The following is a 48,545-nucleotide window of genomic DNA, read 5'->3' on the forward strand; positions in this document are numbered from 1 at the left end:
GATGAGCGGCGCGTTTCTGGATGGGGAGCGGTTTGGTGCTGTTGTTGCCCGACGCTCAGACGACATCAAACCGGAGCTGCTTGCTTCCCTATCGCCGCTGGGACGGGCCGAGGATGCTGATCTCACAAAAGCCGACCGGATCCTGATAGAAGAAATGCCCAAGCTCTCTACCGCCGAGTTGGCTCAGGGGATGGTCATGTCACGGTCTTGACGACGGACATAAAGATGCGTGTCACGCGGGCCCGCTGGATAAACACCCGAGCCTGCGAGCCAGTGATCAGTTCGCTGTAAGCAGCGGGTTTGATCTGTTTATTGACGAAGTCGCGCCGACAGGGGCTCTCTCGCGAGAGATCAGTGCTTGCAGCACGCTCGAAACAAGTCCTGACAAAGAAAACTATCTAAAGATGTCATAGCTTTGCGATCAGCTGCCCTCGCAAGCTGCCGCGTCTAAAGCCTTGGGCCCCTGCGTCGACTTTTGGAAACGCTAGGAACTCGTCAAGTTTCTCGTGCTAGGCGTATGGACGAGCTCGTTAGCGGGAGTAGACGCGCCATGATCGATCAGCTGATGCACTCAAATCAGCAAGTTGCACTTAGCGTTGATCCTGATCGTGAGGCGGGCCCAGACACGCCTTGTGATAGGCAAGATCTTCTTGCGGTGCTGCTCAAGTCAGGGCGCGGTCAGCCGGGCTGGCTTTACGCCATCGCGCACTGTGACGAGCTTCATGCCGTGCTCAAACAAGCCAGCATCAGACGCCTTACCGGCGCCTAGGCGCGCTCGCCACCATGAACCGAACGAGCAGGTTCTATGCGGGCAAAACGTGTTTCTAGCCTGTTTGCTTTGCCGGGAGATTTCGAAAGCGCATGGCCTGTAAGATAATTGTAGCTCGTGGTGGCGTTCGCATGAGTTGAACGCTGGGATTTAACGTCTGGTGATCAGACCTTCGACTCCCACCGGGGCGCATGGAACGCCCAGGCGTGTTCAATGATCGTTTTGGCGTCCGAATAGGTGGGTGTAAAGTTCAGCAGATCACGGGCTAGGCAAGTGTCTGAGACCAGTTGCGCGGCGTCTCCCACCCTGCGGGGAGAGATCGTGTGGGGAACCGGATTGCCGGTGACCGCCTCGACGGCGTCGAGGATTTCTTTGACGGAGATACCGGTCCCAGTTCCCAGATTGCAGGCAAACGATGCAGAACCCTCCCGCAAACGATCAAGCGCCTGGAGATGGGCTTGGGCGAGATCCATCACATGGATATAATCGCGAACGCAGGTGCCATCGGGCGTATCGTAATCATCGCCGAACAGGTGCATGGGGCCGCCCAGACCGGCCGCGGCCTTGAGCGCGTTGGGCACCAGATGGGTTTCCGGGTCATGCTCTTCGCCGATCTCTCCATCCGGGCTCGCGCCAGCCGCGTTGAAATAGCGTAACGCAGCGTATTTGAGCGCTCCTATGGAAGAGACATCTTCAAGCATCAGTTCGACAACGTGCTTGGTCTGGCCATAGACGTTGACGGGTGTGCGCGGCTCTCTTTCCGTTATAGGCAATGCTTGCGGCTCGCCATAGACGGCGCAGGTGGAGGAGAAGACCAGATGGCGCACATCCGAGCGCTCCATGGCCTTGAGCAGTGCAACGACCCCAGCGACATTGTTATCCCAGAACGCCAGCGGCTCACGTTGGCCTTCACCAACCTCGATATTGGCGGCGAAGTGCATGACGGCGTCGATGCCCTGGTCTGACATCGCCTGTGTCACGGCGCTGACATTGCGCACATCTTGCTCGATCAGAGGTCCCCATTTCACTGCGTGGCGATGACCGCGAGACAAGTTGTCGAGGACGATTGGCGTGTCGCCCCTTTCAGCGAGCGCTTTACAGATATGCGAACCGATATAGCCCGCGCCGCCAACGACTAATACTCGCATCAAGGCCCCCATTGCTGCGTTGCAGTGTAAAGAAAGCGAGCGGAAATCGCGAGCGCAATAGTTGCAAAATGCGCAAGTTGAAGCGCAAGGCATGAGGGTGCCTTCGGCAGTGACGCTGCGACTGTCTCTCACACAGGGCGATGAAGCTTCTGCCTTCAGGGCGCTCGCAATGTCGGCTCATCGGCGCCAGAGACACGGGCTCTGGGTTAATGCGTCATTATCTATAAACACAGGCTAACCACTATACTTGGACGATGCTGCGGGCCTGAGCCGCCCCCGCATTTGACAAAATCTCGTGAGAGCGAGAAAAACTCCATTTTTGACAATGATTTAGACGAAGGTTTGGATTTAGGTTGTGTTAAGGTTACCCTCAAGTAAAATAAATAAAGCGTTAGGGTAAATTTATATTAAGCAAGTAAATAGTCCGAATTTTATAAGTTAAAACGCCAGCCTCCTCGTGCGCAGAAGCACGCAGGAGAACAGACGTGTCCACTCAGAATGAGCAACGGTCCCGACCCACCCTTTTGTCTCTTCTTGGCCTTGCCTTGGCAGGTCTGTGGTTGACCGCTTGCTCGGCCACCACGCCCGGTGCGCCTCACCTTGTGACCCATCAGGTGACAGCGCCCCCAATGGGCGCGTTCGCGTTCTGTATGGAAAACCGTCAGGCTTGCGGTCTTGTCGACGATGATACGGCATCGAACGCGAAAGACATGAGCAAGTCTTCGCTAACTGTGTTGGAGGGGGTGTCACCGGCGTCTGATGCGGTTTCTGAACAAGAGTATTCTGATGAGCAATTGCTCGCCATGGCGCATGTGGTGAATGCTGCGATCAACACAGCGATCTCCTATCGAAGCGATGCTCTGACCTGGAACATGGAAGAACGTTGGGTTCTGCCCATCCGATCGGAAGGCGTCACGTACGGGGATTGTGAAGACTTCGCGCTTGAAAAGCGTGCAGCGCTTCTGGAGGCAGGCGCGCCTGCTGACCAAATGCGCATGGCGACAGCCTGGTCACCAGGCACGGGTTTGCACGCTGTCCTGATCTTGCGCCTTGAGGCGGGAGATTATGTGCTCGATAGCGTGTCGCCTCATATCCTTACGGTGGGGCAAACCCGGTATGAGTGGCGCGCGCTTCAGACGGGTCCGAGTCTGCTTGAATGGTCCACGGTCTCAAATGATCCGCTGGGGGCTTCTTCCACGTCTTATACAGCAGGCTGATCGCTGATGAGGCTCAGCGCGTTGAAATGAACTCGACGCCTGTAGCGCTGATGGCCGCGGCTGTCAGAACGCCTGTCTGGTAGGCGCCCGTATCCAGACCGATCCGTCTTTTGTCCTTGCTGGGTTCAGACTGGGGCGTGTGCCCATGAACGATCATGTAATCGAGCTGGCGCGCATCGTTCAAAAACGGATCCCGGATCCAGAGAAACTCTGCATCAGTCTGTTGGTCTATGGCTTTATCGGGATCTATGCCAGCGTGCACAAAGAAGTAATCACCACGGATCGCAAAGCTCGAGAGCGATCGGTAAAAGGCGAGATGAGAAGCTGGAAGCTTCTCAGATAATGCCTTTGCGGTTTTCGCCCACGCAGCCTCCTCCTTGCTGAGCCTCACATCCTGGACGCCATAAGAGAGGAGGGTTTCAAACCCTCCATAAGTGCTCCAGGACGCGCCGACTTCAGGCGTGTCCAAAAACTCAAGCAATGTGGCTTCGTGATTGCCTTTCAGATAGGTGCAATCAATCCCAGACAGTGTGTCTGAATGGATGAGATAGTCCACCACGCCTGCAGAATCAGGACCACGATCAATATAATCGCCTAAAAAGACCAACTCATAATCTGAGTGGCCTGCGTGGTCTTTTATTCTGGGAACAAGACGCTCAAGCAGGTCTTTGCGGCCATGGATGTCGCCAATCGCGTAAACCGTACGGTCGGGCGGCCCATAGGACCGTTTGCGTCGGAACAGATCGATGAATGACTTCATCTTGTGTCTATGACCTTCTCAGACTGCGCCGGGTCAATCTGAATAGTATTTTTGATACGAGCGATAATAATAACCGCCCTGATCATAGCCGTAACGCGCTTGAGCTTCCAGATCGACATTATTGAGGACAACGCCGAGGATATTGGCCTTGGAGGCTTCGATTTCGTGGATGGCCTTACGCACCACGCCGGTCGAGCTTTTCTTCCAGCGCACGGCGACCAGAACCCCGTCAGCCCTTGAGACGATCGCGCGCGTATCCGCCACCGCCAGAACAGGGGCGGTATCAAGAATGACCTGATCATAGCGCTGACGCAGCTGATCAAGCAGCGCTTCAAAAGCGGATGAGCCAAAGACATCGCGCGGTGTGAATGTTGTTTGCGCAACCGGCAAAACGTCGAGACCTGTGTCCGCGTCGCTTACGATGACGTCATCAAGGTTTGCCGTACCAGACAGGACCTCAAGCAAGCCTTCCTCGGCATCGGGATGGAGCGCTTCAGTCAATAGCCGGCGCCGAAGATCGCAATCAACAACAATGCTGCGAGACCCCGCCATCGCCGAAACGCGCCCAAGGCACAGCGCAGTTGTGGTCTTGCCATCGCCAGGCACAGCGGAGGTGATCGCAACGACAATGTTTTGATTGTCGATACCGCTGATCCGGATAGCTGAGCGTATGGTGCGGAAACTCTCAGAGAAACTCGACAAAGGCTTGGCGAGCACATACTCGCCTGGATCAATGGTTTTACCGCTGATCCGGTCCGCCAATCCCACTTTCAGGCGCGGGACAGAGGCGATATGCGCCAAGCCGAATTGCTTCTCGATATCAGCGTCTGTGTGTATGCCGCTATCAAGAATTTCGAGCGCGAAGACGACGCCAACCCCTGCAATGCCGGCCAGAACGATCCCTAAAGCCAGATTGAGCATGACGTTGGGGGAACTTGGGGTTTGAGGCGTAGAAGCTTGGGCCACCACACGGGCGTCTGCTTCCGTCAGGCCTTCAGTTTCATTGGTCTGACGAAAGCGATTCAGGAAGCTCTCAAAAAGCGCGCGGCTGGCCTCGGCTTCACGCTCCAGCGCCCGCAGCTGGACAATGGCGCTATTATTGACTGAGAGCTCTCCGCGCGCATCTTGAAGGCTGCCCTGGAGTGAGCGCACGCGCTGGGCGGACACATTCACTTCGTTTTCAAGGCTGGCGACAATGCGATCGATTTCGGCGTCAATTTGGGAATTGATATCCGCCAGTTCACGCTCAACCGTCAGGATCTCGGGGTGGCGGGGACCATATCGCCCGCTCAAATCCGCCTGGCGGCGCGCCACTTCGGCCTGTTGACGACGCAGTTCGCGAATAACGTCTGATGACAAGACTTCGGCGATGGTGTCAGACGCGACGCCACGCTCAAGCTGGCTTCGGACAGCATCAAGGCGAGCGCGCGCTTCAGAGAGTTCAGCGCGCTGTATGGCAAGCTGGCTGTTGAGATCGGCGACTTGTTGTTCAGCAACTGTCGCGCCTTCGGCATTGATAAGCCCGGCCTCATCTCGGAAACGCGCTACGGCCTGTTCGCGAGCTTGGACTTCTTCACGCAGCAGCTCAACGCGTTCATTCAGCCATTCATTCGCGCGCTCAGTGGCTTCAAACTTGGCCTCAAGCTGAGACGTGAGATAAGCGTCAGCATAGGTGTTGGCGATATCACGGGCGAGGCTCGGCGTTTCAGAGGTCGCAGAAATTTCGATCACATAAGTCAGGCCGACGCGGCGCATGGCGCGTGCTCCCATAAGGGCTGAAACGGCCGATTCCCGTATGCGCTGCTGGCGTTCTTCTTCTGTTAGGGACGTGGCCGTCGGGCCTGGCAAGAAACCGCGCAGGAAGGATTTTAGGCCTCCAATCAGAGCCCCAAGTCCGCTTGGCTCTCGAAGACTGCTGTTAAATTCAGGGACGTTCACCAATTGCAGGCGGTCGACAACCGTTTCCGCTAGAGCCCGGCTGCGCAGGACTTCAACTTCAGTGTCCACCATCGCTGAGTCGGGCGGCATGCCAGAAAGCACCGCTTCGATATCCACCACTTGCGACTGGCGCACATTGAGAACAACGCTTGATGAGGCGGTATAAAGCGGCGTCGCCTGCAAGGTGAACAACACCACAACGACAAACGTCAAAAATCCTGTTGCGACCAGGGTCCAGAACCGCCTGCGAAACACAGCGATGAGTTCACGAAGATCAATCAGATCATCGTTTTGAGGTGTTTGACTGCTTGCGGCTGTTTCAGACATGACACAGGTGTTCCGGCAAAGGACGACCCACCTCATTATGCATGAGGCGGGCCAGTTCTATAAGGGAGTAACGGACGGAACCGATTAACGGCGCAGAACGAGGCTCAGGCCAATCACGTTCTTGGAATAGTCCTGGTTGCCCGCGGCGCCGGAGGAGTCCTGATCCACATAGCTGTAGCTGGCGCGCACACCGGCCGTCCGGTTCAGGAAATAGGTGACGCCGCCCGAAATGTTGAGCCGCTCATCGGTGCGGTCAATGCCCGAATAATCATCTTCGCTGAGGGCGACCCCGGCCGAGATAATGATATTGCGGCGCAGTTCGTGGTCCACGCTAACGCCAGCGCTGGTCGCAAAATAGCCGCCGGATCCTGCGACCGCGGAGTCCTGGACGGCGCGGGATGCGTTGACGGTAACTGTGGTCAGCTGGGTCGGGAACCATTCAATCGTCCCCTCAACGCTCAGCCCGTCAATGTCGGGCAAGGCGGCGCTCTCGTAATCCTGCTCGGTATAGCCAAGACCAATCACACCCCGCGCAACGCCATTCAGATCAAAATCTGCGCCGACATCGAAGGTGTAGCCTTCAGAATCGCGCAGCAAAGCGACGGTAGGCGGAGACAGGTCGTAGCTGCGGTCATTATACCGCAAGCGGCCAAAAATAGCCGTGTCCGGACTGACCGCGTAATCGCCACGCGCAGACAGGATATACTCTTCACGGTCGCGGAAATCCTGATCGGCGACGCCGCCGCCAAACAGTGGCGCATCATCGTAATCAAAGACGTTAAAGTCCACCCGCGCCTGAGCCTTGATCCGGCCAGCGGCGCGCTCAGCGCCCAGATAGGTCGACCAGGTGTCGTACTCGATGGGTTCTGCAGCCTGTCCCGCCGCGCCTGCGGAGGTCCGAGGTTCGGTGAGGGCCGAGTACCGCGCGCCGGCGGTTACGTTAGTCTCCCGCGTGATGTCCAGCTGGCCGCCTGCGCCTGCCGTGAAGTTCCAGACGCTTTCATCTGAAAAGTCGAAATGCTCGCGGCGGGTCGCTGAAACATCGCCAGAAACTGAGTGGCGCGACCATGTGGTGTCAAAGGTCAGACCCGGCGTGATAACGCCGATGATATCAGATTCTTCATTGCCGGACGTTGCGAAGACGTTGTCGGTGAACTCAAGCCCCAGCACCAGTTCGGGATAGATCAGTAAGGCGCCGTTCTGAATGCCGCCTGCATCGTAATCGGGGCGCGGACGCTGCAGAACGCTGACATTGCGATCGCGCTCGAACATGCTCTCGGCGCCGCTGGTCTGGGCCATCGCCAACGGCGAGAACCCGGCGACGGTGATTAAGGCGAGACTTGCCGCTTTGAACATCATGGTTAATCCCCCACCAGGCGCTACAGGCCGGTCATTTGTCATGAAAAAGGCGGGGCGATGATCACCCCGCCCAATTTTACGCGTCAATTTGGCTCGGATCAGTAATCCGAGTTGCCGCCGCTTCCGCCGCCAGAAGGAGGCGGAGCGCCTGCATTGTCATTGCCGCCGCCCGGTGCGCCGCCAGCTGTAACGCCATTGCCGCTGGTGCTCGGCGGGTTGGTCGCAACATTGGTCGCCGCAATCACAACAGACGGGTTGGTTGCATTGTTGGTGGCGACGATGACCATGGCTTGCGCCGTGACTGTCGCGTCAGCACCAGAGTTGGCGACGGCCAGCGCGATCGCAGCCTCGATCTGCTCTTCAGTCGCATCGGCAGGCAGGGCGTCAATGGCCGCCTGAACAATCCCGGCCAAGGTGCTAGCATCAACGCTCGGCTGGGTTTCGCCACCGGCGGGTTGAGTCGCTTGAAGCGCTGAAGCGGCAGCAGGAGCAGCAAAAAGTGCAAACGAACCCAAAGCGATTGCGCCAAGGATTGGCGATACGCCATTGAAAAATTTATGTTTCATACTTGGCCCCTCAATCGCTAAGTCGATTGGTGAAAATTCATTAGCACAACGTTACCAGTCATAGCTGAAAATTTCGAGTCTCTTTTCTATGGTTTTGAACGCGTCTGAGTAGATGTTGCGGGTGCGCAACACAAGCAGGGCGCGAACCAAATTGAGAGCTGATGCTGGCTTGATGTCGCTCAGATCAGTCTGGAAGACCAACGCGTCGCCGCCACCGCGCTTCGGCCCGAACAGGCAAAGTGCGCGCTTCGCGCTCGGCGGCGTCTCGCAGATCTGCCGGCATGCTGGCCCAGGCGCTCGCAACGAACCCAAGCCGCCACTCAATAAAGCGTCTGTCGGCGTAGGGCATGAGATAATAAGATTGGCGCAGCGCCTCTTCCGTCTCTCCGGCGATGATCGGAATGATGGCATAATTCACATAAGCGAGTTTCGCCCATGTCTTCGCACTGCGCGGCTCAACATCCAGGCTTGAGCGGAATGCTGCACGCGCGAGCGCCAGGTCGGGTGCGTCAAGTCTGAGCGCCCGGTCTCCGATCGCCTCAAGGCGTGTCGCGGAGCCTTTCAAGTCAGCTTCACTGGAAAACTTCGTCGAAAACGCTTCGTCGCTCGATGAAGCAATGCCCAAGGCCGAGTTGCGATCCACGCCGGCGTACAAACTGAAACCGGCGCAGGCGAGAAGCGCCAGGGTGACGCCAGCCTTGAGGGCGAGAGAAGGCGCGCCCTGATTGCGCTTTGATCGTCCGCCATCGGCCACGCCAACGCCGAGCCCCAGGATAAAGGAAAACAGCCAAAAGACGGCCGGGATCTCAAGCGCGTAATCGACCATGCCATGGGCGAATACGAACACAGCAATGATGAAACACGCCCGCAGGAGTGAGCGCTGGCTGCGACGAGTTGAGAGGCCCCTCATTATACGGCGTAAGAGGGCGCCGGTGAGCGCGAGCGCAAGGAGGCTCGCCGGGAGCCCTGTTTGCAGGAGCCATTGGAAAGCGACGTTATGGGCGGCGTTCTGGCTAGTGATTGTTCTGGCGTCAGGGGCTGTCGCCAGGAAATCATTAACAAACGCGAAACCGCCCAGCCCTGCCCCCCAAAGAGGAGAGAACCAGATCGCGTCTATATATTTTGCAAACATCACGCCTCGGGGGTCGTCACCCATGAGAAATCCGCTTTGCTCAATCCGCTCAGCGTAAAGACCGCCGGATATCCCGAAGAGAACAAGCCCGAGCACGATGAAAGCGCCTGGCCCAGTGACGAGGCCCCAAAGTCCCTTTGGGGCTGGAATACGATTGTGTGCGTTTTTCTGACTTGTATTGACGCGCCATGCGGCGGCGCGATCCCACGCCAAAAGGCTCAGCGCCGTAATCATGAAAAGGCTGATCCCAGCCCGGGATCCGGACAGAAATAGACATGTGGCGCAAATGAGCAATGAACCTACGGGCAGGGCCAGGCGCTGAACCCTCTTGTCAAAGCGTCCGCCGCGCTTGAGCGTCGCCATGATGGCCGTCAGCGCCAGAAGTGCGAACATGCCATAGAAAGTTGCTGCGGTATTCGCCGACAAGAAGGGCGCGGACAACCGGCTGTGATGGTAGGGCCGTTCAAACCCGAACAGGGTTCGTGGATCGATGAAGAAATCGATGAAGACGGCGAAGCCTATCAACGCGCCCATCCCCATTAGGATGGAAACGGTCTCTTGCGCGGCTTCCGGCTTGAGTGACGCGTTTCGCGACGCCAGAAAAACACCTGCGCCCGCAATGAGCGATGAATATTCGCCCGCGCCGGTAGACGCCCACCCTTTCAGCGTTCCTATCAGGAAAAGGCCGACGCCGCCGGCAAGCCAGGCGGCGCCGAAGACGCTGATGCGCGCTCCGGGCCATGCGAGGATCAAGGCGCACCCAGCTGACAGCAGGGCTGAAAACAGCAGTGCGGAAGATGGCTGGTCGGCGCCCTGCGCCAGGGCGGCAAGGCCAATAATCAGCAGGATTGGGCCGACCGTCCAGAGAGAGCGGGGCATTCTCGCGCCTGCCTTGAACCCTTAGAAGAAGCGCTCTGCGATCCGGATCGTATCGCCTGGCATGACACGCAAAGTGGCGGTTAGAGGCAGCTCAACTTCAGCATTGGTCTCGGCGCGCTTTAGGAACACGACGCGTGTATTGGCGCGATACGTGAAGCCGCCGGCGCGTGCGACAGCGTTCATGACGGTCAGACCGTCCGTATAGGGATATTCGCCGGACTCCTCGACTTCGCCGAGAATATAGAAGGGGCGATAGTTGAGCACTTCCGCGCTCACCCTGGGATCGTTGAGATAGCCGTCGGACAGGCGGCTTTCGAGCTCCGCGCGGAAGGCGGCGACCGTTTTGCCGGCGGCGGGCACTTCTCCGACCAGCGGCAGCGACACCATGCCGGCCCCATCGATGAAAAACTCGCCTGAGAGGTTCTCTTCACCGAAGACGATAATGCGCAATTGATCCCCGGATCCCAGCGTGTAGGCGGGGGGCAAGCTGGGCTCGGTTCCCGCTGCTAGAACAGGACCAGGCTCTGGGCCGCGGCTGGGTGTTGACGTGGTGGCGCAGGCCGCAATCGCGACCAACGACGACAAGATGATAAACGCGCGCAACAACATCATGACGGTCTGGTCCCTCATGTCCGTGATGCAGTTCAACCTGCACATGAACCCCGCTTAAGTGTCTACACGCTTATGCTGGGTTTTCAAGCGCGGCTACCGATAAGAACGCGCGACCGCCTGTTCCAGAGAGTCTTGCAAACTACGAGATCAGCAGACACTTCCCGCCCAGAACGCCGGTATTGGATGGCGTCCTTGCTTTTCGTGGCATGGGCTATGGAGCACACCGTCGACAGCCCAGAGACTGGACGCTTGATAACGCCATTTGTAGGGCGTGGCCCTGCTCCAAGGGGGGAGGGGCGATGAAGATGAGGGTCAACCCCAAGCACAGTAGTACTTGATGGCGTGCATACCCTGCCATTGCTTCATATATCCCTTTGAGGAGTAGCGGGAGTCTGGCCGATGGCGGGATCGAAGAAGCCTTCCAGCAGCGATACGCGGCCCCCGGTGACACTGATCGGTAATGAGCGCACCGTCGGCAACGCGATCAGTGGGTCGAAGGCTGTAATTTTACAACTGGTCCTCTTGCGCCAAACCATGAACGCACTCTGGCGGCCGAGTTGGAAAACCGAACACGAGCTGAAAGTCGAGGCCTAGTCGGCGATCGATGCATTCAGGGCCTGGCTCCGCGGAACGAAGCCGAAGGCATGCTCGCCACTCAGATGGTGGCAACTTATAACGCGGCGATGGAGTGTTATCGCCGCGCCATGGCTGAAGGCCAGGCGTTCGCAGGGCGCGAAGTGAGCCTCAAACACGCCCAGCGCCTGTCGAAGGCCTATCTCGATCAGCTTGCCGCCCTCGACAAGCGCCGCGAGTGCAGCCAGCTGAAAATCACAATGGAGCGTGTGATTGTCCAAGCCGGCGGCCATCAAACGGTTGGCTACCAGCCCGCTGAAACGGTGAAACCGATCGAGAGCGGTGACGCCGATCGCCAGGAACTCGCGCCGGCTAAAAGTGAGAAAGCGCACGCGCCAGTAGAGGCCCGACTGATGGCCGAATCTCACAAGCTCAATACCGGGCCGATGATCGCGAGCCCGCGCTGCGGGGCGAAGACGCGGGCCGCCGCGCCCTGCCGCTCGCCAGCCGTCGCCGGCAAGGCGCGGGGCCGGGTTCGAGTACGCTAGCGTCGGTCGGTCCTAATCGCTAATCAGGACATGCAGCTTGCAAGCGACGATCCTCGGTAGCTTTCTCGTAGATATCGAGAAGCTGGCGCAGATTGATCTCAGGCGTATAATTTCGCTCATAATTTAGAAGCGCGTTCGATCCAGCTTGCTCCAAACGAGCAGGGTCATTGAATAAGGATCTGGCTGTTCGCGCGAGTTCATCGGCGTCGCCTGGTGCGAATAACCAACCCGTGCGTCTTGGCTCAACAATCTCTGCCATCGCACCAAGATCAGACGCGAGCACGGGCAATCCTGCGCTATACGCCTCAATTATCGTCATGCCGAAGGTCTCGTAGCATACCGACGGCATTACCAGTAGCGCTGCGCGCTTCATTTCAGTCTGAACCTGCGCAGGCTCCGCCGCGCCCAAAAAACTGACGTTCGGGAGCGCACTTTTCTGCAACGATCCGCGTGCCGGACCGTCTCCAATTATTGTCAGCGGAATATCCGGCAAGCGCTTCCAAGCGTCGAGCAGGACATCAACCCCCTTTTCGGCGCTCAGGCGCCCCACAAAGAGCGCACCGGACCTTAGAGGCACGGCCTTTACCGCATGTTCGTGACGCACCTTGAAGTTCGGTTTAACAGCGATCTTGTCGGCGGTGAGCCCGGCGTCGATGAACTTCTGCCGGCCGAACTCGGTCAAGGCGATGAAGCGGTTCACTCTTTCCTTCCAGACTCCGCCCCGGCGACTGGTTTCGATCATAGCGGCAACGGCCAGAGACTGAATCCTGGAATTGCGATAGCAACCATGAACAACACCCCAAGCGGAAGACCCGCCCAGGCATTTCTCGCAAACAGCGCCGTTCCTGAGCAGAAGGGCGCCAGCACAAACGAGTCTGAAATTGTGCAGAGTTTGGACCACCGCCGCTCCCGCCTCGTGCGCGGCCTCATGGACGGCCGGAGAAAGCAGCGGAAAGAAGTTATGGATATGGACGACGTCGTAGCCGCGATCAGCGACCAAACGTCTTACACGTTCGGCCTGATCTCGATTGGCCACGACGCCAAGGCCAGCACGAAGCTTGTCGCCGACGCTCTGGATCTGATGGTTGGACACGAGATCGACATCGAGCGATACGCCGGCTTCCCTTAAGAGTGTAGCCTCCGCCTTCACCACGGCATCTTCCCCGCCGCGCTGCTGATAGGAATTGTGAAGCAACAGGACTTTCATGCGGTTACATCGACGCACCGCTGTTACAGACATGTTCCGCCATTAGCCACTCCTCCGACAGTCAAAGATGAACCGCTCATCGCCTCGATTTTCGCTCTTCTAGGCAGTAAGAGACTAATAAGCATGCGCATAGCATCCTTCTCATCAAGCGCGCTGCGCCGTCCCTAAAGTCAGATGAAATCTCCTAGCTATGAAAAGTGTAGCCTTCGTCACCCACATCCTGACCCATTACCGTGTCAGGTTCCACGAATTGGTGAAAGAGAATCTGGAAGAGGCGGGCATAAAGTATCGCTTGCTCTATAGCGATCCCAAAGGAACTGCAGCTGAAAAAGGCGATACGGTGGAGTTGGACTGGGCGGAAAAGATCCCGAGCAAGCAGCTTCGTATATTGGGTAAAGAAATTATCTTACAATCGTATCTCGACCGGACCAAAGATGTGGACCTTCTCGTAATCGGTCAGGAAAACCGGCTAATTGCTAATTATGCTGCGATCATTCTGGGAAGGCTACGAAAACGGCCTGTTGCGTTTTTCGGGCACGGCAAGAACTTTCAGGCCGCCGGGAAAAAGCCGTTAGCTGAGGCCTGGAAACGTCGATGGTCGAACACTGTTCAATGGTGGTTCACCTATACCGATGGGTGCGCCTCGATTGTAGAGCAAAACGGCTTCCCCAAAGAGTTTATCACCGTCGTCAATAACTCCATCGACCTCAATGCAATCAAGTCGGAAATCAATGCGGTTCCTTCCCAAGTGCGCGAAAGCCTTCGGGCGGACATGCTTAGGGGCAGCCGGAACGTCGCTGTTTATGTGGGCGGTATATACAAGGAAAAACGGATCCCGTTCCTGATTGAAGCAGCGAAGGTTATACGGGCAAGTGTTCCGGACTTCCAATTACTGGTGATTGGCAGCGGACCAGACGCGGGGCTTGTGGCGGAAGCTGCAGCCGCTTATCCTTGGATCCACCATGCGGGCCCTAAATTCGGCATCGAAAAGACGGAACTCGTTCTCACCGCTAAGGTATGGCTCATGCCAGGCTTGGTTGGGCTGGCTGTACTCGATAGCTTCGCCTACGGGGTACCGATTGTCACAACCGACTTGCCCTACCACTCTCCTGAATTCGAATATCTCACCGACGGAGTAAACGGCGTGGTCGTCCATGACTCCCAGAGCACTTCAGAATATGCTCGCGCGGTCGTTGATCTACTAGACAATGAACAACATCGAGCTGCCTTGATCCGCGGTGCCTCGGAGGCATTGAAAGCTTACTCTATCGAAAAGATGGCAGCGCGATTCGCTAGTGGCGCTGAAAGGGCGTTAAGAGGTGATCCAGAGCGGGGTGATGGGGCGGACTGAGCTACTCCCCGGAATTCGGACGCTGACGGAAGCTACGATATGGGCTCTGCTGATCTTCGACGACGAAGAGATCGCAGATGTCGAAACGCAAGCAGCATCCGCCGAAGTCCAAGGCCTAGGTGGCGCTTGAAGTGTTGAAGGGCGAACAGACCGCAATCGAGCTCGCGAGTCGGTTCAGGGTTCATCCCACGATGATTCACCAATGGGTGCGCGCGCTTCTGTACGGCGTGTCGGGCGCGCTCAAGAGAGGATCGCGGCGCAAGCCTGACGTGGACGAGGCGCAGCTCCAGGCGCTTCACGCCAAGATCGGCGAGCTGGCGGTCGCCAATGAATTATTGTAGAGAAAGCTCAAGCCTTAGGGTGGGGCGTGAAGCGGACGATGATCGACCCTGATCACCTTTACGCTCTTGATCGGCCTACAATGCGGCCTGCTCGCGATCACACGATCCTCGTTCTGTTACACGCCCAAGGGCGAGAGTGATGAGAACCTGATGCTGATGCGGTTGATCGACAAGCAGATCCTGGAGACGCCATTCTATGGCGTGCGCCATATGAGCTGACATCTGCGCAATAAAGGTCATCTGGTCAACTTCAAGGCGTGCTGCGCCTAATGCAGTTCATGGACCTGACACCCATCTATATGCACGCTTGGGAGACCGGTTCGCAGGTCAAGATCGACTTGGGTCGCTGGATCCACTTCTACAATCACCAGAGACTACACCGCTCATGGTGGGCGGCTGCCCACCATGATCTACTGGCACACACGCCAGCCTAATTAACCCGATCAGCATGAGCTCAGAGTATATTAAAAACGCTGGAAACTGTGTAATGGAGTAGCTCATTCTTCCGCGCTGTACGCAATCGTTCTCTAACGCTTTTCAACACCTAAGTGATAGATTTAAAGTGGAAACCGGTCGCAACAAACGTGAAGCAGGTCAGCCGTGACAACGCGGCTGCGAAGATCGGAAGTTGATGCCTCAGACATATCCGTCGGCCTTCTGTTCCCGTAGGCAGTCTAAATCAGAGTTCGCGCGAAATGAGAATCCACCTCTACCGATTCAATTCGTTGCGATGACGCTCTGAAGCTTTCACGGACCTTGGTGACAACCGAGCGCAATAAATTCCGCCAGCTGCCAGCATGAGAAATACGCCATGCGCATCCCGGAGCTCATAGCTGTAGGCGAATATGGCCAGCATGATCGACAAGGCTGCGGCCACCGCCGGCGAAACACCCATTGGTGAGCGTGACTTGATGGCGAGCGCGATCCCTTTGCTCGCGATCCAGGCAGTGGACGCCAACCAAGCAAAAAGTCCGGCGAAGCCGACCATCGGGATCGCGCCGAAATACATGCTGTGCATGCTATGCTCCCAATACGCTCTCTTCGCAGCAATCAAGATGGCCGGCCGCGTGCCGGCGGGCAGGCCGACCAGTTGGTCAACAGTCGACCAGTGCGGAATATCCTCGACCAAGGCGCTCCAGACCAGTTGCCGGGTATTCAGATTGCCCTCGCCCCTTTCCAGCGCTCGGGCGACCGCATCGGGCAGAACGCTCGTCAGGCTCGTCAGGTCCGCACCGGCAACGGACAGCGCCCATCCCGCTGACGTCAGGCCAATCACCACGCACAGCCCGGCGAGGAAGCGCAGCTGTCGCTCGGGCCCTGCTTCCAGCGTCAAGACGATCAGAATTCCCGCCATCCCAGCCACGATCGCAGTCCTCTGTCCCGACAGGACGAGACAAATCAGCGCCAAGAGGAACATCAACAGGCTCCGAGACATCCCCCGGCCGGCCACCCGCAGAGCCCGTGACAGCAGCAGGGTCGCAGCAGCGCCAATCGTGAGCGCGCCAGGCGCCGAAAGCGGCCGTTCACCGTCGTTGAATCCGATAAACGGATCGGGGGAAATCTGGAAAAACAAAGAGATCCCGAAAATTAATCTCAGGAGCACTAACAGGCATAGGACGGCGGCGGCGATACCGACGGCCCTCGAAGTTGCGGACACGAGCCGCGGACTGCTCGGCACGAATGCAACGAGCAGAAAAGTAGCCGCGAACACTCCCGAACCTCTAAGAGAAAAGAAAGACTGAAACGGGTCCAGCAACAGCCCTCGCAGGAAGCCGAAAACACTCAAAGCGCCGAAAATGATCGCTGCGACGGAGGCCAAATTGCTCCTCGGCGGCCGGCTTGCAAGAGAAGTGACAACTGCGCCAATTGCCGCTGCAAGGGCTGGCTCTGCCCATGTAAAATTATACGAGCCAATAAAGGCGATGGTGGAATGTCCGACGACCTCCTTGGCGATGACGCCAAGCAAGGCGAGCCAGACCGTTGCGATGATCCAGAGTTCCTGCGAATCGAAATGCGGGTAGGGAGACCTCAGCACCATCATCTGTAATCGGTCAAAATTCGATGATAAAGCGCAATATACTGATCCGTTGCCTTTACAATATCAAACCTAGACTCGGCGTCTAACCGGGCAGCTCGTGACATCTTCTCATATCGCTTTCTATCCATAAGAATCTCAATGGTGGCCCGGCTGATGGCGCCTGGCGAGCGCACATCAACGAGTTCACACCCCCCGTCTACGCCGCAAGTAAAAGGTACGCCACCCGATCGCTCCCCCGCGACACATGGGATACCGCGTGCCTTCGCTTCTGCAATGATGACACCAAAAGTTTCTTCTAGGGAAGGATGTATGAGGAGCGAAGCGCGTTCGGACAGAAATTGCATCAATCGATCGTGAGATACGGCCCCGTGTCCGATAACCCCGGGGAGTCGGCCCAAACGCTCACTATCCAACTGCGGCCCAAATAAGTGCAATTCGGCTCCCTGCATTGAGCACCTTATCTCCTTAAATGCTTCGAGAGCCGCCTGGATGTTCTTGAGACGGCCCTGATCGCCTACAGCCACCAAAACCGGATTCTCCGCCGGCCACCCCCTTGGGATTGGAACCTTACCAGGCAGATGAACCCCGTTCGGGATTACGGCGACGTTACGGAAATGACCGTGGAATCGCGCTAAGGAAGCGATATAGGGGGACACCGCAGTCATTCGCTGGGCTCGTGGCATCACCCGCAACATCATCATGAGCCGGATCAGCCGATAAAAATTTCGAAAGAACCAGAGCACGTGCCACCCGCTATCGTGCATTGTCACTAAATGAGGGCGTGGCGTGCGTACCGCCGCCTCCGCGTATTCGTACGTCCAGTGAGCGTGTATAATGTCCGCCGAACTTTCCCTCATGATCAAACTCAGCCCGGCTATCTCCTTTGCAAAGAAATCGAGCGATCGGACTCTGGCGCGGTGTCGGGGTGCCCCGCGCATAGGCACGTATGTTACCAAAACCCCATCCTCATCGAACTTTTGGATCTTATCGATTGACGGGTCCAGAGTAACCAACTCAAGGCGAAGGCCCTTTTGGCGTAGTGAAGCGGCGAGCGGTACAATTGGCGTTTGAACGGATCCAGGAGGAGCATCTCCAAGTCGTAGCGAGAGCGTGCTCCTGAGAGCTTCAGTTTCGAACGGCCCTGCCAATAAGACCCTCATCTGAATTAATTCTTCCTAGAATTCTTATCGGCACTGACCGGGACAACCCCATACCTGATAAGGTCGGTCTCTCGTCGACGTCTAGAAAAGCAGGTTTCCAAGTAGTCAAATATGTCCTTCGGTACGTTCCCGTCGAAATCTACTGGTACACCGCGAGGAGAAAGTGAAAACCCACCCTCAAGCAAACTGGAAACCTGATGAAGCGCAGACCATGTGGGCGAACAGCTAATTTGCTGGTTAAATTCATTCCCCCAAATAGACGCACAACTTCCGTGATCGAAAAGATTTGGCTCGAACCAAATGTATCGTCCAGTCGAAAAAAAGGCAGCCCATAATGAGTAACTTGAAACAGAACATATGGTAAGGTCGCATTGTGATAGCGCTAGCAAATCAGAAATATCGTTCATTGGAAGATGGCTAGAATCAATAAACTGACAGCCTTCAAATATGGATTTGATTTCTTCTATGGGGGCATCAGTAGAGATGAAGAACGTGACGCGACCGGAAAAGCTTTTATTTATTTTTGATATAACTGTTTTGTACCACTCCAAAGGAATCGCTACATTAAATTTTGACTGATAGTTATCACCCTGTTGAAGTACAGAAAAGTCTCCTCTTCTAACATGGACACCTACCCGAACATTATCCTTTGGGAATGCGGTTTCGAGACGAAAAAGGTTGCCCATTGTGCTTCGTGTGTTCAAAAGCTGACCTCTGAGAAATTCCCTCGCGGGTTCGATAGCATGAAACCCACCCCACATCCCCGAGACGGACAGTGCGAACACTTTCCTTTTGGAGAGCGCCCAAGTTTGATCCAAAGCGATAATTGACTTACTAAAATCGCAGCCAGCAGAGCGGTAGTCGCTCTCAGTCACTTCAATAGAGGGAAATGCTTCTACTAACGCTTTGTGAATAAGCCAATCGTATTGCGGCGTTCGAAAATAACGCCGATATCCACGCTTATTTAGGCCCCAGGCCGGGTGCAATGCCTTGTAGGACAGCAATTGCGCCGCGATAAAAGCCTTCCCCCAAACAAAAAGTTCATTCCCGAGGCCTGCGCCTCGCCCTTGGACCTTCGGAACGACATACCGCGCAGTCATTAATTGCCTCGCTGTTCGACACGGCCATGCAGAATACGTGTTGCTCGCCAAATAAGTGGGAACCGCTGTTCAAGAAAGTCTGCAAAAGCAGAGAACTCGGGCATTGAGACAACTAATCTCAATACGATCAAATTAGCGACAGCGGCTAGACCGAGCTGAATTCCCAATATAGAAAATTGCGAATGAATCTCGAACGAGTTTGAGAATATCTTGCCAGCCCAGGCACCCGCACCCGTTGACAAAGACCAGATAATGCCTGGTCGCAAGATTATAAAATCTTTTATCGAAAAGTCAATTTGTCGGCAAATGAATATATTAATCACAACAAACCCAAGTGCTATGGAGCAGAGTGCGGGCATGGCAAGAATCCATATTCTTTCCTGGATTTCAAAAAAGACAACGAAAAACAAAAGAACTGAAACCGCAAAAAGTTGCAATGAGGCTGTTAAGTAACGGGGCCGCATGATGCGCGCATGTTCGAATGCAATCCCCGCAGCGTGCATCAAAGTGGCAGCTCCAAACCCAATCGACAGCCAACCGAAAATGTCCGCCGTTCCGATCCAATCTGCACCCAAAAGGGTAATGACGATGGACTCGCGAGCGACAAAAAGGAACACTGATATTGGTGCGGATAGGGTCGCTAGGACCATCGTATCAGAAAAATATTCAGACGCGTTTACACGGCCCTTTAAAATACTTTGAGATTTGCTTGCATATAAAACGCTACTTACTCTCCATACCGACGTCTGAATAGCTAAATCTGCCAGCATCTGAGCGCGATGGTACAATCCCACAACTGACATAGGCTGACTAAAGCCAAAAAATATAACAGGTAGCTGTAGCCAAGCTATATCTAGAACCCTGAGGCCATTAAAGCTAGCTGCATCTCCAATTAGTTTAAGCAGCTCACTATTCTTTATTTTAAAGCCTACACTCTCTCTTTCAAGGAAAGTATATATGAAGCAAGCGATGCAGGCATTAACAGCAGCTCCAAACGCGAGACTCCAGGGACCAAACCCCATTAAGGCAAAGGATATGCCGATCAAGCCATTACCCACTGCCATACCAAATAAAGCAACTAGATTAATAGAAAGAAACGCCATTTTTCTTTGGCGCGCGGCTAGTGCTGGCGACATCATGATCTGGGTGAGCAGGGGAAGCGACATAAAACATAGAATAGCAGCGCTAGATTTTTGCCCTGCACTATCCGATAGAGAAAAAATGATTGCTGATATCAACGAAATCAATATTATTGAAATTAATGACAATAAAATGCATGAAGAATACCATAAGTGAATCCTTTCTTCTCTGAATTTGGAATCGGTTACCATCGCCGTGACGAGGCCTCTTTGCGATATGTGCATCACGATTACAAGAAATGTGTTGGCCAATGCAAATACTCCAAAGTCAGAGGGCTCGAGTACTCGCGATTGAACCGCCACAATGATGATTTGAAATAATGCCAATATTATACCGAAAAGCGTATTGCCTATAGCGGCTGAAAAAATGGCTGATGAATTAACAGATAAGCTTTTTTTATTGGGATCCTCGACCATTTAAGCTGCGCCTTTATTTAAAAATCTTTCTTATATTTGCAAATTATTTTCGGATAAATAGGCCGTTAACTTGTAACATCTCATAGCTAGAGGTATTAGTGAATCCTGGGAATAGCCCTATGCAATCATAACTCAAATTTCTTATATATTTTATAAGCTCATCCGCAAACGGAGAGCCTTCGTAAACCTCAGTAAGAGAAAGCTCTAGGTAAATTACTTTAATACGATTCATAGATGAGCTGATACCATCCAAAACATCGCGCTCAAATCCCTGTGTATCTATTTTAAGCATGAGATTCTTTCCTGCTGTTAAACTGTGATAATTTTTAACCAATCTATCAATCGAGATCATTTCGACTGTCTCGGTCCCAATGTATGCGGTTTCCTTATTGGCCTCGACAGATCGCTGAGCAATCGGCAGAATTGAAGAGCTCACGCTATTCGCAGCAATGTTTATTTTCGCCTCTCCCTGTTTACTGCCAATGCACACGGGAGGAGCGACGTGCCAGCGAGGGTTTCGTCCGGCCCAATTCGCAAGTTTTTCATGCGCAGCGCTCGTCGGCTCGACCGAAAGAAAATCGACGAGGATTCCCGTCTCTGACAGTTCTCGAACGAAACCCCCATCGTTTGCGCCGATGTCAAGGATCAACTCAACGCGAGCCCGCTCGCACGCGCGCTGGATCGCTAACATCTCATGGCGATAGGGGTGGAAGCGATCGATCGAAACGCCACAGGCCCTGAACGCCCGCTTAATGCTTTGAGAGAGAAACATAATGCCTAACTGAACCCATCACCTGCCAATTACAAAATCTAGCGTAGCTACTTTACGATTGCCGTTGAATGTACCGAACATAGACGATCGGTAGCTGAAGCAAGCCCAGCACCCCGCCATGCCGCCACATGAAAGAAAGCCAAGGGCGAAAAGGCAGGCCGAGCGGCGAATTCAGCCGTTTCCACCGCTCGTGCAGAGAAAGCCCCCTTAGCCGTGCGCGGTGGTTCTCGTTGGCCGCACATTCTCCCAAAGCCTTCCTGGCGATCCATATGCGAAAGCCAAAGGCGGTCGCCCGATATCCGTAGTCGATATCCCCGAGCTGATGGACAAACACTTTATCCACCGGCCCCAGAGCCCGATAGACCGCCTCTGGGACAAGCACAAAATTTCCGTTCATCGTATCGGCCGGCTTCGGCGCGCCGACCGGCACGACCCGTTCCAGCTTCGACGGGCGCCAGCGGCTTACTCGCCGAAAACCGGAATAGGTCAATTCTCCTGTGCCAGGCGCGATCATCGCACCAACGACAACATGCCCTTCGTCATCGGTCTCGGAACGCACAGCCTGGTAATCGGCTAGAGCCGTATCGATTGCCCCTTCAAAAAGTTCGCAGTCATCGTTCATCATGAGCAGGAAGTCCGGGCTCAATTCGATCGCACGCTTCATGGCGAGGTGCATGCCGCCGCCCCAGAATAGCGATCCGGTTCCCTTAACAATGATCGTGTCGGGATACAGGCGACGAACGGCTTCCGCCGTTCCGTCGGTGCTGGCATCGTCCAGAATCACGAAACGAAGATTAATACGGTCGGCGCTCTGCCGTTGAAGTGACCTTAACGCCCGAAGCGTCTTCTCCCGGCGATTGTAACATGCCATCACCACTGCGATGGTCGCCCGCTCTTCGCCGCACGAGACTTGCTTATAGATCATCGCTTGTAATCTTCAAAAAACGCTCGAAACGCAAACTGCGGCGCCAAAACCAGGTATCGGCGCCACAGACGGCGCGGGTCGCTCGCCAGTCGGTGTAGCCACTCCAGCCCGCTGCGCTGCATCCAGCGCGGCGCGCGTTTAACGGCGCCGGAATGAAAATCGAATGCGGCCCCGACGCCCAAAAAGACACCCCGGCCGATGGCCGGCGCCGCCTTGGCCATCCAGAACTCCTGCTTCGGGCTGGAGATGCCAACCCACACGAAGTCCGGTTTCAAATGCCGGACCCTCTCCACTTCGTCCAGCGCTTCGCCGGTCAGTTCGAAACCGTGGTCTATTTCTCGCATGGGAGGGCAGTAGGAACCCACCACATTGAGCCCCCGATGACGATCGCACAGACGTCGCGCTAGATTCTCGGCGACACCGGGCTTGCCACCAAAGAAATAATGGCTCTGACCGGTCTCGAGCGTGGCTCGGCAAATTTCATCTAGAAGGTCGGCCCCGGCCACGCGCCCGATACGATCGCCGTGGCCTCGAAGTCGTCCAATCCATACGAGCGGCATTCCATCGGGAACGACCAGGAATGCCTGATGGTGCAGCCCTCTGAGCAGATCGTCATCGGCCGCGAGCATCAGGCTTGCCACCTCACGGACGAAAACCATCCCCGCGCCATCCGTGTTCGGCTTTTGAATGATAGCGTCGACCACGGCATTCATGTCGACAAGGCTGACTGGAACGCCGAGAATTTCGATGCGCTCGTCCGCGGTCGACGTTGACGTCCCGCATTCCGTAGAGACTAAGCCCAAACCCTTCACCGTCATCGGAACCCCCCTGCGTCTTTCTCCCAGAGGGCAAGGCCTGCGCGAAGGTCGGTTTCAAAATGATAGCTGTGAGTAGAAAGATAGCCTGGCTTTATGTTCGTCGAGGTAACGAGCTTTGCTATGCGTTCGCGATTGATCGGGTTTCTTAAACCAAGTGAACTGGCCGCCTCAAAAGGCATCGCGGCCAAATTCAGCAAACCCATGGGTATGGCGCCCACAGGTCTTGGTAGCCCTGCGACCTCTTCGAGGGCCTTGCAAATTTCACTGATCGTCGAGCGCTCGGGATAGCAGAAATTATAAAGCGCATACTGCTCTCCCAAGCCTAGAACGAACTCCATCGACCGAAGCAGCTCGCCGACATAGCCGCAAGATTTGACCGTGTCGGTTCGGCCTGGATAGACAAACATTCGCTTTTCGAGCGCGCCGGCGAGGCGGGTAAAGTTCCCGTTTTCACCTTTCCCGAAGACAACGGCAGGGCGGACGATAACAAGCTGGGCTCGTGCGCCTTCGGACCACTGTCGATAAACGTTCTCCGCCAGGAGTTTTGACCAGCCGTAAGCGGAAATCGGCCGGGGTACGCTATCTTCACTCTTGAGCTCTTCGCTCGGCCCGTAAACCGCGATGGAACTCGTGAACACGATCGAGGTTGCTCCGGTTTTTCGTGCGAACTCGGCGATGTTGAGCGCGCCAGCGACATTCGTCTCGTAATAGTCGCGATCCGGATGCCCCGGGGTACGATGAACTGCCGAAAGATCATATATGGACGGCGCCTGATCCACCATATCAAGGGGGATCTGAGAGCGTACGTCGGCGAATATGTAGTCCACCCCTGAGACGGGCTTTTCAGGCTCGGCAATATCGACGCTGACAACCTTCTCGACACCCTGCTGGCGAAGGCGCTGGACCAAATGCGTACCTATGAAGCCCGCGCCTCCGAACACCACGGCGCAGGCGGGGTGAGCGCCGTCTCGTTTCATCGCCTTTCGAGCCCTCGAGGCCGATCAAACCGGCACTGCTCGGACGGGCACGGGAAATGAACGAACGCCGCTTTCTCAAACGCAGCACAGGGATTGAGATTTTGCAGCATCACGCCATTCCTCGCGCCGTTTCTGTGTTGGCCAGGTACCAAGCGTAAGCTTCTTCCAATCCTTCCTCGAACGAGATCGACGGCTTCCATCCAAGCGCGCGGATCTTCTCTGCGCTCATCAATTTCCTCGGGGTTCCGTCCGGCTTGCTGGTATCCTTCGTCAGCCCGCCATCGAACCCGACCACCTTCATCACGAGCCGCGCAAGTTCCTCGATCGGCAAATCCTCGCCGGAGCCGACATTCACGTGCTCATGGTCAGAATAGACCGTCATGAGATGCACCAGAGCATCGGCGCAGTCATCGACATGCAGGAATTCCCGCCGCGGCGTGCCCGAGCCCCAGATTTCCATGTTCTTCGCGCCGGACACCTTGGCCTCATGGGCTTTCCGGATCAGCGCCGGGATAACATGGGATTTTTCAAGGTCGAAATTGTCCCCCGGCCCGTAGAGATTGGTTGGCATGGCGGAGATGAAATCAACCCCATGCTGCTTGCGATAGGCCTGGCAGAGCTTGATCCCGGCGATCTTCGCGATCGCATACCACTCATTTGTAGGCTCGAGCGGTCCGGTAAAGAGCGCATCCTCGGTGATCGGTTGATCGGCATGCTTTGGATAGATGCACGACGAGCCGAGGAAGAGCAGCTTTTCCACGCCGACATGATAGGCCGCATGGATGACGTTCGCCGCTATCATGAGATTGTCGTAAAGGAAGTCGGCCGGATAGGTGTCGTTGGCGAGGATTCCACCGACCTTGGCGGCCGGCACGAACACCGCGTCGGGTTTGGCCTGCGCCATCCAGACATTGACCGCCACCTGGTCGATAAGATCGACCTCTTCACGCCCGACAGTCACGATCTCAGCCGGATTTTCCTCTTTAAGGCGGCGCACCAGCGCTGAGCCGACCATGCCGCGATGGCCGGTAACATAGATGCGCTTACCTGCAAGGTCATAGGTCAAGGGGCCTACTCCGCGGCGTGATTGCGCCGGTAAATGGCCTCGTTCACGATGGTTTTGAGGTCACTTGCGACCATCTCCTTCACGAGCTCGGTAAAGCTGGTCGTGTGTTTCCAGTCGAGTTTTTCGCGCGCTTTTGCGGGATCACCGAGCAGCAGGTCGACCTCAGCCGGACGGTGATAGCGTGGATCGACCGCCACAATTTCACGGCCGGTCTTCGCGCAGAAGCCTTTTTCTTCGACGCCCTCACCCTTCCAGGCGATCTCCACACCGGTCTCGGCAAAGGCCAGCTCGACGAACTCGCGTACGCTGTGCATCTCGCCGGTAGCCAGCACGTAGTCGTCCGGCTCGTCCTGCTGAAGGATGCGCCACATCCCCTCGACATAATCGCGCGCATGCCCCCAGTCGCGCTTGGCATCGAGATTGCCGAGATATAGCTTCTTCTGGCGGCCGTGATGGATCGCAGCGACCGCGCGGGTGATCTTGCGCGTCACGAACGTTTCGCCGCGCGTCGGGCCCTCATGATTGAAGAGAATCCCGTTCGAGGCATGCATGCCGTAGGCTTCGCGGTAATTGACCGTGATCCAGTAGCCGTAGAGCTTCGCCACGCCATAAGGGCTTCGAGGATGGAAGGGCGTGTTTTCGGTTTGCGGCGTTTCCTTGACCTTGCCATAGAGTTCAGAGGTCGAGGCCTGATAGAAGCGGGTCTTCTCTTCAAGACGCAGGATCCGAATGGCTTCGAGGATTCTCAGTGCGCCGACAGCATCGGCATTTGCGGTGTATTCCGGCGTTTCGAAGCTGACCGCGACATGCGACTGAGCAGCGAGATTATAGATCTCGTCTGGCTGAACGTCCTGGATGAGCCGGATGAGGTTGGTGGAGTCGGTGAGATCCCCGTAATGCATGAGGAAGTCGGTGTGCTCCTCATGGGGGTCGACATAAAGATGATCGACACGCTCGGTGTTGAACGAGGAGGAGCGCCGCTTCACGCCATGGACCTCATACTGCTTTTCCAGTAGGAGGTCGGCGAGATAAGCCCCGTCCTGGCCCGTTACGCCGGTGATCAATGCCTTCTTTTTCATGTCTGTCCCCGCGTCCGTCAGATTTGAATAATTCTCAGCATCTAAAGCAAACCGTATGCCGCTCTACATTGTCTCGCTGTGGTGTGACGCCCGATAACGTCGATTGTCGATAGTAACTCGGTTCATAGTTCTCAGCTCGCTCCTCGGCTGAGTATGACCGCAGGGATTGTCTTGATGATGATCCAGATGTCCCCCAGCATCGTCCATTCGCGCGCATATCGCGCATCCATCTCGACACGCTCGTCATAGCTCAGATCATTGCGGCCACTCACCTGCCACAACCCAGTCACGCCGGGTCGCACGGCTTTGTACGCTTCAAACTGGCTTCCATACCGTCTGACCTCATCCATTACGATGGGGCGGGGGCCGACTATGGACATTTCACCGCGCAGAATGTTGAGGAGCTGAGGCAATTCATCAAGGCTTGAGCGACGCAAAAATCCACCAAACTTTGTGATGCGAGGATCTTTGCGGAGTTTTTGAGCACGAGCCCATTCCGCTGAAGCTTCAGGATCTGTTGCCAAGACGCGCTCCAAGCGCTCCGGAGCATCCATCACCATGGACCTAAATTTATAGCACTTGAACGGTTTGCCGTTCTGGCCAATGCGAGTGTGTGTAAAGATCGATGGACCTTTGTCTTGCAAACGCACAAGAGCGGCAACTGTGATCAGAACAGGGCTCAGGATTATGAGCCCAGCGAGTGCAAGGCTTATATCGAGCACGCGCTTGGACGCCCTTTGGAACCAGGGGCGGTCCTCATTCATGGGAAACTCTTCAAGTTTTAAATGGTGTGCACTGCCGTCCATGATGCGACCCATCTTCCCCCTAGACGGTAAAATTCATTTTTAGATAACCAAAATATAAGGTTGAGCGCTAGATATTTTTTTATGAAGCACTTGCAACATGTTTGCTCCCGCTGGTGGGATAAGCCTGATCTCTGAGAAAGCCCTACTACACGGCTTTTGCAGAGGCGCAGTGCTGCAACTACTCACTCGAGCGAGTTTTCATCAATCAAGCGAATGTTGGGCACAGACTGTTAGTGTCTGCATGCCCGGCTGTGGACAGCATTTCGCGTTTGGCTTGCACTCTCTCTTTAAGCGGGCTTGATAGCGTTCCAGGTTCGGGCTTCGTGAAGAGGATGATCTCCTCAGTCAGATTAAACGCTGGAAGAATGAGCCAGGCCAGCATGAGTGAAGGGAAATGCGCTTAGAAGCCAACTCCCTGAAATCGCTATGGCTTATGTATTCGTCGGTAAGGCTGTAGCGTCTGGTCGCAAGCTAGGCTGTTTGCAGCCGATTCCCCTGAGCTACGGGAGCAGTTTTGCTAGGGTGGCTCGAACAGTTCGATTCTTCTCCTCTATCGTTGATAAGCATTCGTAGCGATCAGTGTGGGGAGGTGGCTGACTGCTCGATACCAATTCGAGCCTTGATGGCAGCCCACTCAATTTTCAGTCCCAAAATCACCGAAGGGCAGAGGTCTAACGTAAACAGGCGTTTACCATGAGCGTGGCGACTGGGTGGTGACTCGAAATTTTTCTGGAAAACTACTGCACGCTTAAGTCATTGAAAAAATGGCGCGCCTTAGCGGGCCAACTTCGAACCTGCAGGGTTCGCAAGGGCGACCGCCCGCCCGAAGCGTGAGCGAGGATCGACTGAGCGGACGCGAAAGAGAACAAGAAAAGGTGGCGCACCCATCAGGATTCGAACCTGAGACCTCTGCCTTCGAAGGACAGCGCTCTATCCAGCTGAGCTATGGGCACACCGACACCGCGCCCGACATCGAAAATCAGCTACGCGCACCAGCGTATCCAGCCATTCTGAATTATTCAGACCTGGCTCTTGCACCCTCAAACGCGCTACCCAATTACCCTAATAGTTCCTGAAAAAGCGGAACTTGATCACGCCGGGATGGCGTAAAGTGAAAGCTGCAAATAGCGATCGCGACCGTCGCACAACAGCGCCTGCGCACGACGGATGGGATTGCTACCAGGCTCTTGGATAGTGAGCTGCAGGGTTTTGGGTGTCACCGGCTTGTAGAGAGGGCCGGCCAGGCGGTTAAAACCATAGGCCTAATTTGGAACGGCGTAACGACTCCTCTCAACGCAACCGGCTTAGGCGGGGCGTGGAACGAGTACGTTTTGCGTGCCCGCCTCGGCTTAGACCGAGGAGGCGGCCATGGCCGACCAACATTCTGCACACGGATCACCAACCCCCAACCACATTCTCCTGACCGAGGTCGCGCTCGGCGACCTTCGGCTGCCTGAGCAGGAGCTACGCAAGCACCCTGCCCGCCAGATCGCTAATCTCGCCAAGTCCATCGAACGGTTCGGTTTCGTCGCGCCGATCCTGATCGATGCGCGCGGCGAGGTAGTCGCAGGCATCGCGCGCGTCGCCGCAGCAAAGAAGCTCGGGAGGACACACGCCCCAGCGGTCCGCATCGAGCATCTCTCCGAAGAGGAGGTGCGCGCCTACCGCATCGCGGACAACAAACTAGCCGAAGCCGCCGAGTGGAACATCGACGCCCTTAGGGTCGAGATCGCGGACCTGATCGAGCTGGACTTCGACATGGAGACCCTCGGTTTTGATGTCGCCGAAGTTGATCTCATGTTTGATGAAGGCGAGGTGGGTGATGAACCTGCCATACCAGAAGTTCCAGGCGATCCAGTCACCCGACCAGGTGATGTGTGGCTCCTTGGCCAGCACCGGCTCGTCTGCGGCGACGCGCTCAAGCCGGAGACCTATGAGGCGCTCCTTCGCGACGAAGCGGTCGACGCGGTCGACGCGGTCTTTACCGACGCACCGTACAACGTGCCGGTGGACAAGCACATTTGCGGACTTGGCAAAGTGAAGCACCGCGAGTTCGCCATGGCCTCCGGCGAAATGAGCAAAGACGTTTTCGCCGAGTTTCTCACTACCGTGCATGCTCGGCTCTACGAGCGCATCAAGCAGGGCGGTATCGCATTCAGCTGCATGGACTGGCGATCAGTCTCCCCGTTGATCGTGGCTGGCGAGAGCGTTGGCTTTGAGCTTTTGAACCTCGCCGTTTGGGACAAGGGCGTTGGAGGGATGGGCTCACTCTACCGCAGTCAACACGAGATGGTCTGCGTCTTCAAAAAGGCCGGCGCCTCACACCGCAACAATATCGAACTCGGCAAGCATGGGCGCAATAGAACTAATGTTTGGGCCTACCCAGGGTGCAATTCCGGCTCCAGGGACCGCGACGAACTTCTAAAGCTTCACCCCACTGTCAAACCTGTCGCATTAATCGCGGACGCCTTAAAGGACGTCACCGCACGCGGCGACCTCGTGCTGGACGTGTTCGGCGGGTCAGGGAGCACACTGCTCGCCGCCGAGCAAACGGGTCGCGTGGGACGGCTTATCGAGATCGATCCGGGCTATTGCGACGTCATCATCGAACGCTACCGCAAGGCCTATGGAACCGAGGCGACGCTGGAGGCGACAGGCGCCTCTTTTCAGGATGTTCAAGCTCAGCGAGGCGGCGGTCATGAGCAATAAGACGCCCAATATTCGTATTCGACGCCGCGAGCGCCCTCAGGACAACGCTGTCGGAGGCGCAGAACCAAGCGCACCGACTCCAGACGGTCATGATCCACACCGACCAGTCGGCTATGCGAATCCGCCAAAACGCACCCAGTTTAAGAAAGGCCAGTCGGGCAACCCCCGTGGACGGCCACGTAGGAAAAAAGCGCTCAGCACTATGCTGGATGAGATTCTGTACAAGCAGGTCGAAATCACCGAGGGCGGACGGCGGCGCAAAGTCGCGGCGGTCGAAGCCCTCCTAAAGCGCCAGCTCGCCGAAGCGATGAAAGGAGACGCCAAGGCATTCGACCGACTGTTCAAGCTTCAGCAAACGGTGGGCTCGCCGGATAACGAGCCCGACCAAGAAGGCGGCGGTCGATCTCCGGCAGAGCAAGCCATGTTGGCCGAGCTTGCAGAGTGGGTGCAGAGCGAGCCGGTGACGGTTCTGGGCGAAGCCGAACCGGCGGAGGAGGCACCCGATGACTGATCCGCGCAAGAAGCTCGACCTTGCCCAGAAGACGATCTTCTACTTCTTTTTGCAGCGCGTCTTCGCCGAGCTGGAGGGCGACCCGTTGAAGTCGCTCGAGTATGTGGACGCCCTGTGTCTCGCCCTGCAGCAGGCCACCGAGGCGGATGCGGGACGGCTTTTGGTTACGATCCCGCCGCGCCACCTCAAATCCGTCGCTGCGGCGATCGCCTTGCCGGCCTGGCTCCTGGGTCGCGATCCGTCTGCCAAGGTCATGGTCGCCACCTACTCCGACACGCTGAGCGCCGAGCACGCGGCGAAGTTCGCAAGGGTGGTCAACGCGACATGGTATCAACGGCTCTTCCCAAACACGCGCGTAGCGTCGAGCAGTAAGTATGAATGGCGAACTACAGCCGGCGGGGCGCGCTACGGCGTCTCGCTTGGAGGTACGGTCACAGGGTTCGGCGCTGACGTTATTATTATCGACGACATCCTCAAAGGCGCTGAGGCGCGACAGGAAGTGATGAGGGCTAAAGCGAGGTTATTTTACACCGACACACTTCGAAGTCGGCTCGATAATCCGCGGACAGGTTCGATCATCGCCATTATGCAGCGCCTGCACGAAGACGACTTTCCCGCCTTTCTCCTTGAGAACGGTCGATATCGTCACCTGAACTTGCCGGCGACAGCCGAGGAGACTGAGGAGATCCCACTATACCGCGGGAAAGTCTGGGTACGAAAGAAAGGGCATATCCTTGATCCGTACAGGTTCACTGAGGCTGGGCTTGCGGACCAAGAAAAGGAAATGGGCCGAGTCGCTTTCGCCGCGCAGTACCAGCAACGCCCCGTCCTGCCCGACGGCGCTGTGATCGACATGAAGAAAATCAAGCTGGTCGACCGGCCACCTGAGCACAAGAAATGTACCTATATAATACAAAGCTGGGACACGGCTGTTGAAACGGGGCCGAAGTGCTCGTTTTCCGTCTGCACCACCTGGGGTTATCAACGTGGCGTCTGGTACTTACTCGATCTATTACGTGCTCGTCTTGACGGAGCTGATCTCAAATCACGGATCCTTCAGATGTCCAGACAGTGGTCTCCGGAGGAGGTTCTAATCGAGCGCACCAACGCAACACAGATTATGTGGAGCATCATGCGTCAGGAGGGCGAACTTTTTCCGGTGCTCATGGATCCAGATGGAAGCAAGCTTGATCGCCTCATTCCTCATCTGGATTTTCTTTATGATGGGGCTGTTGCATTTCCAACCGAGGTGGACTGGTGGCCTACCCTGCGGGATGAGATGCGCGCCTTTCCAGAGAGCCGTTTCGACGATCAAGTCGACTCGCTTTCTCAGTTCATGCGCTGGGCGCGTTCCGGGCGCGGCCAAGCTCTTCTGGAGACCGACCCCTTAACAGGGCGTCCGTACTGACATGGACGCGCTGGCATGTTTAAGAGATCCGATTTTAGGAATCGGTGCGTGCAGCCAACTCACCGAGACGCTATCGACAATAGACGGGCGCCGAAACGCGGAGCTCTAAAGATCGCCGGCGAAGAGCCCGTTCAACAACCCGCTCGACCCATCCCCGAATCCATCCGTTTGGCCAGAGCTGCAAGAGGCCAGGCACTGCTCGATATGGCCCCTAAGCCGGCCAGCGGAACGGCAAGATCGGCGAGAGGTTCACCATCTCTGGCGGAGGACAAACTATCCTTGAATAAGGGCCGCCGAATATGGCGGCCCTTATTCTATGCGCCAGACCGCAGAACGCACTGCTGGAGCTTGTCAAATCTTCCGCCGCCCGACTGGACTGACGTCACTGTTCGAGCATGCATGCACACCAAGCCTGGAAACGCCGCCGCGCATACGCGAACCGGCTTCCAGGCCTGCCTCAGTGCAAACGCCGGCATCCCGCCCGCGCCGCTACTGGAGGCCCATCATGGCGAACGATAATTCACACAATGCCAAACAAGCTGAGCAACTCGACACACCGATTTACCGTGAGGGGTCCAAAAAGGCCCAGCTGGTGGACCGACTTCAGAATCCAGGTGGCGTAACCATCGCAAAGCTCGCCGCGGCGTTCGGCTGGCAGCCGCATACAACGCGCGCAGCTCTAACGGGGCTGCGCAAGGACGGTCATGCGGTGGAGAAGCTGCCGCCTAAAGAGGGCAAAAGCGCCGCCCGCTATCGGCTCGCGACTTAAGGGCCGAGGCATGAAGCGTCTGGTCACCATAAAGAGTCTTGAAGACATGGCTCACTCTGAACTCACCAAGGTGTGGCGCGAGCTCCATGAGGAGGAACCGCCACGACGCATGAGCGCGGTCCTACTTCGCCGCATCCTCGCTCATGAGGCGCAGGTCCTCCTTCATGGCGCATTGCCACGGCGGGACGTCCATAGGCTCAAGAAACTTACCCGCGACACGTGCCGCCCCGCCGCGCCAGGCTTGGCCGCTGGCGGGCGTCTAATCCGCGAATGGAATGGAGAAACGCACACCGTCGAAGTCCTGGAGAAGGGGTTCGTCTGGCGCGGGCGAACCTACCGGTCACTTTCAGCGATTGCTGAGGCGATTACAGGAGTTCGCTGGTCTGGTCCCCGCTTCTTCGGCTTGAAGAGCACTAAACAATGAGTACTCCACAGGTGAAACGATGCGCCATCTACACCCGCAAATCCTCCGAGGAGGGCCTTGATCAGGACTTCAACTCCCTTCAGGCCCAGCGCGAGGCTTGCGAAGCTTTTGTCGCCTCCCAGCGACACGAGGGATGGAAACTCCTGCCCAACCGATATGATGACGGCGGGATCTCCGGTGGCACGCTTAACCGGCCCGGACTGGAGCGCCTGCTTACCGACATCGAAGCCGCGCGGATCGACCTGGTGGTGGTTTACAAAGTCGACCGGCTCACACGCTCGCTTGCCGACTTCGCGAAACTGATCGACAGGCTTGAGGCCGCTGGGGCCTCATTCGTCTCGGTGACACAGGCGTTCAACACGTCCACCTCCATGGGCCGATTGACGCTTAACGTGCTCCTCTCATTCGCCCAGTTTGAAAGAGAAGTCACCGCAGAGCGCATTCGTGACAAACTCGCCCAGTCCAAGGCCAAGGGTCTCTGGATGGGCGGGTTCGTGCCCCTTGGCTTCGAGCCAGACGGGCGATCGCTTAAAATCGTTCCTAAGGAGGCCGAGACTGTCCAACGGCTATTCGAACTCTACGATCAGCATGCCTGTCTACGCCTCGTCGAAAAAGCTGCAGACGGCGAAGGGCTACGAACCAAAATGCGAGAAAGCGAAAATGAGCGCATGCGAGGCGGCAAGCCGTTTTCACGTGGCCGCATCCAGGCGCTCCTGCGCAATCCCATCTACACAGGTCGCATCCGGCACAAGGATAAGGTTTATCCTGGTAAACACGAGGCCATCATTTCCGATGCGCTTTTCGACCGAGTCCAAGAGAAGCTCAATGCAGCGTCCTCACGCCCTTCCCGCCGCAAAAGTATGGCCGTTACGAGCCCTCTCTCTGGAAAAGTCTTCGATGAAACCGGCGACCGACTGACGCCCAGTCACACGACGCGCGGCTCGCGGCGATTTCGCTATTACGTGTCGAGCCGCCTGGTCAAAAACTCTGGAAAAGAGGGGCAGGAAGGTCTGCGGATCTCCGCCCAGAAACTTGAGACAGCGGTGGCGGACGCGACGACCCGTTTCCTGACCAAGAACGCGCAACAATTGGCGGCCCAAAACAGCCAGACCATTGCAGCTATCGAGACTGAGACGAAGAACCTGCAACAGCTTATAAACACGAGCGAAGCCGAGACGTTGGCAGCGGTCACAAAGGTGACTGTGCGCAAAGGCGCGTTGGAGGTGACCGTCGCAATACCCCGCCCGATCGATAAAACAGCAACGTGCGGTGTGCAGCAGGTCATGTTCGAAACGCCCTTTGTGATTCATCGACGGGGCGCCGAAGCCAGATTGGTGCTCGCCGATGAAAAGCCGAAACCTGACGCGCTGATGAGGAAGACGCTCGGCAAAGCCCTGGCGTGGCTCGATGACCTGAAATCCGGAGTGTCTATCACTGAACTTGCCAAGCGCGAGCAGGTCTCGCAGCGCTACCTAAGAAGCCGTTTACAGATGGCGTTTCTATCGCCGACCATCATGTCGGCGATCCTTGAGGGCCGACAGCCGGCGCACCTTACGACCGAGACTTTCGTCCGCACCGATATACCGCTCGACTGGGCCGAGCAGGCGCGCGCTTTCGGCTTCGACAGCGTCTAAATCCTTCGACCTGATAGCGCCAAAAAATTCCCTGTTCGGCGCACGTCAATTCCCTGATCAAGCGGGAATTTTCCCTGCGTATGCGCTTAGGGAAAACTTGTTCAACCCACTGAATTTATGTCCATTTAGCGACCCGCAGCGATCAGGTTTTAGACGATCCTGACTCAAAACCCTGTTAATGCGACTGGAACAGGGTAAGGGGACCGCGCCATCTTAGCGACTGAGACTTTCCGGAATTTGGGCCTAGTTTTAGAATGTTTGCGGCGTCTCAGTTCCGGTATCGGATTTCTAAACCGCCGAAACTGCGCGGGTAATCCGCGAGTTTCGGGACAGAGACTGGTATCGCTGGAAATCCTGGCGGTGAGGGTGGGATTCGAACCCACGAGACGGTTACCCGCCTACACGCGTTCCAGGCGTGCGCCTTCGACCACTCGGCCACCTCACCGTAAGGCGGCGGAAAGTACCCAATACACCGCGCCAGTCAAGGACCTAACGCTGCTGTGTCTGCGTGAAAAACCGGTCACGGCTTCTTGCGCCAGAATGACGGTCTTCCCAATTGCTCAAAGGCGCATATTTCAATCTCAAACGGACGGACGGCGAGACGCCGCGCCGACCCCTCCAACCGACGCAAAGGTCCGCCATGTTTGACGTGAACAAAATCATCACCGCCCTTCAGACTGACCCCAACGCGCAGCGCACGGCGCTGGCGGGCGGCGGCGGCGTCGCAGCGGGCTTCGCCGCCTCCATGCTGATGGGCAAGTCCGGGCGCAAGATGATGGGCAAGGCGGCCAAATACGGCGCCGTCGCCGCCATTGGCGGGCTCGCCTATCACGCCTGGCAGAAGAGCCAGCAAAACAAGCAAGGCCAGGCCGCAGCGCCCGCCGCTCAGACAGCAGCCCAGGACGCAGAGTTCACGCCGGCCCCGGAGAACTCCGCCTTCCTGCCCGCCCCGTCCGACGAAGCGGCGGTCGATCAGCTGGGCAAGGCGCTGGTGCGCGCCATGATCGCGGCGGCCAAGGCGGATGGCAAGGTCGACGCCGAGGAGAAAGAGGCGATCTTCGCGCGCCTGAACGCCATGGATTTGAGCGCGGAAGACAAAGCTTTCGTGTTTGACGAATTGTCAGCGCCGTTTGACATCAATGCAGTCGTCGCCGCTGCGGATACGCCCGAACACGCCGCCGAGATTTACGCCGCGTCGCTGGTAGCGATCGAGATCGACACCCCCGCCGAGCGCGCCTATCTGCAAATGCTGGCGGCGCGGCTGGAGCTCGACTCCGATCTGGTCAACGAAATCCATAAGGCTGCAGACGCCCAGCCTGCCTGAGTTCCGGCATCTGATGGCCTGCCACCAGGCGATCAGACCGCCTGAGCCTTTGGCTGCCCCTCGTCCTCATCCTCACGCGTGACCGCCGACAGAAAATCGGCGACTGCTGTGCGTAGCTGGTCCGCCTGACGGGACAGCTCCGAGGCCGACACAAGGACCTGTGATGCTGAAGCGCTGGAATCCGACGCCTCACGCATAACCTCGTCAATGGACGCGCTCACAGTGTCTGTGGACCGTGAAGCTTCGCTCGAATTTTGAGCGATCTCCCGGGTGGAGGCGCCTTGCTCCTCCACGCCCGCGGCGATGATGGAACTGGCTTCGTTCAGCTTTTCGATGGTGTCCTGAATAACATCGATGGACTGAACAGATGCGGCTGTGGAGGCCTGGATTTCGCCGATCTGCTCGGCGATCTCGGTGGTCGCCTGAGCAGTCTGGTCCGCCAGGGTCTTCACTTCATCGGCCACAACGGCAAAGCCCTTACCCGCCTCACCTGCCCGCGCGGCCTCGATCGTAGCGTTCAGCGCCAACAAATTGGTTTGCTCGGCGATTTGCTTGATCAATGTGACGATATCACCAATTTTCTGTGCTGAATCAGCCAGCTCGCCGACTTTCCCGGATGTTTCACGCGTCTCCGAGCTGGCCTTGTCGGCCATTTCACTGGACCTGGAGACCTGGGCGCTGATCTCATTGACCGATGCAGCAAGCTCTTCAGCTGCGGCGGCGACAGCCTGTACGTTGGCGGAAGCCTCGGTCGATGACGAAGAGACAGTCCCGGCCGTCTCAGAGGTCTTTTTCGCAGATGACGTCAACGCCTGAGCGGCCTGCTCCAGCTGCTTGGATGCGGCGGCGACAGTTTCAACGATTGAACCCACTGCGCTTTCAAACTCTGCGGCCAGATTGCGCATCATTCGGCGGCGCTCTTCACGCGCTCGGGATTCGCGTTCCTGTTCAGCAGCATGCTCGGCTTCAGCCTTGGCCTTGGCGTTCGCCTGGATTTCAGTCACTGCAACGGCGAGATCGCCGATCTCATCTTTCCGATCACTCCCATAGACATCGACATCCGTCTGACCGCGCGCGATGGCTTGCAGGGAGCCGTTAAAGGCGACCAGAGGGCGGGCGATCGACCGGTTGAGCAACCACGCCAAACCAAACCCGGCCAATACGATGAGGACTGACAAGGTGCTGAAAACCGTCAGAAGACGGGTATGACTGGCGTCCAGAGCACTGCGATCCAGAGCTATGGTGACCACGCCGATCACCGCACCATCGAAATCCCTGAGTGGGAAGATGCGCAGCGAAAAGGGCGTATCATTCATAACCACGCGCGGAATGACCACCGGGTTCACGAGCCCGTTGTTCAGAGCCGACATGTCAAATTCAAACGTTTGCGGGAAGGAGGATCCGACCAGTTGCATCCCGCTCTCGGTCACTCTGTGCACCGCGGCTTGCGTGCCCGTCCGACTGGTGTGCGCAGCCAGGAAGTCGTCGCCCATGCGCAAGCCCATCTCCACAGTACCGAGATGACGCGCCCCATCAAAGACGGGCTGCACTCCACGGATGCCGAGACCTGCCACCCCGACTTCAATGCCGCTCACCGTCTCGCGCCGTTCATTGGCCTCAACGACTGTTTGTCTGAATGAAGACAGATCATCGCCAAATCGCTCAGGCCGATGCACGCGCAAAAATGAGGTGGCGGGGGGCAGATGATATTGAAATTGCGCGACACCCTCGGCGCTGACCGCCTCAAACGCCGGAACGACAATGGTCGCCAATGTTTCGCGATCATTCGCAGCGAAGGCGTCAATGACAGGGGGAAGAGCGCCAGCAAGACGCGCCATGCTGGAGGCGCGGCGCGCTTCAGCTTCTATGGAGCCTTCAATGCTGATCGCCTCCGCCTGGAGGCGCGTATTGATGCTCGTGTCCCGCAAACCGTTTGCAAACCAGATTGTTACGCCAAAACAGGCCGCGGCCGCCAGCGCCATTCCAGCGCAAATTCCGATCAGGAGCTGTGTCTGCAGGCGCATTCTCTATCCCTCGCTCAGTCCCGCGAAGCGGCCCAGCATTTGTCAAAACACACAATTCTTGAAAGGGAATGGGTTTATTCTTCATTACAGTGGCGACTGATTGAATCCGCCTTGAAATCAAAAAATTATCCCGCAACGACCGGATTTTCTTTGTTTTCTCATCTGCAGACGCAACAGGGCTCACGCCGGGTCCATTCAGATATGTCAGTGCAGGCTTCTTAATTTGCGCGGCGCTCTCCAGCATCGCTCCTGAAGCCTGACGCAGACGCCTAAAACCGCGCCGGTTCGTCCTCGAGCGCATGCGCCAGATGGTCAGCCAGGCGGCGGGCGGCCAGTCCGGCGTCTGCCGCTGTCAGCAACACCGCCTCGGCGTCATCGAGCGGCGGCATGCGCGCGCCCTCGTCAATGGCGAGATCATCCGGGGCGAAATCCCGCGGCAAGACCGCAACGCCCAAGCCGGCCCGCACTGCCGCCAGCGCCCCGGCCAGCGAGCCGCAGACATAGGCGGCACGCGCCCGGCCGCCCGCGCGTCCCAACGCCTCCACGGCACGCTTGCGGTAGACGCAAGGCTCGGGGCTCACCACCAGCGCTGTGACACCGTCCGTTTTGAACACGCTGTCATCGGCCCCCACCCAGACCAGAGGCTCTGACCAGACGCGCTGGCCGTCCACCGCCGCGCTCGGCTCGCGCTTGACCAGCGCCACGTCCAGACGCCCGGCGTGAAACATATCCATCAGGTTCAGCGTCAGGTCACAGGTCACTTCGAGCTGAATGCCGGGGTGGGCGCGGGAGAACTCCGCCAGCGCCTTGGGCAAATGCGCAGTGGCGATGTCTTCCGGCGTTCCCAGACGCACATGGCCGCGCGCCTCGCCCTGCCGAAACGCCGACAGCGCTTCGTCATGGAGCGCCAGCATGCGCTCGGCATACCCCATCAGACGCTCCCCCGCCGGCGTCAGGGTGACCCGCCGCGCGGTGCGGCTGAACAGCCGCTCATCCACGATTTGCTCAAGCTTGCGGATCTGGAGCGAGACCGCCGACTGACTGCGGAACAACAGCGCTCCAGCGCGCGTAAAGCTCTGCGATTGCGCCACCGCCACAAAGGCGCGGAGCAGATCAAGATCCAGACGGTCCGTTTGCATGCTATGAGTTTCTCAAATGCATGGACGCATGACAATCAATTTTTCAAATTCTAATGACTTGCTAAAACCTGCCTCACACAGCGACTGATCGCGTCCACCCGCGCCCGTCGTTTGTTGACTCACGCTGGAATGAGGAAACCCGAATGAACGTCCACGTCTCCGCCTCGAACGCCGCCTCCACGGCGACGCGCACCCCCACCCCGATCACCGTCGCGTACGGCGATGGCATCGGCCCGGAAATCATGAAAGCCAGCCTGAGAGTGCTGGAGGCCGCCGGCGCCGCCCTGGCGCCCGAGCCGATCGCCATCGGTGAGCAGGTCTATCTCAACGGGGTCAGCGCCGGCATTGAGGACAGCGCGTGGGAGTCCCTGCGCCGGACGAAAGTCTTCTACAAGGCGCCGATCACCACGCCTCAGGGCGGCGGCTTCAAATCGCTGAATGTCACCGTGCGCAAATCGCTGGGCCTGTTCGCCAATGTGCGCCCCTGCGCCGCGCTGTCGCCCTTCGTCGCCACGCGCCATCCTGACATGGACGTGGTGATCGTGCGCGAGAACGAGGAAGACCTCTACGCCGGCATCGAGCACCGTCAGACCGATGAAGTGGTGCAATGCCTCAAATTGATCTCGCGCCCCGGCTGCGAGCGGATCGTGCGCTATGCGTTTGATTACGCCCGCGCCAATGGCCGCAAGAAAGTCACCTGCCTGTCCAAGGACAACATCATGAAGCTGACCGATGGTCTGTTTCATGAGGTCTTCGACGAGATTTCCAAAGAGTATCCCGACATCAAGACCGATCACTGGATCATTGATATCGGCACGGCCAAGCTCGCTGACGCGCCGGAACAGTTCGACGTCATCGTCACCTCGAACCTTTATGGCGACATCATTTCCGACGTCGCCGCCGAAATCACCGGCTCGGTGGGCTTGGGCGGATCCGCCAACATCGGCGAGCACTGCGCCATGTTCGAGGCCATTCACGGCTCGGCCCCGATGATTGCGGGACAGAACGTGGCGAACCCGTCCGGCCTGATCCTCGCTGGCGTGCAGATGCTGGTCCATATCGGTCAGGCCGATGTGGCGGAAAAACTCCATAACGCCTGGCTGAAAACCCTTGAGGACGGCGTTCATACCGTCGACATCGCCTCTGAGGGCATGACCAAGCAGCAGGTGGGTACTGACGCTTTCGCCGACGCCGTGATCGCGCGCCTGGGCCAGGAGCCGACCCATTTCACGCCCGTGCGCTACAACGCCAAAGCTGGCGGCGTCGCCATCGCGCCCTACGAGCGCCGCGAGCGCCAGACCAAGACGCTGGTGGGCGTGGATGTCTTTGTGGACATGCCGACGCAGAACCCCGATGAGCTGGCGAAAACGCTGAACCTTGCGGCCGGCGGTGCGGCCTTGTCGCTGAAGATGATCACCAATCGCGGGGTGAAGGTCTGGCCGCAAGGCTTGCCCGAAACCTTCAAGACCGACCATTGGCGCTGCCGCTTCATGGGCGAGGGCGTGCGCAAGAACGCCGACGTGGTCGATCTTCTAGCCCGGCTTGAAAAAAGCGGCGTCGACTTTGTGAAAACCGAACAGCTCTACGAGTTCGACGGCAAGCCCGGCTACTCGCTGGGTCAGGGCCAGTAGGGGTCACATCCAACACAAAACCCCGGTCCGCAATGCGGACCGGGGTTTGCTGTACGTCTGTTTGGCAATTGTCGGTTAGGCTTTCACCAGCCGCGCAATATAGAAGCCGTCCATGCCGCCGCGTTCATCCCACATATCGGGACGGGTGCGCACGGCGCCGTCCGGGCGCAGCGCTTCTTTCAGGCCCGGCAGCTCGTCCGCCGTCACCGGATCAAGCCGCGCGTCCGGCGTGCGCTTGAGGAAGGCCGCGATCTGGTCTTCGCCCTCTTCAAGCTCCAGCGAACAGGTGCAATAGACCAGGCGTCCGCCCGGTTTGAGTTGCGCAAAGCTGGCGTCCAGCAGGCGACGCTGGATGTCAGCCAGATTGGCGATGTCGCCGGGCTCTTTCGCCCAGGCGGCGTCCGGACGACGGCGCAGCGTGCCGGTCGCCGAGCACGGCGCATCGAGCAGGATCGCGTCCATGGGCTCCGGCGCCGTCCAGTCCGCCACATCGGCGGTGAGGATCTCGGCGTTGAGTTTGGTGCGTTCCAGGTTTTCAGCCAGACGCTTGAGGCGTTTCGGCGAAGCGTCGACCGCGATCACTGACGCGCCCGCAGCAGCCAGCTGCAAGGTCTTGCCCCCCGGCGCAGCGCAGAGATCGGCGACCTTTTCACCGGGTTTGACGTTCAGAAGGCGCGCCGGCAGAGCCGCGGCCACATCCTGAACCCACCAATCGCCCGCTTCAAAGCCCGGCAGGCCATCCACCGCGCCAATGTCCGGGCGCCGGATCGTGCCGGTCTCCAACACCTTGGCGCCGATTTCGTCGGCGAAGCTCTGAGCGTCAAAGCCCGGCTTGGCGGTGAGATCCAGCGTCGGCGGGACGGACCGGGCGATGGCGATGGCGCGCGCCACCGGCTCGCCATAGGTCTCCACCCAGCGCTCGGCCAGCCAGTCGGGCAGATCTTCAAGCGGGTCTGAATCCAGAAACGCGCCTTTGCCCTGATCCACAACCCGGCGCAGCACGGCGTTCGCCAGATTCTTGAACCGGGCGGTATTGGGATCCTGCGCCATCAGGCTGACCCAGGCGTCAACGGCGGCGTGGGCCGGGGTTTCAAGGATCAGGCGCTCGGCCGCGCCGCAACGCAGGATCAGATGCGCCTTGATCTCTTCATCGGGCAAAGGCTTGTCGAGCACCTGCATCAGAGCGGCGTCAAGCGCGATGGGGCGACGGATCACGGCGGAGGCGATGGCGCGCGCAAAAGCGCGATCACGCGGCTCCATGCGTTTCCATTCCGGCCGTCCCGCCAGAGCGCCGTCCAGCGGCACGCCTTTGGCCAGCACGCCTTCGACCGCGCCGAGCGCAGTGCCGCGCGGCATCAGGTTCTTGGTGGAGGACTTGGGTTCGGATCCAGACTTGCGCGGCTGGCGGCGGTCTGAATGATTCACGCCTGATCCTCTTGAGTGGCTTCCTGGCTGGCTTCGGCTTCACGTTCCAGACGCCGGCGCTCGCTGGCGCGGATTTTCTGGCTTTCACTTTTCAGCTGCCCGCAGGCGGCGAAGATATCGCGGCCCCGCGGCGTGCGGATCGGGCTGGCGTAACCGGCCTTGTTCACCACATCGGCAAAGGCTTCGATCTGATCCCAGTCCGAGCATTCATACGGGCTGCCCGGCCAGGGATTGAACGGGATGAGATTGATCTTGGAGGGGATGCCGCGCAGCAGTTTGACCAGCGCCCGCGCCTCGGCGAGGGAGTCGTTCACGCCTTTCAGCATCACATACTCGAATGTGACGCGCTTGGCGTTGGACAGGTCGGGATAGGCGCGAATGGCGTCCATCAGCTCCGCGATGGGGTATTTCTTGTTCAGCGGCACCAGCTCGTTGCGCAACTCGTCATTGGTCGCGTGCAGGCTGATCGCCAGCATGGCGCGGGTGCGCTCGCCGAGTTCCGGGATTTTCGGCACCACGCCGGAGGTGGACACCGTGATGCGGCGACGGCCGATGGCGATGCCTTCATGGTCGGAGATCACGTCGATGGCGTCCGACACCGTGTCCAGGGTGTAGAGCGGCTCGCCCATGCCCATGAAGACGATATTGGTGATCTGGCGGTCCTCATTGGAGGTCGGCCATTCGCCCAGATCATCGCGCGCGATCATCACCTGAGTGACGATTTCAGCAGCGGTCAGATTGCGCACCAGCGGCTGGGTGCCGGTATGACAGAAGGTGCAATTGAGCGTGCAGCCCACCTGAGAGGACACGCACAACGCGCCCGAACGGCCAACACCGGGGATGAAGACGGTCTCCACCTCGATCCCGCTTTCCAGCTTGATGAGGTATTTGCGCGTGCCGTCCACGCTGACCTGGCGTTCGGTGATTTCGGGACGGGCCAGCGTGAACTTCGCCTTGAGCGCCTCGCGCAAGGCCTTGGACACATTGGTCATCTCATCGAAATCGGTGACGCCGTAATGATAGATCCAGCGCCAGAGCTGCTCGGCGCGCATCTTGGCCTTTTTCTCATCCACCAGATCATGCGCGATCAGCACGTCGCGCAATTGCGAGCGGGTCAGACCGGCGAGCGGAACCGGGCCGGACATCTCTGGCCGGTTGGAAAAAGACAGGTCGAGAGTTTTCAAAGGTGCGTTCATAGCGCCGTCGTATACTGGAAAACTGAACAAACTTCGAGAGGCGAGAACGCATGGCGGGCTTGCGCCTGCACACACGCTTGTTTGTTCGCTGTCCCGAGCCAGCCTCATCCGGACCGATTGTCAGCGTCAGCCGCCGTCTCGCGGCTATTTGCGCACCAGCGGCCAGAGCAGCTCGCGCCCGGCGCTGACCGGCTCCATCCCCTCTATGCCGTAGGTCTCCGGATAGCGGCGGGTGATCTTCGCGGTGCCGAACAGAACGTCCCAGAAAAACAGCAGATTGCCGTAATTGCCTTTGTAATGGGTGACGCCGTCCTCTTTGTGCAGGCCATGATGAGCGCTGTGGGTGGCGGGCGTGGAGATCACGCGCTCCAGAACCCACATGACCGGCGCCAGCAGCGGAATCCGGTAGAGCGCCGCATCCCAGCGCCAGGATGAATGCGCGCCGAAGATCACTGTCATCTTGACCACCAGATACACCGCATAGACCGGGTAGAACCCCAGATGCACCAGCACGGCGGCGATCCACAGCCCCGGCATGAACAGGTAATAGAAGAGATTGTTGCGATAGGCGGTGCGGATCGACAGATAAGCGCCTGAATGATGCGCCCGATGCAGATTGTAGAGCACGGGGAAGGTGTGGCTGGCGCGATGCCACCAGTATTGGGTCATGTCGTCGCCGACGAGCAAGATCGCCACCATCAGATACCAGGGCAGGAACGCCAGCGCGTCTTTCGAACCCGGCCGGATCGCTTCCACCAGCATGGGCGCCACAGCGAAGATCAGCGGCACGGTGACCAGCACGATGGTGAGCGAGGACAAAACCTCGATGATCACATCCCGGCGCGAGCCGCGTTCTTTCTGCAGGAATCGTCCTGTCACCGCTTCCAGCACAATGAAGCCGGCGAAAATTGCGGGTACGAGGATTTTTTCATTGATCATGGCGAACGCCTCCCGGACAGACCCTCGCCGGTTCGAATCATAACTTCCAATACAAATTTTGCATTCTTCCATAACTAATGCTTATGCTTGTAGCATGCTCAGCCTGCGCACCGCCCGCCTGTTTCTCGTCGCCGCCGACGCCGGCACGCTGACCTCAGCCGCGGAGCGCCTGCATGTGAGCCAACCTGCCGCCAGCAAGGCGCTGGCCCAGCTGGAGACCGATCTGGGCGGCGCCTTGTTTGACCGCGCCGGGCGCAAGCTGATCCTGACCGCGCTGGGCGAGGCGCTTTTGCCCCGGGCGCGATCGCTGATCCAGCAGGCTGCAGACCTGAAGGCTGAGGCCGAACGCTGGCGCGCTGGAGAAGACGGCGTGCTGAGCTTGGGGGCTGGGCCGAGCGTCACCTACCGCCTGCTGCCCGAGGCGGTGGCCCGTTTTTATCGCGCCGGGCGTACGGTTCAGCTGACCGTCCGCGCGGGCGCGGCGGGGATGCTGGTCGATCAGGTGCGCCGCGGCGCGCTGGACCTGGTCGCCGCGGATATGGGCGACGCCGTCCTGGATCCGGACCTGGTGGTGCATCCCTTGCCAGAGGAGAGCGTGACGGCGCTGGTGCGCCCCGACCACCCCGCCCTCAAGGGTGAGGCGTATGACCGGTTTCCGCTGGCCACGGCCACGCCGCCCGAACGCCTCAGCCGCCAGCCTCTGCCCTGGGGGCGGCCGCGTCCGGGTCTCGTGTGTGATGATTACACCGTTCTGGCGCTGGCGTGTTCAGCGTCAGACCATATCCTCGCTGCGCCGCGCTCGGTTGTGGACCGGCTGACGGCCGAACACGGCCTGGTCCAGCTGACAGCCTCATCACCGGATCTGGTGGTGCGGCCCGCTCTGATTTATCGCGCCAACGCGCCGCACAGCGCCGCCCGCCAGCTACTGTTTGAGTGTTTCGAAGCCGTCGCGCGACAGGCCTAGCCGCAAAGATCGTCCACTTGCTCCAGCGCCGCAGTCACCCCCAAAAGTGAAAACGTATAGGCGGTGGCGGTGCCGCGAGCGCTGGTGGCCTCGACCCGCATATCAGAGCCCCGTCGCATCGCGCGCACAAGCTGGCTCTCCTCGCCCGGCTCTTCCAGAAACCCTTCCTGCTCGGAGACGAACATCTCAAACCGGTCCGAACCCACCCGCACGCGCGGCGGGCTGTCAGGACGCAGGGCGTACCCAGCCAGGAAGCTGGGCTGGTTCTCCGCGGCGCCGCTGCGCCAGCTCGCCACAAGGAAGAACACCTCGCCATGGTCCACATTGGCGGGCAAAGCCTCTTGCGGGCGGCTGAGCGCATAACAGACCTGACCCTCGGCCGAACCGCGCGTGAACACGCGCCAGTCGCGATGCGCGCCCTGAAACTCAGGTTCTGACGCCTCCTGCGCTTGCACAGGCGACAGTGCGGTGATGGTCAGACACAGGCTGGCAAATAGAACGCGCATGGGGATTTCCATTCAGATATGAGCGGTTTGACGCAAGCAAGATCGGCTGGCGCCGGTCTGTATTCCCGTTTAAAGCGGTCTGAGACGGCGGTTTCAAGGCAGGATCTGGCTTGATCGTCATGTGTGCGGATGTGAGAGTGATCTGCAACGAGCTTCAAGGGTGAAACTTGCCTGACGCCCCTTTTTCCACTGGCGCAAAGCCGGATCGTGCGACCCTGAACTCGCTTGTGCTGGCCACCGCACAACGTGATCGGCAGGCGTTCGCGGCGCTGTTCAATTTCTATGCGCCGCGGGTCAAAGCCTATCTGCTGCGCCTGAACGCCCATGACAGCCTGGCTGAAGAGCTGGCGCAAGAGATCATGCTGACGGTCTGGCGCAAGGCCGAACAGTTCGACCCCGATCAGGCCTCCGCCTCCACCTGGATTTTCCGCATCGCGCGCAATCGGCGCATCGACGCGGCGCGCCAGGCCAACAAGCCCGCGCTTGACGGTGAGGATCCCAGCCTTCGCCCGCCGGACATCCAGCCCCCCGACGACGCCGTTCATGAAAATGATCGCGATGACCGGGTGCGTGAAGCCATGCTGGACTTGCCCGACGAACAGGTGGCGCTGCTGCGTCTGGCGTTTTTTGACGGCTTGTCTCACCGCGACATCGCCGATGAGCTAGGGATGCCGTTAGGCACTGTTAAATCAAGGCTCAGGCTGGCTTTCGACAAGCTCAGGCGGGTGCTTGATTCTGAAACCTTGTAAGAAATAATGCACGCATCCGTACTAAAAGACGCCCTGTCACTTGACGTCAGACTGAACTGATCAATATCCGCCACGCTGTACCAGACGCCGACTTAGAAGAAGACCATGACCAACCATCCGCTGGGTGATGAGATTTACGCCGCTTACGCTTCGGGCGCCCTGTCGGGTCCGATGCGCTTGCTGCTGGACGCGCAATCGGCTGTGAACGCCGAGGTCGCACGCGCCCGTCAAACGGTCGAGGCCGCCGCCGGCGTCTTGCTGGAAAGCGAAGCGCCCGCCGAAATGGCGCCGAATGCTCTGGCGACCCTGTTTGACATCATCGACACCGAAGAAGCGGGTCTGGGCGAAGCCGGTCCGGCGCGTTTCAACGCCCGCACCGGGTCTGAAACCTCACGCAACGCCGCCCAGAAAGCGGGACAGGCGATTGATGAATTGCTGGACCTGCCAGGCTCTGTCCGCGATCTGGCGTTGGAAACCGGCGGCTGGTCTTTCGCAGGCCCCGGCGTGCGCACCATGCCGCTGATGACCGAAGACGGCGCCAAGGCGGAGCTGATCCGCATCGAACCAGGCCGCGGCGTGCCCCATCACGGCCATGACGGCACGGAGTTCACGCTCGTCCTGTCAGGCGGTTTCTCGGACGGGCGCGGCAGTTATGGCCCTGGCGATGTGTGCATGGCCAATCCCGACACGATCCACAAACCGATCGCCGACGAAGGCGAGGTCTGCATCGTGCTCGCTGTCACCGACGGCCCGCTCGCCTTCACCGGCGCCCTGGGCTGGATTCAGCGCGCACTGAGCCGCTAAGCACCCTGCGGCGCCGCGCCGCTTTCTTTCGGCGGGGGCGTTGTTATCTTAACGCCCATGAGCAAACCGATCTTTTCTGGCGATGTGGTGATTTCCGGCGGCGGGCTCGCCGGTCTGACCCTGGCGCTGGCCCTGCATAAAGCCGGGCTGGCAGTGGCTGTCATTGATGCGATGGCGCTGTCTGAGCACGTGACGCCGGAGCATGACGGGCGCGCCTCGGCGCTGGCTTACACCTCCTATCGCATGCTGAACGCGGTCGGCGCCGGCCAGCATCTGAAAGACCATGTCCAGCCGATTGAAGACATCTTGGTCGTGGATGGCCGTCCCTATGACGGGCTCAAGCGCGGCGGCCCCGGCCCTGACCAGCTGCATTTTGACCGTCGCGAAATCTCACCCGAGGATGACGGCGAAGCTCTGGGCTATATGGCCGAGAACCGCTGGACGCGCGTGGCGCTCGCCAAAGCCGCCGAAGAGGCTGGCCTCACCGTGTTTGCGCCCGCTCGCGCCAGTCATATGGAGCCGGACGTCACTCCTGGACGCAATCGCCTGGTGTTGGAAAGCGGTGAGACGCTCGAAGCGCCCCTCATTGTCGGTTGTGACGGCAAGTTTTCCGGTCTGCGCGCTCAGGCGGGCGTCCGCACCACAGATTACGCCTATAATCAAAAGGCTGTGGTGCTGACCGTCGAGCACGAACACAGCCATGAGGGTGTGGCGTATGAATGCTTCATGCCCACCGGTCCGTTCGCCATCCTGCCGCTGCCGGGCAATCGCTCGAGCCTTGTGTGGTGCGAAAGACCTAAGGCGGCGGACGCCCTGAAAGACATGGATGACGCGGGCTTCCAGGAAGCGCTGGAGGCGCGCTTTGGTGATTTCCTGGGATGGGTGAAACCCGTCAGCCCGCGCTGGACCTATCCACTGACGCTGAAATTCGCGGAACGCTTCACCGATGACCGACTGGCGCTGGTGGGCGACGCCGCCCGCGGCATTCACCCCATCGCCGGACAGGGCTTCAATCTCGGGGTGCGCGATGCGGCGGTTCTGGCCGATGTACTGGTGGACGCCAAGCGCGCCGGGCTTGACCTTGGAGCGCCCGCGACCTTGCAGCGCTATGAGCGCTGGCGGCGAACGGATTCTGTCGCGGTCGGGCTGGGCGCGCACCTGTTCACCTGGCTGTTCTCCAATGATCACAGCACGATAAGGGCTGCCCGAGGTTTGGGTCTGTCCATCGTGGATCAGATTCCCGTCGCCCGACGCTTTTTCATGCGTACGGCGGGTGGTGAAGTGGGCGATCTGCCGGCGCTGCTGCGCGGCGACAGCCTGCACCTCTAGACGCCATCAAACCCTGAGCGGTCAGGTGCGTTTCTT

44 protein-coding genes and 2 tRNA genes are annotated in these 48,545 nt (G+C 58.2%); 19 read left to right on the forward strand and 27 right to left on the reverse strand.

The window, feature by feature from the left end; genetic code table 11:
• Both B3M53_RS09755 and B3M53_RS09760 read left to right on the forward strand, forming a co-directional pair.
• On the forward strand, positions 1-211 hold a 211-nt coding region (locus B3M53_RS09755), incomplete at its 5' end, for a hypothetical protein (RefSeq protein ID WP_286800261.1).
• A 339-nt stretch (positions 212-550) separates the two neighbouring features.
• The gene (locus B3M53_RS09760) at positions 551-769 is read left to right on the forward strand and encodes a hypothetical protein (RefSeq protein ID WP_286800262.1); all 219 of its coding nucleotides are present in this window, start codon (positions 551-553) and stop codon (positions 767-769) included.
• A gap of 164 nt (positions 770-933) precedes the next feature.
• Here B3M53_RS09760 and galE read toward each other — a convergent pair whose 3' ends face one another.
• On the reverse strand, positions 934-1,917 hold the full coding sequence (gene galE / locus B3M53_RS09765; RefSeq protein ID WP_273143978.1) for a UDP-glucose 4-epimerase GalE: 984 nt from the start codon (positions 1,915-1,917) through the stop codon (positions 934-936).
• 710 nt (positions 1,918-2,627) lie between these two features.
• Here galE and B3M53_RS09770 point away from each other — a divergent pair.
• Complete coding sequence (locus tag B3M53_RS09770; RefSeq protein ID WP_286800266.1) at positions 2,628-3,134, forward strand: transglutaminase-like cysteine peptidase; 507 nt, start codon at positions 2,628-2,630, stop codon at positions 3,132-3,134.
• Between the two features lie 13 nt (positions 3,135-3,147).
• Here the strand turns inward: B3M53_RS09770 and B3M53_RS09775 are convergent, their stop codons facing one another.
• The 6 genes from B3M53_RS09775 to B3M53_RS09800 form a co-directional block, all read right to left on the reverse strand.
• On the reverse strand, positions 3,148-3,894 hold the full coding sequence (locus tag B3M53_RS09775) for a metallophosphoesterase family protein (RefSeq protein ID WP_286800267.1): 747 nt from the start codon (positions 3,892-3,894) through the stop codon (positions 3,148-3,150).
• 33 nt (positions 3,895-3,927) lie between these two features.
• The gene (locus tag B3M53_RS09780) at positions 3,928-6,159 is read right to left on the reverse strand and encodes a polysaccharide biosynthesis tyrosine autokinase (protein WP_286800268.1); all 2,232 of its coding nucleotides are present in this window, start codon (positions 6,157-6,159) and stop codon (positions 3,928-3,930) included.
• An 84-nt stretch (positions 6,160-6,243) separates the two neighbouring features.
• The gene (locus B3M53_RS09785) at positions 6,244-7,518 is read right to left on the reverse strand and encodes an outer membrane beta-barrel protein (RefSeq protein WP_160093015.1); all 1,275 of its coding nucleotides are present in this window, start codon (positions 7,516-7,518) and stop codon (positions 6,244-6,246) included.
• Between the two features lie 98 nt (positions 7,519-7,616).
• The gene (locus B3M53_RS09790; protein WP_286800269.1) at positions 7,617-8,084 is read right to left on the reverse strand and encodes a hypothetical protein; all 468 of its coding nucleotides are present in this window, start codon (positions 8,082-8,084) and stop codon (positions 7,617-7,619) included.
• Between the two features lie 184 nt (positions 8,085-8,268).
• Positions 8,269-9,579: an O-antigen ligase family protein gene (locus tag B3M53_RS09795; protein WP_286800270.1), complete on the reverse strand. Its 1,311-nt coding sequence runs from the start codon at positions 9,577-9,579 to the stop codon at positions 8,269-8,271.
• Between the two features lie 537 nt (positions 9,580-10,116).
• Positions 10,117-10,581, reverse strand: coding sequence for a polysaccharide biosynthesis/export family protein (locus tag B3M53_RS09800; protein WP_286800271.1), 465 nt, complete (start codon positions 10,579-10,581; stop codon positions 10,117-10,119).
• 770 nt (positions 10,582-11,351) lie between these two features.
• On the opposite strand from B3M53_RS09800, the gene B3M53_RS09805 reads away from it, so the two are divergent.
• The gene (locus tag B3M53_RS09805; protein WP_286800272.1) at positions 11,352-11,828 is read left to right on the forward strand and encodes a hypothetical protein; all 477 of its coding nucleotides are present in this window, start codon (positions 11,352-11,354) and stop codon (positions 11,826-11,828) included.
• Between the two features lie 19 nt (positions 11,829-11,847).
• Here B3M53_RS09805 and B3M53_RS09810 read toward each other — a convergent pair whose 3' ends face one another.
• The gene (locus B3M53_RS09810) at positions 11,848-13,035 is read right to left on the reverse strand and encodes a glycosyltransferase family 4 protein (protein WP_349678836.1); all 1,188 of its coding nucleotides are present in this window, start codon (positions 13,033-13,035) and stop codon (positions 11,848-11,850) included.
• A 190-nt stretch (positions 13,036-13,225) separates the two neighbouring features.
• On the opposite strand from B3M53_RS09810, the gene B3M53_RS09815 reads away from it, so the two are divergent.
• The 3 genes from B3M53_RS09815 to B3M53_RS09825 all read left to right on the forward strand — a co-directional run bounded on the left by B3M53_RS09815 (position 13,226) and on the right by B3M53_RS09825 (position 14,946).
• The gene (locus tag B3M53_RS09815; protein ID WP_286800275.1) at positions 13,226-14,386 is read left to right on the forward strand and encodes a glycosyltransferase family 4 protein; all 1,161 of its coding nucleotides are present in this window, start codon (positions 13,226-13,228) and stop codon (positions 14,384-14,386) included.
• A 191-nt stretch (positions 14,387-14,577) separates the two neighbouring features.
• Positions 14,578-14,727, forward strand: coding sequence for a hypothetical protein (locus B3M53_RS09820; protein ID WP_286800276.1), 150 nt, complete (start codon positions 14,578-14,580; stop codon positions 14,725-14,727).
• 66 nt (positions 14,728-14,793) lie between these two features.
• Positions 14,794-14,946, forward strand: a complete 153-nt coding sequence (locus B3M53_RS09825) for a hypothetical protein (protein ID WP_286800277.1) — start codon at positions 14,794-14,796, stop codon at positions 14,944-14,946.
• Positions 14,947-15,436: 490 nt separating this feature from the next.
• Here the strand turns inward: B3M53_RS09825 and B3M53_RS09830 are convergent, their stop codons facing one another.
• From B3M53_RS09830 to B3M53_RS09880, 12 genes are all read right to left on the reverse strand, one after another.
• Positions 15,437-16,768 carry a hypothetical protein gene (locus B3M53_RS09830; protein WP_286800278.1) on the reverse strand — a complete coding sequence of 444 codons (1,332 nt, stop codon included), beginning with the start codon at positions 16,766-16,768 and terminating at the stop codon, positions 15,437-15,439.
• A complete protein-coding gene (locus B3M53_RS14740; protein WP_414690717.1) occupies positions 16,765-17,925 on the reverse strand; it encodes a glycosyltransferase family 4 protein in 1,161 nt (386 codons plus the stop codon). Before B3M53_RS14740 ends, B3M53_RS09830 begins: the two co-directional genes overlap by 4 nt.
• A 5-nt stretch (positions 17,926-17,930) precedes the next feature.
• Positions 17,931-19,025: an alpha-1,2-fucosyltransferase gene (locus B3M53_RS09835; protein ID WP_286800279.1), complete on the reverse strand. Its 1,095-nt coding sequence runs from the start codon at positions 19,023-19,025 to the stop codon at positions 17,931-17,933.
• Positions 19,025-20,581, reverse strand: a complete 1,557-nt coding sequence (locus B3M53_RS09840) for an oligosaccharide flippase family protein (RefSeq protein ID WP_286800280.1) — start codon at positions 20,579-20,581, stop codon at positions 19,025-19,027. Before B3M53_RS09840 ends, B3M53_RS09835 begins: the two co-directional genes overlap by 1 nt.
• Before the next feature lie 43 nt (positions 20,582-20,624).
• Positions 20,625-21,353 carry an FkbM family methyltransferase gene (locus B3M53_RS09845; RefSeq protein WP_286800281.1) on the reverse strand — a complete coding sequence of 243 codons (729 nt, stop codon included), beginning with the start codon at positions 21,351-21,353 and terminating at the stop codon, positions 20,625-20,627.
• Positions 21,354-21,405: 52 nt separating this feature from the next.
• On the reverse strand, positions 21,406-22,278 hold the full coding sequence (locus tag B3M53_RS09850; RefSeq protein WP_286800282.1) for a glycosyltransferase family 2 protein: 873 nt from the start codon (positions 22,276-22,278) through the stop codon (positions 21,406-21,408).
• The gene (locus B3M53_RS09855) at positions 22,275-23,096 is read right to left on the reverse strand and encodes a WecB/TagA/CpsF family glycosyltransferase (RefSeq protein WP_286800283.1); all 822 of its coding nucleotides are present in this window, start codon (positions 23,094-23,096) and stop codon (positions 22,275-22,277) included. The genes B3M53_RS09850 and B3M53_RS09855 overlap by 4 nt, the downstream gene beginning before the upstream one ends.
• On the reverse strand, positions 23,093-24,073 hold the full coding sequence (locus B3M53_RS09860) for an NAD-dependent epimerase/dehydratase family protein (protein ID WP_286800285.1): 981 nt from the start codon (positions 24,071-24,073) through the stop codon (positions 23,093-23,095). Before B3M53_RS09860 ends, B3M53_RS09855 begins: the two co-directional genes overlap by 4 nt.
• 109 nt (positions 24,074-24,182) lie before the next feature.
• Entirely contained in the window at positions 24,183-25,139 is a 957-nt protein-coding gene (gene fcl / locus B3M53_RS09865) for a GDP-L-fucose synthase (RefSeq protein ID WP_286800286.1), read from the reverse strand.
• A gap of 5 nt (positions 25,140-25,144) precedes the next feature.
• On the reverse strand, positions 25,145-26,218 hold the full coding sequence (gmd, locus tag B3M53_RS09870) for a GDP-mannose 4,6-dehydratase (RefSeq protein ID WP_286800287.1): 1,074 nt from the start codon (positions 26,216-26,218) through the stop codon (positions 25,145-25,147).
• Positions 26,219-26,349: 131 nt separating this feature from the next.
• A complete protein-coding gene (locus tag B3M53_RS09875) occupies positions 26,350-27,036 on the reverse strand; it encodes a sugar transferase (RefSeq protein ID WP_286800288.1) in 687 nt (228 codons plus the stop codon).
• Between the two features lie 864 nt (positions 27,037-27,900).
• Positions 27,901-27,977: transfer RNA gene (locus B3M53_RS09880), tRNA-Arg, on the reverse strand.
• 415 nt (positions 27,978-28,392) lie between these two features.
• Between B3M53_RS09880 and B3M53_RS09885 the strand changes: the two genes are divergently transcribed.
• The 6 genes from B3M53_RS09885 to B3M53_RS09910 all read left to right on the forward strand — a co-directional run bounded on the left by B3M53_RS09885 (position 28,393) and on the right by B3M53_RS09910 (position 34,479).
• Positions 28,393-29,733 (forward strand): site-specific DNA-methyltransferase, encoded by a 1,341-nt coding sequence (locus B3M53_RS09885; protein ID WP_286800289.1) that lies wholly within the window; start codon positions 28,393-28,395, stop codon positions 29,731-29,733.
• Positions 29,723-30,244, forward strand: a complete 522-nt coding sequence (locus tag B3M53_RS09890; protein ID WP_286800290.1) for a DUF5681 domain-containing protein — start codon at positions 29,723-29,725, stop codon at positions 30,242-30,244. Before B3M53_RS09885 ends, B3M53_RS09890 begins: the two co-directional genes overlap by 11 nt.
• Entirely contained in the window at positions 30,237-31,652 is a 1,416-nt protein-coding gene (terL, locus tag B3M53_RS09895) for a phage terminase large subunit (protein WP_286800291.1), read from the forward strand. Before B3M53_RS09890 ends, terL begins: the two co-directional genes overlap by 8 nt.
• 505 nt (positions 31,653-32,157) lie before the next feature.
• Positions 32,158-32,421, forward strand: a complete 264-nt coding sequence (locus B3M53_RS09900; RefSeq protein WP_286800292.1) for a DUF3489 domain-containing protein — start codon at positions 32,158-32,160, stop codon at positions 32,419-32,421.
• A gap of 10 nt (positions 32,422-32,431) precedes the next feature.
• Positions 32,432-32,845, forward strand: coding sequence for a DUF2924 domain-containing protein (locus B3M53_RS09905; protein ID WP_160093001.1), 414 nt, complete (start codon positions 32,432-32,434; stop codon positions 32,843-32,845).
• Positions 32,842-34,479, forward strand: a complete 1,638-nt coding sequence (locus tag B3M53_RS09910) for a recombinase family protein (protein WP_286800293.1) — start codon at positions 32,842-32,844, stop codon at positions 34,477-34,479. Before B3M53_RS09905 ends, B3M53_RS09910 begins: the two co-directional genes overlap by 4 nt.
• 355 nt (positions 34,480-34,834) lie before the next feature.
• Here the strand turns inward: B3M53_RS09910 and B3M53_RS09915 are convergent.
• Positions 34,835-34,924: transfer RNA gene (locus B3M53_RS09915), tRNA-Ser, on the reverse strand.
• Positions 34,925-35,119: 195 nt separating this feature from the next.
• Here B3M53_RS09915 and B3M53_RS09920 point away from each other — a divergent pair.
• Positions 35,120-35,803 (forward strand): tellurite resistance TerB family protein, encoded by a 684-nt coding sequence (locus B3M53_RS09920; protein WP_286800294.1) that lies wholly within the window; start codon positions 35,120-35,122, stop codon positions 35,801-35,803.
• A gap of 32 nt (positions 35,804-35,835) precedes the next feature.
• Here B3M53_RS09920 and B3M53_RS09925 read toward each other — a convergent pair whose 3' ends face one another.
• A complete protein-coding gene (locus tag B3M53_RS09925; protein WP_084683435.1) occupies positions 35,836-37,827 on the reverse strand; it encodes a methyl-accepting chemotaxis protein in 1,992 nt (663 codons plus the stop codon).
• 269 nt (positions 37,828-38,096) lie between these two features.
• Positions 38,097-38,966: a LysR family transcriptional regulator gene (locus B3M53_RS09930; protein ID WP_022701015.1), complete on the reverse strand. Its 870-nt coding sequence runs from the start codon at positions 38,964-38,966 to the stop codon at positions 38,097-38,099.
• 143 nt (positions 38,967-39,109) lie between these two features.
• Between B3M53_RS09930 and B3M53_RS09935 the strand changes: the two genes are divergently transcribed.
• Complete coding sequence (locus tag B3M53_RS09935) at positions 39,110-40,597, forward strand: NADP-dependent isocitrate dehydrogenase (RefSeq protein ID WP_286800296.1); 1,488 nt, start codon at positions 39,110-39,112, stop codon at positions 40,595-40,597.
• Positions 40,598-40,672: 75 nt separating this feature from the next.
• On the opposite strand, the gene B3M53_RS09940 is transcribed toward B3M53_RS09935, so the two are convergent.
• From B3M53_RS09940 to B3M53_RS09950, 3 genes are all read right to left on the reverse strand, one after another.
• Positions 40,673-42,022 (reverse strand): RsmB/NOP family class I SAM-dependent RNA methyltransferase, encoded by a 1,350-nt coding sequence (locus B3M53_RS09940; protein WP_286800299.1) that lies wholly within the window; start codon positions 42,020-42,022, stop codon positions 40,673-40,675.
• Positions 42,019-43,218 (reverse strand): 23S rRNA (adenine(2503)-C(2))-methyltransferase RlmN, encoded by a 1,200-nt coding sequence (gene rlmN, locus B3M53_RS09945; protein WP_286800300.1) that lies wholly within the window; start codon positions 43,216-43,218, stop codon positions 42,019-42,021. Before rlmN ends, B3M53_RS09940 begins: the two co-directional genes overlap by 4 nt.
• Before the next feature lie 144 nt (positions 43,219-43,362).
• Positions 43,363-44,157, reverse strand: a complete 795-nt coding sequence (locus tag B3M53_RS09950; RefSeq protein WP_286800302.1) for a sterol desaturase family protein — start codon at positions 44,155-44,157, stop codon at positions 43,363-43,365.
• A gap of 94 nt (positions 44,158-44,251) precedes the next feature.
• Here B3M53_RS09950 and B3M53_RS09955 point away from each other — a divergent pair, with 94 nt between their 5' ends.
• On the forward strand, positions 44,252-45,121 hold the full coding sequence (locus B3M53_RS09955; RefSeq protein ID WP_286800303.1) for a LysR family transcriptional regulator: 870 nt from the start codon (positions 44,252-44,254) through the stop codon (positions 45,119-45,121).
• Here the strand turns inward: B3M53_RS09955 and B3M53_RS09960 are convergent.
• Complete coding sequence (locus B3M53_RS09960) at positions 45,118-45,627, reverse strand: invasion associated locus B family protein (RefSeq protein WP_160092994.1); 510 nt, start codon at positions 45,625-45,627, stop codon at positions 45,118-45,120. The two genes, B3M53_RS09955 and B3M53_RS09960, sit on opposite strands and share 4 nt — an antisense overlap.
• A gap of 167 nt (positions 45,628-45,794) precedes the next feature.
• Here B3M53_RS09960 and B3M53_RS09965 point away from each other — a divergent pair, with 167 nt between their 5' ends.
• From B3M53_RS09965 to B3M53_RS09975, 3 genes are all read left to right on the forward strand, one after another.
• Positions 45,795-46,376: a sigma-70 family RNA polymerase sigma factor gene (locus B3M53_RS09965; RefSeq protein WP_286800307.1), complete on the forward strand. Its 582-nt coding sequence runs from the start codon at positions 45,795-45,797 to the stop codon at positions 46,374-46,376.
• Between the two features lie 105 nt (positions 46,377-46,481).
• Positions 46,482-47,180, forward strand: coding sequence for a ChrR family anti-sigma-E factor (locus B3M53_RS09970; protein ID WP_273144084.1), 699 nt, complete (start codon positions 46,482-46,484; stop codon positions 47,178-47,180).
• Between the two features lie 57 nt (positions 47,181-47,237).
• Entirely contained in the window at positions 47,238-48,509 is a 1,272-nt protein-coding gene (locus tag B3M53_RS09975) for a UbiH/UbiF/VisC/COQ6 family ubiquinone biosynthesis hydroxylase (protein WP_160092992.1), read from the forward strand.
• Positions 48,510-48,545 lie beyond the last annotated feature (36 nt).

This window comes from Oceanicaulis sp. UBA2681, assembly GCF_002354675.1.
GTDB lineage: Bacteria > Pseudomonadota > Alphaproteobacteria > Caulobacterales > Maricaulaceae > Oceanicaulis > Oceanicaulis alexandrii.

Bases quoted from the DNA above. Each gene is read 5' to 3' on its own strand.
- gmd (WP_286800287.1), bottom strand. From the start codon at position 26,218: ATGAAAAAGAAGGCATTGATCACCGGCGTAACGGGCCAGGACGGGGCT.
- B3M53_RS09855 (WP_286800283.1), bottom strand. From the start codon at position 23,096: ATGACGGTGAAGGGTTTGGGCTTAGTCTCTACGGAATGCGGGACGTCA.
- B3M53_RS09910 (WP_286800293.1), top strand. From the start codon at position 32,842: ATGAGTACTCCACAGGTGAAACGATGCGCCATCTACACCCGCAAATCC.
- B3M53_RS09795 (WP_286800270.1), bottom strand. From the start codon at position 9,579: ATGGCGACGCTCAAGCGCGGCGGACGCTTTGACAAGAGGGTTCAGCGC.
- B3M53_RS09890 (WP_286800290.1), top strand. From the start codon at position 29,723: ATGAGCAATAAGACGCCCAATATTCGTATTCGACGCCGCGAGCGCCCT.
- B3M53_RS09885 (WP_286800289.1), top strand. From the start codon at position 28,393: ATGGCCGACCAACATTCTGCACACGGATCACCAACCCCCAACCACATT.
- B3M53_RS14740 (WP_414690717.1), bottom strand. From the start codon at position 17,925: ATGAGGGTCTTATTGGCAGGGCCGTTCGAAACTGAAGCTCTCAGGAGC.
- B3M53_RS09860 (WP_286800285.1), bottom strand. From the start codon at position 24,073: ATGAAACGAGACGGCGCTCACCCCGCCTGCGCCGTGGTGTTCGGAGGC.
- B3M53_RS09775 (WP_286800267.1), bottom strand. From the start codon at position 3,894: ATGAAGTCATTCATCGATCTGTTCCGACGCAAACGGTCCTATGGGCCG.
- B3M53_RS09955 (WP_286800303.1), top strand. From the start codon at position 44,252: ATGCTCAGCCTGCGCACCGCCCGCCTGTTTCTCGTCGCCGCCGACGCC.
- galE (WP_273143978.1), bottom strand. From the start codon at position 1,917: ATGCGAGTATTAGTCGTTGGCGGCGCGGGCTATATCGGTTCGCATATC.
- B3M53_RS09960 (WP_160092994.1), bottom strand. From the start codon at position 45,627: ATGCGCGTTCTATTTGCCAGCCTGTGTCTGACCATCACCGCACTGTCG.
- B3M53_RS09840 (WP_286800280.1), bottom strand. From the start codon at position 20,581: ATGGTCGAGGATCCCAATAAAAAAAGCTTATCTGTTAATTCATCAGCC.
- B3M53_RS09905 (WP_160093001.1), top strand. From the start codon at position 32,432: ATGAAGCGTCTGGTCACCATAAAGAGTCTTGAAGACATGGCTCACTCT.
- B3M53_RS09875 (WP_286800288.1), bottom strand. From the start codon at position 27,036: ATGGGTCGCATCATGGACGGCAGTGCACACCATTTAAAACTTGAAGAG.
- B3M53_RS09835 (WP_286800279.1), bottom strand. From the start codon at position 19,025: ATGACTGCGCGGTATGTCGTTCCGAAGGTCCAAGGGCGAGGCGCAGGC.
- terL (WP_286800291.1), top strand. From the start codon at position 30,237: ATGACTGATCCGCGCAAGAAGCTCGACCTTGCCCAGAAGACGATCTTC.
- B3M53_RS09815 (WP_286800275.1), top strand. From the start codon at position 13,226: ATGAAAAGTGTAGCCTTCGTCACCCACATCCTGACCCATTACCGTGTC.
- B3M53_RS09805 (WP_286800272.1), top strand. From the start codon at position 11,352: ATGCTCGCCACTCAGATGGTGGCAACTTATAACGCGGCGATGGAGTGT.
- B3M53_RS09790 (WP_286800269.1), bottom strand. From the start codon at position 8,084: ATGAAACATAAATTTTTCAATGGCGTATCGCCAATCCTTGGCGCAATC.
- B3M53_RS09785 (WP_160093015.1), bottom strand. From the start codon at position 7,518: ATGATGTTCAAAGCGGCAAGTCTCGCCTTAATCACCGTCGCCGGGTTC.
- B3M53_RS09950 (WP_286800302.1), bottom strand. From the start codon at position 44,157: ATGATCAATGAAAAAATCCTCGTACCCGCAATTTTCGCCGGCTTCATT.
- B3M53_RS09970 (WP_273144084.1), top strand. From the start codon at position 46,482: ATGACCAACCATCCGCTGGGTGATGAGATTTACGCCGCTTACGCTTCG.
- B3M53_RS09820 (WP_286800276.1), top strand. From the start codon at position 14,578: ATGATTCACCAATGGGTGCGCGCGCTTCTGTACGGCGTGTCGGGCGCG.
- B3M53_RS09920 (WP_286800294.1), top strand. From the start codon at position 35,120: ATGTTTGACGTGAACAAAATCATCACCGCCCTTCAGACTGACCCCAAC.
- B3M53_RS09845 (WP_286800281.1), bottom strand. From the start codon at position 21,353: ATGTTTCTCTCTCAAAGCATTAAGCGGGCGTTCAGGGCCTGTGGCGTT.
- B3M53_RS09975 (WP_160092992.1), top strand. From the start codon at position 47,238: ATGAGCAAACCGATCTTTTCTGGCGATGTGGTGATTTCCGGCGGCGGG.
- B3M53_RS09925 (WP_084683435.1), bottom strand. From the start codon at position 37,827: ATGCGCCTGCAGACACAGCTCCTGATCGGAATTTGCGCTGGAATGGCG.
- B3M53_RS09830 (WP_286800278.1), bottom strand. From the start codon at position 16,768: ATGATGGTGCTGAGGTCTCCCTACCCGCATTTCGATTCGCAGGAACTC.
- B3M53_RS09930 (WP_022701015.1), bottom strand. From the start codon at position 38,966: ATGCAAACGGACCGTCTGGATCTTGATCTGCTCCGCGCCTTTGTGGCG.
- B3M53_RS09760 (WP_286800262.1), top strand. From the start codon at position 551: ATGATCGATCAGCTGATGCACTCAAATCAGCAAGTTGCACTTAGCGTT.
- B3M53_RS09810 (WP_349678836.1), bottom strand. From the start codon at position 13,035: ATGAAAGTCCTGTTGCTTCACAATTCCTATCAGCAGCGCGGCGGGGAA.
- B3M53_RS09850 (WP_286800282.1), bottom strand. From the start codon at position 22,278: ATGATCTATAAGCAAGTCTCGTGCGGCGAAGAGCGGGCGACCATCGCA.
- B3M53_RS09770 (WP_286800266.1), top strand. From the start codon at position 2,628: ATGAGCAAGTCTTCGCTAACTGTGTTGGAGGGGGTGTCACCGGCGTCT.
- rlmN (WP_286800300.1), bottom strand. From the start codon at position 43,218: ATGAACGCACCTTTGAAAACTCTCGACCTGTCTTTTTCCAACCGGCCA.
- B3M53_RS09780 (WP_286800268.1), bottom strand. From the start codon at position 6,159: ATGTCTGAAACAGCCGCAAGCAGTCAAACACCTCAAAACGATGATCTG.
- B3M53_RS09900 (WP_286800292.1), top strand. From the start codon at position 32,158: ATGGCGAACGATAATTCACACAATGCCAAACAAGCTGAGCAACTCGAC.
- B3M53_RS09935 (WP_286800296.1), top strand. From the start codon at position 39,110: ATGAACGTCCACGTCTCCGCCTCGAACGCCGCCTCCACGGCGACGCGC.